Below are 56,601 nucleotides of genomic sequence, written 5' to 3'. Positions count from 1 at the left end.
GTGACCCCGGCGTTATCGACGCGAGGTCTATCGAGATCAGCGGGGTGACGGTGGCGCGTCGGTAGGCTGAAGCGCATGCGGAAGCCGTGGTCGATGGTTGCGGCGGCGCTGGTCGTGATCGCCGCGCTGGTCGCCGGATGTTCGTCGTCGAAGCAGGAGAGCGCCCCTCCGATCACGCTGACCGGGGACTGGCACGGCACGATCGAAGTGCCCGATCAGCCGCTGGCGGTGGGAATCAGCTTCACCGCGGAGGGCACGGCCACCATCGACATTCCGGCGCAGGGCGTGGTGGACGGACCGTTGAGCGACGTCCGGACCGGCGCGGATGCCGTGACCTGGACGATCACCAAGATTCCGGGCACGCCGTCGTTCCAGGGCGTCTACGACCAGGGCTCCGACAGCATCAAGGGACAGTTCACCCAGTCGGGGCAGTCGTTCCCGCTGACCCTGACCCACGGCAAGGTCGAGGGGCCGCCGCGACCGCAGGAACCGAAGCCGCCGTTCCCGTACAAATCCGAGGATGTCAGCTATCGCAGCGGTGACATCACGATCGCGGGAACGCTGACCGAGCCGCAGTCGGGCGGGCCGTTCCCGGCGGTGCTGCTGATCAACGGCAGCGGAGCCAATGACCGCGATGAGGAACTGCTGGGCCACCAGCCGTTCCTGCTGCTCGCCGACACCCTCACCCGCGCGGGGTACGCGGTGTTGCGGACCGACAAGCGCGGTGTCGGGCAGACCGGCGGGCGGCTGAACAGCGCGACCTACAGCGATCTCACCGGCGACATCGCCGCCGGAATGACCTTCCTGCGCGGCCGTTCCGATATCGACGCCCAGCGGATCGGGCTGCTCGGGCACAGCGAGGGCGGGTATCTCGCACCGCTGTACGCGCGGCGACCGGACAGCGGGGTCGCCTTCGTGATCATGATGGCGGGCCCGGCGGTGCCCGGTTCCGAGGTGCTGCTGGAACAGAATCGGCTGATCCTGGCCGCGCAGGGCGCGACGCCGGAGCAGGTCGGCAAGCAGGTCGGGTTCACCTCGACGCTGTCGTCGGTGCTGTGCAAGGGCGATCTGGTGGCCGCCAAGGACTATGTGCGCCAGCACAATGACACGCTCCCCGCGGACGAACGGCTCTCCGAGGAGGCCATGGACGAGATAGTGTCGCCCTACATGGCGGCGCTGGTCTGCTACGACCCGGCCCCGGCGCTGTCGGCGCTGCGGGTTCCGGTGCTGGCGTTCTACGGCAGCAAGGATCTCCAGGTGCCGGCGGCCCAGAACGAGGGCCCGGCGCGGACGCTGCTGGCCGCGGATCCGGACGCGACCGTGATGGTGTTCGACGGTCTCAATCACCTGATGCAGCCCGCCGACAAGGGCACGCCGGACGAGTACGCCCGGATCGAGACCACCATCGACCCGCAGGTGCTGACCACTGTGACCGGCTGGCTGACCCAGCGCTTCCCGCCCGGCCACTGAACCACCCGCCCGAATCGCCCGTATGGACCGAAAGAGTGGCGGACGAGCCAACCGATTGCGAGAGTGGTGTCGTGGGATTCTACGAGGATCGAGTCGTGCCCCGGCTGGTCGACCTGTGCTGCGGCGCGAAGAACATGAACGGCGAACGCAAGCGGGTCTGCGCCGGACTCCAGGGCCGGGTCGTCGAGATCGGCTTCGGATCCGGGCGCAATGTGCCGTTCTATCCGGAGACCGTGAAGTCGGTGAGCGCGGTCGAGCCCGCCGATCTCGGCTGGCGGATGGCCGCCGGACGGGTGGCCGCGTCGACGATTCCGGTCGAACGCGCCGGCCTGGACGGACAGGCACTGCCGTTCGCCGACAACAGTTTCGATTCCGCGCTGTCGACGTGGACGCTGTGCACGATTCCCGATGTCGAGGGCGCGCTCGCCGAGGTGCGCCGGGTGTTGGTGCCGGGCGGCACTTTCCATTTCGTCGAGCACGGTTTGGCGCCGGATCCGGGTGTCCGGAAATGGCAGCACCGGCTGGACCCCCTCGAGCAGAAGGTCGCCGGTGGCTGCCATCTCAACCGCGATATCCCCGGACTGATCGAAGGCGCGGGTTTCGAGATCCGCGATATCGACCGGTATTACCAGCAGGGCCCCAAGCCCTGGGTGGCGTTCTCCCTGGGCACCGCGGTCGCCTCGTAGCGGTTATTCCGCCTGCGGCCAGCCGCCGTACGGGACGGTGATCAATTCCAGGTAGTGGCCGACGGGATCGAGGAAATAGATCCCCCGGCCCCCGTCATTGTGATTGATCTCGTTGACGCCCTGCTGGCGCGGATCGGCCCAATACGTCATGCCGTACCGCTTGATCTTGGCGTATGCCGCATCGAACTCGTCCTCGGAAACCAGGAACGCGTAATGCTGTGGCTGCGGTTCGCCCTCGAAACCCGGTGGCAGATCGGCGAAGTCGAAGTTGACTCCGTTCCCGACGGAAATCGGAATGAACGGCCCGTACGGCTTGCCCACTTCCACCCCGAGGATATCCGCCCAGAATTCGGCGGAAACCCGATTGTCCGTGCACGCGACAATGGTGTGGTTGAACTGGATAGTGATAGGAATTCTCCTGTGTTCGTGGCGATCCCGACCCTGGACCGGTACAAGTCGGCCGACAGGAGCACCGCCACTGACTCGACGTTAACCACGTTCCCGAGAATTCGCCAAGGGCGGTGTGGCGACCGTCACACACGAGGTCCGCGCCCGAACGGTCATGCCCGCCGGGGCGCGGAGTACTCCTGTTCCGGGCGGCCGGTGCTGCCGTAGCGCAGCTGCATCCGCAGGTCACCGGCACCGACCAGGTTCGCCAGATAGCGTTGCGCGGTGGCGCGGGAGATGCCGATGGCGGCCGCCACCTGAGCCGCCGACATGGCCGCGGCGGCGTCGCGGACCGCTTGCAGCACCAGATCTTTCGTCGGCGAGGCGGCCGCCGCCGCGCCGGTCGACACGCCGGCCGGGGATGCCGCGGGGCGCAGCGCCGCCAGCGCGGCATCGACATCCGCGGCGGTCACCTCCGGGCCCGAGAGCAGTCGCCGATAGCGCGCGTAACCGGCCAGCCGGGTGGCGAGCGCCGCGTGATCGAACGGCTTCACCAGATACCCGAGGGCGCCGGCCGACAGCGCGGCCCGCACCGTGGCCGATTCCGTTGCGGCGGTGAGCATCATGGCGTCGCAGGTGAGCTCGCGGACCAGGTCGACGCCGGAGCCGTCGGGCAGGTAGACGTCCACCAGCGCCAGATCGAAGGCGTCCTCGGCCAGTGCGGCGCGGGCGGCGGCGATCGAGTTCACGGTGGCTCCGACCGCGAATCCGGGGAGTGCGGAGACGATTCCGGCGTGCAGGTTCGCGACGCGGAAGTCGTCGTCGACCACCAGGACGGTCAGTTCTCCTCGGCCCACGCCGGCTCCTCCTCGGTCAGTACGCCCGGCATGCGGGCGATGAACTCCGCTCCCCGCAGCCGGGACTCCTCGTCCCCTGAATCGTCGCCCACCCCACCGGGGTCGCCGAGCAGTACCTCACCGCCGCGGGCGCGCGCCACCTGGCGCGCGAGTGCCAGTCCCAGGCCGCGTCCGCCGGTTCCGCCACCGGATTTGGTCGAGACTCCTTCGGCGAAAATCGAATCCGCGAGCTCGGGCGGTACGCCCGCCCCGCTGTCGGCCACCGCGAGGTGCAAGGTGTCGCCGTCGCGCACCAGCTCGACCTCCACCACGGGTTCGCCGCCGGGAGCCGGGGCGCTGCCCGCCGCGTCGATGGCGTTGTCGACGAGATTGCCGAGCACCGTCGTGACGTCCACGGGGGCGGCGAGATTCGCGTCGACCCAGGTGTTGGGGCCGAGGCGGAGGTGGACGCCCTGTTCACGGGCGTGGGCGGCCTTGGCGGCCAGGAAGGCTTGCAGGTAGGGGTCTCTGATGGTGTCGATGCCCGGCAATGTGGTGCCGAGAGGTCCGGATCCCAGTAACTCCTCGAGGTAGCGGGCGGCCTCGTCGGGGCGGCCGGTGTGGAGGAGGCCGTTGAGGAGGTGGAGGCGGTTGGCGAATTCGTGGCGCTGGGCGCGCAGGACGGTGCTCATGGTGGAGACGGCGTCGAGCTGGCGGGTGAGGGATTCGACGTCGGTGCGGTCGCGGACGGACAGGACCGCGCCGAGGGCGCGGGCGTCGCGGGTGACGGTCCGAGCGGTGACGACCACGATGCGGTCACCGACGGCGGCCTGGACCGGGGTGCCGTCGGCGGCGCGGAAGGCTTGCAGGACACGGGGAGTCAGGCCGATGGAGTCGATGCCGCTGCCGGGCGCGGGATCGATGCCGAGCAGGCGGCGGGCCTCGTCGTTGACGACGGTGATCCGGGATTTCGCGTCGGCGGCGACCACGCCCTCACCGATGCCGTGCAGGACGGCGTCCTGCTCGCGGACGAGGTCGGCCAGATCGGCGGGTTCGAGACCAAGGGTCAGGCCGTGCCAGCGACGGGCCAGCAACACCGATCCGGCAATGCCCGCCAGCAGCGCGCCGCCGACCAGCAGACCGGCCCGGCGCAGATCCCGCAGCAGCTGTTCGTGCACGGCCGCGGTCGAGATGCCGACGCTCACCTCGCCCACGACCCGGCCGGGACCCGGCTGCCCGCCCGGCGAGCCCTGCGGATCCGGTTGCAGGACCGGAACTTTCGCCCGGACCGATTCGCCGAGGGTGCCCTGCTCCTGGATCACGACCTCGCCGCCGCCCAGGGCGCCGGAGGGATCGGTGCTGACCATCTCGCCGAGGCGGGCGCGGTCGGGGTGGGCCAGGCGGATGCCCGCGTCATCGGTGATCACGACGAACAACGCACCGGTGCGCAGCCGGGCGCTGTCCGCGATCCGCTCGAGTTCTCCGTCCGCGAGCTCCGTCTTCAGGCCCGGACCGGTCGGAAGCGGACTGTCCGCGTAGTGCGCGACGGCGGCGCGGACCTGCGGGTCGGAGGCGACGGTGCGGGCGATGGCCAAGGCGCGCTGCCCGTATTCGCCCGAGAGGCGGTCGCCGCCGACGTAGGCGAAGACGCCGAAGGCCAGGCCGACGGTCAGACCCACCACCGCGATCTGCAACAGCAGGATCTGCGTCCGGAGCCGGACGGAACGCGGGCCTGGCGACAACACGACGCCAGTGTAGACAACCCTCCGCAAACGCCTGAGCAGAATGCGCAAAACGGTCGAATCGCTGCTTGTGTGACTTGCGCGCACAACCGGATGGAGTGTGACCCGGCACACGTAGCTTCGCTTCGACGCCGCAGCGGCGGCACTGGAACGGAGCGGTAATGAGCACAACGACCACGGAGCGCGGTGGCACGACGCCACCGATCGAGCCGGCACCCCTGATCGAATTGCGCGGCGCGACCAAGCGGTTCCCCGGTAACAACGGCGGCATCCACACCGCGGTGCGCGACCTGAACTTCACCGTCGCCGCGGGTGAGTTCGTCGCCGTCGTCGGCCCCACCGGCTGCGGCAAGTCCACCACCCTGTCGCTGGTGTCGGGCCTGGAACCGGCCTCGGCCGGTCGAACCCTGGTGCGCGGCAAGGATGTCCGCGGCATTCCGGACGGCGTCGGCTACATGTTCCAGCAGGACGCGGTGCTGCCGTGGAAGTCGGTGCTCGAGAACGTGGCGCTGGGCCCGAAGTTCCGGGGCGTCGGCAAGTCCGAGGCGCGGGAGCGGGCGGCGCGCTGGGTGCGCACGGTCGGGCTCGGCGGGTTCGAGAACTACTTCCCGCATCAGCTGTCCGGCGGTATGCGCAAGCGGGTGGCCCTGGCCCAGACCCTGGTCAACGATCCCGAGATCATCCTCATGGACGAGCCGTTCAGCGCCCTGGACGTGCAGACCCGCCAGCTCATGCAGGACGAACTGCTGCGCGTGTGGTCGGGCTCGGACGGCTCCGAGAGCCGGGAGAAGGGCCGCGCGGCGGTCATTTTCGTGACCCACGACCTGGAGGAGGCCATCGCCCTCGCCGATCGGGTCGTCGTCATGACCGCAAGTCCCGCGACGGTGTGCGGCGATTTCGAGGTCACGCTGGACCGGCCGCGCAACGTCGAGGAGGTGCGGCTCACCGAGGAGTTCCGCGACCTCTACAAGGAGATCTGGGAAACGCTGCGCGATCAGTTCGAGGCGGCTCGCACGAAGGGAGCGGCCCGTGTCGCTTGACGCATCGACGCTCGATGTCATGGACAAGACCGCCGCCGCACCGGAATTCGAGGTGGAGACCGAGGAGCAGATCCTCGCGCGGGTCCGCTCGCAGGCCCGCCGGAACAAGATCCGCACCTGGGGTCTGCGCGCCCTGATCGTGGCCGTGTGGCTGGGTTCCTGGCAGCTCACCGCCACCTACTGGATCGACCCGTTCTTCTACTCCAAGCCATCGCTGATCTGGGACCGCCTGGTCGAATGGTTCACCGAGGGAACCCAGTTCGGTTCGATCTGGCTGCAGCTGTACACCACCGTGCAGGAGGCGGTGCTGGGCTTCGCCATCGGCACGATCGCGGGCATCGTGCTGGGCGTGCTGCTGGGCCGCTCCCGCTACTGGGCCGATGTGCTGGCCCCGTTCATCAAGGCGCTCAACGCGGTCCCGCGCATCGTGCTGGCCTCGCTGTTCATCATCTGGTTCGGGCTGGGATTGCAGTCCAAGGTGGCCACGGTGGTGGTGCTGGTGTTCTTCGCGGTGTTCTTCAACGCCTTCACCGGCGCGCGTGAGGTGGACGGCAATGTGATCAACAATGCCCGCATCCTGGGCGCGAGCCGCCGTCAGGTGCTGGGCTCGATCGTGCTGCCCAGCGCCACCACCTGGATCCTGTCGTCGCTGCACACGGCGTTCGGTTTCGCGCTGATCGGCGCGGTGGTCGGCGAGTACGCGGGCGCCAGCAAGGGTTTGGGCCTGCTGATCAGCAATGCGCAGGGCACGTTCGACGCGGCGGGCATCTACGCGGGCATGATCATCATCACCGTGGTGGCGCTGGTCGCCGAATGGCTGATCGGGCTCGCGGAGAACCGGCTGCTGAAATGGCGTCCGTCGCAGGCCGGTTCGGGACACGGGATCTGAGCCATGAAGTACCGCAAGCATATCGCCGTGATCCTGCTCGCCGTCGGCTCGCTGCTGCTGGCGACCGGCTGCCGCGACTCCCGCACCATTCCGACCGCGAACGGGCGGCCGCAGATCACCATCATGGTGGGCGGCCTGGAGAAGGTCATCTACCTGCCCGCCATGCTGACCGAGCGGCTCGGCTTCTTCCGGGCCAACGACCTCGACGTGCACCTGCTGGGCGAGCAGTCCGGCGCGAACGCCGAGACCGCGCTGCTCACCGGCGACGTGCAGGCCGTGGTCGGCTTCTACGACCACACCATCGACCTGCAGGCCAAGGACCAGTGCCTGAAGACCGTGGTGCAGTTCGCGGACGTGCCGGGCGAGGTGGAGCTGGTGTCCAAGGACGACGCTGCCGCCATCAAGTCGCCGGCGGACTTCAAGGGCCGGAATCTGGGTGTCACGTCGCTGGGTTCGTCCACCGACTTCCTCACCCAGGCGCTGGCCGGGCAGGCCGGACTGGGGACCTCCGACTACACACGGGTGAAAGTCGGTGCGGGACAGACCTTCATCGCGGGCATGAACCACGATGGCATCGACGCGGGCATGACCACCGATCCGACCGTCGCCAAGATGGTCTCCTCCGGGGACGCCCGGGTGCTGGTGGACATGCGCAACGAGCAGGGCACCCGGGCGGCGCTCGGCGGACTGTATCCGGCCGCGTCGCTGTACATGCGGTGCGAGACGGTGCAGGCGCATCCGGACATCGTGCAGAAGCTCGCGAACGCGTTCGTGGAGACGCTGCGCTGGATCAAGGCCCACTCCCCCGAGGAGATCGCCGCCGAGATGCCCGCCCAGTACGCGGGCGGCGATCCGAAGCTGTACGTCAAGTCCATCACCGACTCGATCAGCATGTTCAACGGTGACGGCCTGATGAAACGCGAAGGCGCGGAGAACGTCCTGCGCATCCTCGGCCAGTACTCCCGCAATGTGGCTCCCGTCAAGGACCGTATCGACCTGGACGCCACCTACACCAACGAGTTCGTCGGCAAGGCCCAGGGCGCACACCGACCCTGACCCGGCCGCCCGGAACCGCACACCGCATGAGGGGGTGTGCGGTTCCGAGCTAGGCGGAGGTCTTCGCGGCGCGGCGGGAGCGGCGCAGAGCGTCGGCGGTGAAGATGGCCAGCGCCAGCCAGATCAGCGCGAAACCCGCCCAGCGGGAGGCGGGCATCGGTTCGTGGCCGACGGCGACACCCCAGGTCAGCTGGAGCGCGGGCGTCAGGTACTGCAGGATTCCCATGGTGGACAACGGGACTCGCGGGGCGGCCAGCGCGAACAGCACCAGCGGGACCAGGGTCACCGGACCGGTCAGCATGAGCAGTCCGGTGTGCCCGGCCGAGGAGCCGAAGGTCGCGTTGCCGGTGAGCGCGATGGCGATGACCGCGATCAACGCGAACGGCGCGGCCGCCAGCCCCTCCGCCGCCAGCCCGGGCAGCGCGTCCAGCCGGATCACCTTCTTGACCAGACCGTAGGTGGCGAACGAGCAGGCCAGGATCAAGGCGATCCACGGCGGCCGCCCGTAGTCGACGGTCAGCACGATCACCGCGGTCGCGCCCAGCCCGAGCGCCACCCACTGCGGGGTGCGCAGCTTCTCGCGGAAGATGAGGACGCCGAACGCCACCGTCACCAGCGGGTTGATGAAATAGCCGAGCGCGCACTCCACCACGTGATGCGAGATGACCCCGTACACATAGGTGCCCCAGTTCAGCGAGATGGCGGCCGAGGCCACCGCCGCCAGCCGCCAGGTCCGCGCGTCGATCCGCCGCAACTCCCCTAGCCGCCCGGCGACCAGCAGCACCAGCAGCGCGACGACCAGGGTCCACAAGATTCGCTCGGCCAGCACCTCCCCCGCGCTGGCGAAGGACAGCAAACCGAAGAACGCGGGGAACAGACCCCACAGGAAGTACGCGCCGATCCCGAAAGCGATCCCGGCATCCCGCTCGCCGTCGTGCCGCGTGAAGCGGCCACGCCACCCCCGCTCGGCCGTCACCGTCGCGGCGCCCGCGGCCGGGTGCGGGGCGGGGGACTTCGGATGCTGATGTCCTTCGGCCACTCAATTACGTTAGCGTGCGCAACAAGCCCTTTTCCCGATGTCCGATTTGTCGTATTTGCCTTTGACCTGGCACAGCGCGCCTTTTCGACACCTCCGATGTCAGCTACATCTGGGTTAACGGCCCGGAAGGGCTAGCCTGGTCGGCATGTCGATCACCGCGCAGGCAGCGAGTCCGCCGAGCCCACCCGCGCTGGGGCTCACCTCCGCCGAGGTGGAGCAGCGGCGGCGGGACGGGCTGACCAATGACGTGCCGGAACGGGCCAGCAGGTCGGTCAAGGACATCGTCAGGGCGAACGTCTTCACCCGGATCAACGCCATCCTCGGCGTGCTGTTCATCCTGGTGCTGGCCACCGGATCGATCATCGACGGCATGTTCGGCCTGCTGATCGTCGCCAACAGCGCGGTGGGCATCATCCAGGAGATCCGGGCCAAGAACACCCTCGACAAGCTGGCCATCGTCGGACAGGCCAAACCGGTGGTGCGCCGCGACGGGCAGGCCACCGCGGTCACGCCGCAGGAGGTCGTGCTCGACGACATCATCGAACTCGGCCCCGGCGACCAGATCGTCGTCGACGGCGAGGTGATCGAGACCGAACTCCTCGAGGTCGACGAGTCACTGCTCACCGGCGAGGCCGACCCCATCGACAAAACCCGTGGCGCGCAGATCATGTCGGGCAGCTTCGTGGTGTCCGGCAGCGGCGCGTACCGGGCCACCAAGGTCGGCAAGGACGCCTACGCCGCCAAACTCGCCGACGAGGCCAGCAAGTTCACCCTGGTCAAGTCCGAGCTGCGCAGCGGCATCGACACCATCCTGAAAGTCATTACCTACCTGCTGATTCCGGCGGGCCTGCTGTCCATCTACAACCAGCTGTTCTCCTCCAAGGAATCCTGGCGGCCCGCGGTCAACGGCATGGTCGCCGCCCTGGTGCCGATGGTGCCCGAGGGCCTGGTGCTGATGACCTCCATCGCCTTCGCCGTCGGCGTGGTCCGGCTCGGCGCGCGCAAGTGCCTGGTGCAGGAGCTGCCCGCCATCGAGGGCCTGGCCCGGGTGGACGTGGTGTGCGCCGACAAGACCGGCACCCTCACCGAGAACGGCATGCGGCTGGCCGAGATCCGGCCGGTCGACGACAGCGGGCGCGCGGTGGACCCGGCGAACGACGGCCAGGCCCCCGAGGAGTTGCGCCGCGCGCTGGCCGCCCTCGCCGCCGACGACCCGCGCCCCAACGCGTCCGTCCTCGCCATCAAGGAAGCCCTGCCGGACGCCCCCGGCTGGCAGTCCACCGGTCTCGCGCCGTTCTCCTCCGCCAAGAAGTGGAGCGGCATGTCCTACGGTGAGCACGGCAACTGGCTGATGGGCGCGCCCGACGTGCTGCTGGACCCGGACACCGAGATCGCCGCCACCGCACAGGAGATCGGGGCCAAGGGCCTGCGCGTGCTGCTGCTGGCCCGCAGCGACCGCCCGGTCGACGCACCCGACGCGCCCGGCCAGGTCACCCCGGCGGCGCTGGTGGTGCTGGAGCAGAAGGTGCGGCCCGACGCCAAGGGCACCCTCGAATACTTCGCCTCCCAGCATGTTTCGACCAAGGTCATCTCCGGCGACAACGCGGTGTCGGTCGGCGCGGTCGCGTCCTCGCTCGGGCTGAGCGGCGGCGACGATCCGGTCGACGCCCGCACGCTGCCGACCGATCAGAACGAACTCGCGGACGTGCTCGACGAGAAGACCGTCTTCGGCCGGGTCCGCCCGGATCAGAAGCGCGCCATGGTCGGAGCGCTGCAGTCTCGGGGTCACACCGTCGCCATGACCGGCGACGGCGTCAACGACGTGCTCGCCCTCAAGGACGCCGACATCGGCGTCGCCATGGGCTCGGGCAGCCCCGCCACCCGCTCGGTGGCACAGATCGTGCTGCTGGACAACAAGTTCGCGACCCTGCCGTACGTGGTGGCCGAGGGCCGCCGGGTGATCGGCAATATCGAGCGGGTCTCCAACCTGTTCCTCACCAAGACCGTCTACTCGGTGGTGCTGGCGTTCCTGGTCGGCATCGCGGGCATCGGGTCGCAGATCTTCCACTACAAGGCGATCGGCTACCCGTTCCTGCCCCGCCACGTGACGATCGCCGCCTGGTTCACCATCGGCATCCCGGCCTTCATCCTGTCGCTCGCGCCCAACAACGAGCGCGCCCGCACCGGATTCGTCGGCCGCGTCATGCGTTTGGCGATCCCGTCCGGCGTGGTGATCGGCGTGATGACGTTCATCTCCTACCTGATCGCCTACCGGGGACCCGATGCCGGAGAGACCGCGAAGGTGCAGGCCGGCACGACGGCGCTGATCACGCTGCTGATCATCGCGGTGTGGGTGCTGGCCATCGTGGCCCGGCCGTGGAACTGGTGGAAGATCCTGCTGGTCGCGGGTTCCGTTGCGGGATACCTGATCCTGTTCGCGGTGCCGTTCACGCGGCACTTCTTCAAGCTGGATCCGTCCAATGTCGCGCTGACCACCTCGGCGGTGGTGTGCGGCGCGATCGGCGTGGTGCTGGTCGAGGTGGCGTGGTGGCTCAGCGCCAAGTATCTCGGCGACACCCCGCACAACGCACCGGCCCTCCTGGACGAAAACGACTGAATCGCACGATGTTCCGGAGCGGCGGCGCACCCCACGGTGTGCCGCCGCTCCGCTGTTTCCAAACTGGTCGCATGGTTTGGCTCGCCGGGTGGTCGGCCGTCCTGGGCAGCGGTCGAAATCGCAGGTACCTTGTGCCCCATGGAGGTCTTGCTGCATCAGCTCGACGCATTCGCCGACGCGCCGTTCTCCGGCAACCCCGCGGCGGTCATGCCGCTGCTGTCGTGGCTGCCCGACGAGCTGCTGCAGCGGCTGGCCGAGGAGAACAACCTCGCCGAGACCGCCTTCTACACCTCCGCATTACCCGTGGAAGCGGGTGTGCCGCCGGACAACTCGCCCGCCTTCCACCTGCGCTGGTTCACCCCCACCGTGGAGGTCGACCTCTGCGGGCACGCCACCATGGCCACCGCCGCCCAGATCCTCGACGACATGCACCCCGGCGCGGACCGGGTGCACTTCTACACCCGCAGCGGCTGGCTGCGCGTCGACCGCGACCGCGACGACCTGGTGCTGGACCTGCCGTCGGTGGCATCGGTGGAAATCGATGCGCAGGAGGAACTTCCGCACCGGCTCGCCGAGGCGCTCGGCGTGCGGCCGCTGCGCGCCTTCGAGGGCATCGACGTGGTGCTGGTCGTCACCGCCGAACACGAAGTGCGCGAATCCCGCCCGAACTTCGCCGCCTTCCCCGACCTGAAACGCGCCGCCATCCTCACCGCCGAAGGCACCGAGGTGGACTTCGTCTCCCGCGTCTTCGCCCCCGGCCAGGGCATTCCCGAAGACCCCGTCACCGGTTCCGCGCACGCCCAGCTGACCCCGCTGTGGAGCCGCGAACTGGGCCGCACCAGCCTCACCGCCCGACAGCTCTCCCGCCGCGGCGGCTCCCTGCGCTGCACGCTGACGGGCGACCGCGTCCGCCTGACCGGCCGCTGCCGCCGCTACCTCGACGGCGTCGTCCGCATCCCGGACTGAGAGCCGCGTCAGCGCGCGACGATCTGCCGGGTGAGCGTGTCCAGGTCGTCGGCCCGGTAGCCGGGGTAGCCGTGCATGATCTCCCGCCACTCCGCGGGCACGGCCGACGCGCCCCAGCGGGCCCCGAGCAGGCCGCCCGCAATGGCCGCGGTGGTGTCGGTGTCGCCGCCCGCGCGGACCGCCAGTTCCAGTGCGGCCGGGAGGGTTTCGGCGTGGGTGATCGCCCACCACGCGGTCTGCAGGGCGTGCACCACCCAGCCGTTCTTGGCGAAGTCGGCCGGGACGCCGGTTTCGGCCTTGTCCAGCAACGGTTCCCAGAATCCGGTGTCCACCTGCGACAGCGCCTCCCGCAGGCCGTCGTAGGTGCCGAACAGCACGGCGTGGCGGATGGCGAGGGTCCAGAGTTTGCACGCCTGCATGGCCTGCATGTCGTAGTGGGTCAGGGAGCTCACCAGTTTGGCTGCCTTGCCGCACTTCTCGGCATCGTCGAGGTAGGCGAGGGCGACCGGGGCGGTCCGCATGAGCGACCCGTTGCCCGCCTTGAGCCCCGGCAGATCGTGCGCCCGCAGCTGCATGGCCCGGCCGGTCCGATCGCGGTGCTCGAGCACCTGCCGCGTCTGGTTCCCGATATCGACGGGCTTGGAGTCCCACCACGCAACGAATTCGGCGGCCACCGCGTCCAGCCCCTCGGGGCCGCACAGGTCGCCCGCCACCGCCGCCGCGCGGGCCACCGCGACCGCCATGGCGGTGTCGTCGGTCCACTCCCCCGGCGCCCACCGGAACGCGCCGCCGCCCTTCATATGGATCTCCACGTCGGGACCGGGATGGGTGAACTCGTATCCGGCACCCAGCGCATCCCCCGCCGCGGTCCCCACCAGCACGCCCAGGGCCCGATCAGCCTGCTCCGGCGTCAATTCCATCCGCAATCGCCTCTTCCGCTCCGATGCCGTCGGCATCGATCCGCCACGCGTATCCGATCCACTACGACGTTACCCACCCCGGGGCCACGCCGAACCGGGCATCCGCGGTCTTCACGGGTTCTGGACTACCCTCGGAATCACTCCGGTGCAGTGTCGCCGCCGCTGTCGTTCCGTGCACTCCCTCCCGCCACTCGGATGCAAGATCCGGAGGTTCTGCCGATGAAGAACCAGCTCGCCGGCCATTCCGACCGGGCCGCCGCGGACCCGCTGTCCGCGCCCCTGGCCCCCGTCCCGGGCTCCGGCCACATCTTCGACGTCGACCGCCGCCTGAGCACCGTCGACATGGACGAGAACCGGAAGATGCGCATCGACGGCATCGCCCGCCATCTCCAGGACGCCGGGGTCGACCATCTGATGCACATCGGCTCGCTCGAATCCCACCCACACTGGATCGTGCGGCGCACCGTCATCGACGTGCTGCGCCCGATCGCCTGGCCCACCCGGCTCCGTGTCCGTCGCTGGTGCTCCGGCGTCTCCCCGCGCTGGTGCACCATGCGCGTCCGCATCGACTCCGAGGCCGGCGGCCTGGTCGATACCGAGGGCTTCTGGATTCACGTGAACAAGGCGACGATGAGCCCCTCCCGCCTCACCGACGAATTCTTCGAACTCATGGCCACCACCACCGACGACCACCGCCTGCGCTGGCGCCAGTGGCTCGACGCCCCGGCCCCGGCGGCCGACGGCACCCGGTACACCTTCCGGCGCGCCGACACCGATCACTTCCGGCACATCACCAACACCGCGTACTGGCACGCCGTCCACGAATTCGCCGCCGACGCACCCGGACTCACCCGCGGCCCGCACCGCTACATCCTCGAGTACAACAAGCCGATCCGCTTCGGTGAACCCCTCGACATCCACGCCGTCGACGCCCCCGGCGCGCTCACGCTCTGGTTCACCGTCGACCAGGAGACACGCGCCATCGCCCAACTCCGCCCACTGGAGGACGACTGATGCTCCCCACCCCCGTTTCCGCCGAGGATCTCAATATCTACGGCCAGGCCGACCTGCCCTGGGACCGCGTCCTGAAGGCACTCGACATGGCCATCGGCCTCCCCGAGACGGCCGAATTCCTCAGCACCGTAAGCCCTTCCGGCAAGCCCAGCTCCGCCGGAATCGGCTGCGTCGAAGCCGACGGCCGGCTCTACTTCACGAGCGGACCGGCCACCAGGAAGTCCCGGAACCTGGCCTCGAACCCGAATTGCACGCTCTCACTCCGCCTCCCCGGAGTGGACCTGGTCCTCTCCGGGGAGGCTCACCGAGTTTCCGGCACGGTCGAACTCGACCGCGTCACGGCTGTCTACCGCGCGGGCGGATGGCCCGCGGAACGATCGGGAGACGAGGTCACCGCCCCCTACAGCGCCCAGAGTGCGGGTCCCGCACCATGGCACCTGTACCGCTTCACCATCCACTCGGCCGTCGGGGTGGCGCTGACCGATCCACACGGGGCAACCCGCTGGCAGTTCGCGCACCGAGGGATGGCGCTGTCACAGGAGCACTCAGATGCACCAGATGACGCTACCGAGGTTGAAACACCACGCAGCTGATCCGAACGATCCGTCGATCGGCGTGGCGGAGGTCGCCGGAGGCGCCGGAGCGGTGGCGTCGGCGCCGGCCGCGGGTGCGGCCAAGACCAGCACGGGCGCCGCAAATACTGTCGCCGCTACGGTTTTCATGATCTTTCTGGACATTTTGCTTCCTTACCACGAGCTGTTGTGATGTCCGCGTCTACCAGGCTGCGTTGCCGAGCTACCGGACCTGACCACGATCGCGTCGCACGCCGAATCGGCTCTGCGACACCCGATTGGCTCTTTGGTGAAGTAGTAAACCTTGTGAAGCACATGCGACGTCCCGATCGGAACGCGCATTGTGGCCGGCCGAGAGCTACCGCATCGACCTGACCGGAAAGGACGTCATGTGGAACGACGCCAGGTAAGAGCATACTCCCGGCTATCAATCGATTCGGACGGAGCGAGCAGATTTAGTTGATGAAGATTCTGCAAAGTCGAGCGTCCAGGAACCGGTCAGCCGGCGGGGACGGGGCCGTCGTCGGGGCCCGGGACCGCGGCCTCACGCTGCTCGGGCAGGAGCGGCGAGACGGCGAAGACGGCGGCGGAAGCGTCGGCCGGTAGCGCTTCGACCGCGCGGATTCCAGGACGGGTGGCCACGGTTCGCAGCTGGGAGAGGGAGCCGTGGACGACGACGCCCACGACGCACGCGCAGTCGGCGCGCAGCCGGGCGGCGACGAGGTCCTTGACCTGCGCGGAGCGGGTGTCGAAGGTGGTGGTCGATTCCATCTGGGCGGCGGCGGATTTCACCGAGGCGACCGCGACGCTCTCCCCCGATGGCACACCGATCGCGATGATGGGCGTCGCGACCCGGTCCACCCACACGTGGTAGTCGACCTCCGAGACGCGCAGGCCCGCACTGAATTCGGGGATGCGGTCGGCGGTGACGCCCTCGGTGAAGGACAGCAGGGCCCAGTGGCCTCCGGAGTCGCTGCCTTCCAAGGAATTCCGGGCGCGGGTCAGGTAATCGGCCACCGGCTCACCGCTTTCCGGTCCCAGCCGGTCGGTCGCGATGATCCCCGGCCGCGGCGGGTTCGCCCAGCCCAGGACGAGGATCAGGACGACGAGAAGCACCGCCGCCGTGGCGATCCCGGCGCGGCGCGGGGTCGAGCCCGCCACGCCGCGCGGCCGCGGTGCATCCACTCGGAGCTCCGATCAGTGCTGACGCAGGACGTCGAGCGCGTGTTCCAGGTCGGCGGGGTATTCGCTGGTGATCTCGACCCAGCGGCCGTCGGCGGGATGGTTGAAGCCCAGCTGGCGGGCGTGCAGCCACTGCCGTTCCAGACCCAGCCGTTCGGCCAGGCGCGGGTCCGCGCCGTAGGTGAGGTCACCGCAGCAGGGATGGCGCACGGCCGAGAAGTGCACACGGATCTGGTGGGTGCGGCCGGTCTCCAGGTGGATGTCGAGCAGGCTGGCGGCCTGGAAGGCCTCGACCGTGTCGTAGTGGGTGACCGACGGGCGGCCGTCGGCGGTGACCGCGAACTTCCAGTCGTTGCCGCGGGCCCGGCCGATCGGAGCGTCGATGGTGCCGCTCGACGGATCCGGATGGCCTTGCACCAGAGCGTGATACCGCTTCTCGACGGTGCGGTACTTGAAGGCGCGCTTGAGCTGGGTGTAGGCGTGCTCGGACTGCGCGACCACCATCACGCCGGAGGTGCCGACGTCGAGACGGTGCACGATGCCCTGGCGCTCGTGCGCGCCAGAGGTGGAGATGCGGTAGCCCATCGCGGCCAGACCGCCGACCACGGTGGGGCCGGTCCAGCCGACACCGGTGTGCGCGGCCACGCCGACCGGCTTGTCCACGGCCACGATGTCGTCGTCGGCGTAGAGGATCTTCATGCCCTCGACGGGGGTCGCCTCGACGGTGAGTTCGCGCTTGGGCTCGGGGAATTCGACCTCCAGCCACGCACCGGCGGTGAGCCGATCCGACTTTCCGGCCGCGACGCCGTCGAGCTGCACCGAGCCGTCCTCGGTCATGGCCGCCACCGCGGTGCGGGACAGGCCCAGCAGCCGCGAGAGCCCGGCGTCGACACGCATGCCGTCCAGGCCGTCGGGCACGGGCATGCTGCGAGTCTCCCTCATGCCGCCTTCCCCTCCGCGGTCGTCGCGGACGCGCGGTGCATGCGGGTGCCGTCGGGTTCGAAACCGAACACCGTCAACGCCACCAGCAGGATCGCGCCGCACACGATGGCCGAATCGGCCACATTGAACACCGGCCACCAGCCGACCGCCACGAAATCCACCACGTGACCCTGCAGCGGGCCGGGCGCTCGGAACAGGCGATCGATGAGGTTGCCGAGCGCGCCGCCCAGCACCAGGCCCAGGCCGATGGCCCACGGCAGCGAGCGCAGGGTGCGACCGATCCGGATCACGCCGATCACCACGGCGGCGGCGATCAGGGTCAGCAGCCAGGTCATGCCGGTGGCCATGGAGAACGCCGCGCCCGGGTTGCGGACCAGCGACAGCCGCGCCCAGTCGCCGATCAGATAGATCGGCTTGCCGGGGGTCATGGTGGAGACCACGATCGTCTTGGTCAGCAGATCCAGGCCGAGCACCACGGCGGCGAGCACCAGCAGATTGCGCAGGCGCAGCGGCTGCGACGCGGTCTCGGCGGGAGCGCTGTCCGACTCGGCGGGTTCGCCGGCGGGGGAAGCCTCGGCATCGATCGCGGGAACGGTCTCCCTTGGCGACTTGTCTGGTTCCTCAGCGCCCGTTTCGCGCGGCCGGTCGGTACTCACCCTGACATCATTCCTTATCGACGCCCGCGGACTCCGAACGGTCCGGGCCGGGCGGCTCCGAACCGCCGCGCGGGCCGACCCGGGGCCCGTCCCGGCGGACCGAAACGGCGGCCGCACAGGATCCCAGCTGTTTTTCAGGAACCCGTCGTAACCTGTTCGACGTGACGGTGTTGTCTTCCTCCCCCAGCTCGGCGAACGCCACCGCACCCTGTTCCGGAGCCCCGCGACCGCCTCGCCGCGGGAGCGCCCGCGGCCACCGTTCCGGGGTGCTGCTGCTGGTCCTCGCGGTCACCCTGACCGCCTTCGGCGTCGGCTGCAGCGACTCGTCGGAGACCACGGCCGAGGGCGACGGCACCGAGCCGGTGGGCATCAACAAAGAGGTCACCATGCCCATCGAGGCCGTGACCACCACCGTCGTCAACCCGGGCGCCGAACCCCGCTCCCCTCTGCGCCGCACCCTGGAGCCGGGCACCAGCCAGCAGGTGACGTTGAGCACCGAGCACCACATCGAGCAGCAGATCAATCAGCAGGCGCAGCGCGACATCTCCCCGCCCGCGGTCACCATCCCGCTGACCGCGCAGGCCGAGGCCGACGGCGTCGAACTGACCGTCGGCAATGTCACCTCCCCCGACCCGGCCCTCGCCGCGGCGCTGACCCACGCCGACGGCTCCCACGTCGGTTTCGACGTGAGCGAGCTGGGCGCGATCACCGCGCTCAAGCTGGCCCCCAAACCTGCCACCTCCGACGCCGCGCGCGCCGCCCTGGAGCAGTCGTTCTATCAGGCCGTGTACCAGTCCATCGCCTTCCCGACCGAGGCCGTCGGCGTGGGCGCGGTATGGACCGTGCGGCAACAGGTTTCCGGGAGCGTCCCGCTCGAGCAGGTGACCACCTGCACCCTCACCGCCCGCGAGGGCAACGAGCTCACCATCGAACTGAACGTGGTGCAGAGTCCGAAGTCCGCGGTGTGGCATCTGCCCAACGAGGCGGGCCAGCTCGAGATCGTCGACTACCTGATGCACGGCACCGGCACCATCGCCGTGGATCTGGGCCTGCCGCTGCCGGTTTCCGGCCAGGTCGAAGTCGGCGGCAACCAGACCTACCGCGACCCGCGCAGCGCGGTGACCCTGCGCCAGACGCTGCGCACGGAGGTGCAGTGGGGAGCCTGACACGGCTGGCGTTGCTGGCGGGCGCGCTGGCGCTGACCGCCACCGCCTGCGGGAACAGCAAGGACTCCGGGGGCCCGCTGCCCAGCCTGGGCCCGGCCGTGCAGCCCACGCAGTCGCCTGGCGGCGCACCGGTTCTGGACGAGTACACACTGCGCTCGGATCTGCTGGATCTGACGGCCATGCCCGCGGGGTTCACCGCCCTGGACGACCCGCCGCCCGGCGCGTCGGGCGGCGCGGGCGCGAAGACCGATCCCGCGCAGTGCGCGAAGGTGCTGGAAGCCATCGCGGTGCAGGCGCCCGGCGCGGCGGCGCGCGCGGCGGCCCAGTTCGGGGGCATGAACTTCGCCAGTGTCGACATCGACGCGGCGTCCTATGCGAACGGCGGCGCGGCCCAGGCCTTCTCCGCCGCCCAGTCGCTGCTGACCGGGTGCACGAAGTACTCGGGCACCGATGCCGACAACACCAAGGTCGAGTTCCGGCTGGGTGGTTTGAATCAGCCGCAGGCCGGCGACGGATCGACCGCGTTCCAGGTCCGGACCACCAGCGAAGGCCTCACCCTCTACACCGACGTGAGCATCACGCTGGTGGGCTCGACCGTCGTGCAGATCGCCTACTCCGACGCCAAGGAACCCGATCCGCAGCAGCTCAGCGCCATGACGGCGGCCCAGGTGCGGAAACTGCGGGGAGCCGCGGGCCCCTAGCTGCCGCCCTGTCCGCGGCGCGCAGGAGCTACAGGCCCGCGGCCATGCAGGGCTGAGTCCCCCAGAACGACACCGCCCCCGCTTCCGATCGGAAGCGGGGGCGGATCACGGTCACGGTGTGACGGCCGAAGCTACTGCCAGCCGGTCACATTGATCGGCCCGGGATTCCACATACCCGTGTGACTCTCGACGGTCACCGACGGCTTGGCGGTCTGCGCGGAACTGTCGATCCGCTCGAACCGCTGCAGCTCGCCCCAGTCCCGGCGCGGGTCGTTGTCCAAGAAGGTGGCGATGGTGACCGGGCGCAACAGCATCGAGCTCCAGCCCAGCGCGCCGCCGCCGTCGTGGCTCTGCCACAGCGTGGTCATGGCCGCGCCGCCGCGGTCGGGCAGGATGCGGTACTCGGGCACCTCGGCGATGCCGTCGAGGTGATCGAAGGGCCGCTGGCACGGGAACTGCAGGCCCACTTCCCAATCCAGCAGCACGGGCTTGGCGCTGCCGACGTACTCCTGCAGCGTCACCGTGTGTGGGATGCGCGGCGGGGTGAGCGCCACCCACTGCTTGGGGTCGCTGTCGCGATCGGTGGCGACCACGCGAATCGCGGTGGCGGCGGCCGGGATCTCGCTCAGCGGCGTCCGCAGATTGCGCCAGGTCGGGGCGGGACCGATATCGATCGGCGTCACCCGGCCCTGCGCGACGGGCACGCCGTCGGCGCCGGGCACACCGTATTCGACCTCGACCGACTGGCCGGGGGTCACGATGCCGTCCTGGTCGACCGAGCGGATGCGGCCCGCGGCGGCGATCGCGATGATGCCGGAGCGATCCTTGGCCGCGGGCAGCGTGTACCAGCCGGTGGTCAGGGTGGAGATCGCCTCGGAGCTGTTGTAGCTGCCCAGCACCGGGGTGCTCGCGTCCAGGCCGAAAGGCAGTGGCGCGGTGGTGGTTCCGTCGGCGGTGCCGCTGCTGCGCCCGCTGACCGCGCTGGCGACGCTGCCGCCGGTGTCGAGGTCGTCGTCGGGACGCAGATCGGTGGCGACACCCTTGGGCGAGAAGCCGGTGGCCTCGGCGCCGAAGGCGCTGTGCGCGTCGCCGGTCAGTGGCACCAGCATGCCCGCGTTGGGCTGCTCCTCCACCCGCACGTCGCGGGCCAGGCCGCACGGCTTGCCCAGCACCGCATCGATATTCGAGCGAGCCAGCGAGTACGCCGGGTACTGCACGACCGCGCCCTTGGCGAGCATGGCCACCTCGAACACGACCATGAACGCGGCCGCCACCGTCAGCGGCGGGATCGCGATGAAACGCCAGCCCAGCTTCGAGATCCGGTGCGGGCCCGGCTTTTCGGGCGCGCGCACATGGAACCAGCCGGCGAGCGCGAGCAGCGCCAGTGCGATGCCCAGGAAGATCTTCGAGACCAGGAACCCGGCCAGCACCACCGGCTTGTCATTCCAGGAGATCGACCAGTTCGACACGTACCACCAGCCGTTGATGCTGGCGAACGCCGCGGCCAGCGCGAACGCCACCACCGCGGCGAACAGCGCCCGGTTGCGCGGCGACCGCATCACCCGGGGGCCGACCGCGACCGCGGTGAGCACCGCGACCACACCGGCCAGTCCGGCGTAGATGCCGTTGTGGTGGGTCCACTTGGTGGGGGTCAGCATCATCAGCAGGATGACGCCGACGCCGGTGCCCAGCACGCGCCGGGCCGGGCCCGAGGCGGTGAACGGGATCCGGCCGCCCTTGCGCAGCAGCACCGCCGCGCACACCGCCAGGCCGATCCAGAACACGAACATGCCGAAGCGCCGCGCCAGCGAACCGTCGATGGTGGGCATGAAAAGGTACTGGTAGCGAATGTATTCGCCGTCCCAGTGCACATCCGGGCCGACCGCGGTGTGCACCCGGCTCATCTCGAACATCGAGGCCAGCGGCTGATCGCAGAACATGACCGCCAGCACCACGGCGCCGGCCGCGGCCACCGGAGCGGCCAGCGTGAGGTACGCGCCGAAGCGGGCCTTCAGAATGGTGAGCGCGCTCGCGTCGGGCGGGGTCGGCTTGCCCAATTCCGTTGCGCGCCGGTTGAGGATCCGCCAGATCGGCCGGATGCCCGCCAGCAGCGGAGCGAAACAGATGATGCCGGACGGGCCGACGGTGCAGGTGAACGCGCCGATGCTGACGGCGATGCCGTAGGGCAGCAGCCGCCCGGTCGCGATGGCCCGCTCCACCGACACCCAGGTGAGCAGCACACCGAGAGCCACCAGCGGTTCCGGCCGCAGGCCGTTGTTGTAGGCCAGCCACACGGCCAGGAAGCCCAGCGCCCCGGTCCACACCGCGATCCGGTCGCGGCGCACCCGCGCGCCCAGGCGCGGGATCACCTCGCGGCTGAGCACCAGCCAGATCAGCACGCCCGCCGCCAGCGCGGGCAGGCGCATCCACACGCTCGCCGGGCTGACCTGCGCCATATGGCCGATCAGGTCGTAATACGGTGTGCCGACCGGAGTTTCGGGGACACCGAAGTAGCCGAAGTAGTTGGCCATGTATCCGGCGTGCAGGGACGCGCGGCCCATACCGAACTGGTAGCCGTCGTCGGAGGTGGTGGCGCCGATGAAGTGCCACAGCACCAGCGTGCCCAGCACCACGGCGTCGACCGGCTGGAAGGTCCACCAGTGCTTGGGCAGGAAGCGGCGGCTGCGGCGGCCGTCGAGGCGGTCCAGCCCGAACAGGGCGCCCAGCGCGACGAGGGTGCCGGCGATGGCCGTCCAGATGGCGATCCGCTTGAGCGGGCCCGGGGTGGAGGTGAAGCGGCTGTCCACCGCCGCGGTGACCTTCGCGCCGTCGGAGACGGTCAGATCGCTGAAGATCCCGACCAGCTGCGGCCGGTAGTCACCGTTGAGGGTGACCGGCTCGACCGAGGAACCGGTCAGCGTCGCGGTGGAGGATGTGAAGTCCGAGTGCACGGTGAGCGCGCAGCCCGCGCCCAGCTGGTCCACGGGCACGCTGAGCAGCGTCTTGTGGTGCAGGATCGCTTCCAGCTTGCCGGGCGTGGTGACGCCGTCGGCGGTGGTCGCCGCGGTGACGCGGGCCACGAATCCGTACTTCTCGAGGTCCGGCGCGCCATTGGGTCCGGTGGCGGCCAGGGTGCCGCCCTTCGCGCCCAGCTGGGCCACGGCGGCGCAGGGAATGGTGGCGTCGAAGCTCTGCGGCGCGTAGCTGATCAGCGGGGCTTCGACGCTCTGCGTCGAATTGCCCTGCGGCCAGGTCAGAGTGGTGTGGTCCACACGCACCGGCAGGAACGGCACCGCCAGCGCCGCGAGCACCGCGATCAAACCGGCGATCAGGGCGACAGGGCGCGCCCAGCCCCCTCGAGTCCGTCTCTCGGGTTCGGCACCAGCACTCCCGGCGGCATCCGGCCCCGCCTTCTCCAACACGTCCGTCACGACCGCAGATCCTAAGCGGTCCTCATCATCGACCGCCAAGAAGAGGACGAACCCGGCATTCCGCTAGGGGATGCCGGGTCCGCTCGAGACGACTAGCCGCAGGCCGGGGAGGTCTGGTTGACCAGCGAGAGGGCGTTGCAGACCCAGTCCTTCTGGACCTTCCACTTGCCGTCCTCGGCCACGAACGGCACGACGGCCTGCTGCGGCGCGCCACCGTTGACCGCGAACTGGGCGTCGGCGGTGATGGTGCCGTTGCCGAGGTCGGTCACATTGGTGACGGTGATGGTGGCGTTGTTCTGCCGGTAGGCCTCGGCCAGGCGGCCGGGCAGGGCCGGGTCGGCGTTGGCGCCCTGCATCATGTCCAGCTTCTGCGCGTCCGGGATGCTCGGATCCAGCGCCTTCTGCAGCTGGGCATTCAGGTCCGCCACGGACGGAGCCGCCGGGTAGTTGTTCTGCGCGCCGGTGACCTTGGAGGTGGTGGCCTTGGTGGGCTTGGTCTCCTTCTTGTCACCGCTGCCACACGCCGACAGCCCGAGTACGGTCACGACAGCCAGGGTGGCGACCGCGATACGTCCAGTCTTCTGAAGCTTCAACTGCTCGTCCTTTGCGTTCGAGTAGGTCCGTTCGACAAGTGACAGCTACACCGCGGCGGCGCTGCCCGACTGGCGACACTACCAACGCCCGGTCGCGGAAACCGCGTCCGAGGGCGGTGGCGCGGCATATTCAGGCCGAATCCTCATAATTCGCGCATTCGGGTCTTAACGCCTTCAGCGCAGGCTGCCAAGCGGATCCGCCCTGGTGAGAGCCGGATCCGCGGCGGCGAAGGTGCGTGTGGGACCCGGTCCGGTGGAACGGGTCTCGAAGCGGACCGTCACCACCCCGTGCCCCGCGCCCTGCACCCAGCCGTGGCCGAAATCGGGGTGCTCGACATCCAGTCCCGGATACCAGGTTCCGATCGCGAAGGAGCGAGTCGCGGGCGGTACCAGCGGATCCGGACCGCCGGGCGCGGCCAGCGTGGGCTCCTCGGCGACCGCGTCGGCGCCCACCGTCTGATCCAGTTCCGGGAACAGCGATTCCTGCCGGATCTCCGACAGCCCGGCGAAACCCACGCCCACCAAGCGAATCGGGCCGATCTCGACCGGGTCCAGGGCCGAGCGCTGCGCGGCGGCGGTCAGGGTGACCAGGTCCTCGGTGGCGTAGGGCAGCGTGGAGGATCGGGTCACGATGCTCATATCGGTCTTCTTCAGCTTGAGCACCACCGTGCGCGCCGCGCGCCCGTCCGCGCTCAGCCGCCGGTGCGCCGAGGACGCCATGGCGTCGATGGCCGGGCGCAGCTGGGCGAGGGTGAGAATGTCGGTCTCGTAGGTGGTTTCGGCGCTGATCTGCTTGGCCTCGGCGCGTTCGGCCACCGGTCGGTCGTCGATACCGCGGGCCAGCCGGTGCAGCGCCACCCCGATGCTGCCGCCCAGGATCGAGGCCGCCTCCGATTCCGGCAGCGCCGCCAGCGCCCCCACCGTCTCGATTCCCAAGGAGCGCAAACGACTCTCGGCCACCGGCCCGATCCCCCACAGCTTGCGCACCGGCAGCGCGGACAGGAAACCGTCCTGCTCGACCGCCGGAATCACCCGCACCCCATCGGGTTTGGCCAGGCCGGAGGCGATCTTGGCGAGCTGCTTGCCGCTGCCCGCCCCGACCGAGGCCACCAGCCCGGTGCGCTCGCGCACAGCCGTCCGCAGCTCCTCGCAGAATTCGAGCACCCGCTCCGGCGTCGCCCCCGCCAGTTCCGCGGGTTCCCCGAACGCCTCGTCGAACGACAGCGTCTCCAGCACCGGGATCCGCGACCGCAAGGCCTCGAACACCTGCCCGCTCAGTTCCCCGTACACCGCGCCGCGCGGTGGTATCACCACCGCCGACGCGCCGACCAGCCGACGCGCCTGATGCATGGGCATGGCCGACCGCGCGCCGAACACCCGCGCCTCGTAACTGGCCCCGGCCACCACGCCGCGCCCGCCCATGCCGCCGACCAGCACCGGCCGCCCGCGCAGGGTCGGCCGGGTGAGCTGTTCGACCGAGGCGAAGAAGGCGTCCATATCGATGTGCAGCACCCAGCGCCGCTGGCCCCGGCCTCCGGCGGGGCTGAGGGGTTGCCGTGAATCCGCCACGGCCCCCACCGGCCCGCCGCCTGGCGCCGCCGCCCCAGCACAACCGGCCTCACCAGGCACGATGCCCGGGTTCGCGGGGCCGGCGGAGGTGGTCACAGAGGGAAATCTACAAGCCGCTACCGACAGGTACGGGCAGGAACCTGTGTGAGAATTCGTCCATGACGATTCGCAAGGCCGTGATTCCCGCCGCTGGCATCGGCTCGCGCCTGCTGCCGTTGACCAAGGCGATCCCGAAGGAAATGCTCCCGGTGGGCGACAAGCCGGTCATCGAGCACACCGTCCGCGAACTCGTGGCCTCCGGTATCACCGACATCACCATCGTGGTCAGCGGTGGAAAGTCGTTGATCCAGGACCACTTCCGCCCCAATCCGGCGCTGGTCGCACAGCTGCGCGCGGACGGCAAGACCGCTTACGCCGACGCGGTCGAGGAGGTCGGTGAGCTGGCCCGGGCGGGCCACATCACCTACCTGGACCAGCACGGCCCCTACGGCAACGGCACGCCGGTGCTGAACGCCGCCCGCCACCTGGGCGACGAGCCCATGCTGGTGCTGTGGCCCGACGACGTCTTCGTCGCCGAGGTGCCGCGCGCCCAGCAGCTCGTCGACGCCTACGCCAAGACCGGCGCGCCGGTGCTGGCGCTGATGCCGATGGACCCGGCCGAATCCTCGCGCTACGGCGTGCCGGTGGTCGAGGAGACCGAGGGCAACGGCCTGATGCGGATCAGCGGCCTCAAGGAGAAGCCCAAGCCGGCCGACGCGCCGTCGGAATTCGCCGCGATCGGCGGCTACGTGGTCACGCCCGGCATCATCGCCGAGCTGCGCCGCCAGGTCGACCACTGGTACACCCATCGCACCGGCGAGGTGTACCTGACCGACGCCATCAATATCTTCGCCGCCGAGAACCCGGTGTACGGCCAGGTGATCCGGGGTCGCTGGTACGACACCGGCAACCCGGCCGACTACCTGACCGCGCAATTCGCCTCCGCGCTGGCGCACCCGGAGTACGGTCCGCTGCTGCGCGGCCTGGTCGCCGAGTAGGAGCACCGCGACACGCGCTGAACCACAGCCGATCCGCATAGCCCGGCGCACAAGTGCCGTGTGCCACAAGCACGCCGACCCCGATATTGTCGAAACCTGAAACATTGGGGCACGAGTCGGCGATCATGCGCATGGGTCGGGACACCCTGTGGATCGAAGGTCGGTTTTGCTAGGCGGATTGGGCACTCGGGCAGCACTGCTCGCGGCGGCAAGTTGTTCTCTTGTCACTACGTTCACCACGGTCGTGCCCGCGGGCCCGGCCTTCGCCGCCCCTCCCGACCCGATAACCGGCAGCGCCGCACTCGCGGCGACAACGGTCTCCGAGGACGGATCGTCGATCGAGAGCTTCGAGATCCACGACGCGCGCAACCTCACCCTGCTGGTGCACTCGGCCGCCATGGACGCCGACATCACCGTGGAGGTGCAGCGGCCCGCCGATCCCTCGCGACCGCGGCCGGTGCTGTACATGCTCAACGGCGCGGGCGGCGGCCAGGACACCGCGACCTGGAAGCGCAATACCGACGCCACCCAGTTCTTCATGGACAAGAACGTGAACGTGGTGATGCCCATCGGCGGCGCGTTCACCTACTACACGGACTGGCGCAACGCCGATCCCAAACTGGGCCAGCCCATGTGGAAGACCTTCCTCACCGAGGAACTGCCGCCGCTGGTGGACGCGGCGCTCGACACCGACGGCACCCACGCCATCGCGGGCATGTCCATGTCGGGCACCTCGGTGCTGCAGCTGGCCATCGCCGCGCCGGGCCTGTACCGGGCGGTCGCCGCCTACAGCGGGTGCGCGCAGATCTCCGATCCGGTCGGGCAGAAGTTTGCGAACCTGGTGATCACCATCGGCGGCGGCAATCCGGTGAACATGTACGGGCCGATGGACGATCCGGAGTGGGCCGCCAACGACCCCTACGTGCACGCGGAAGCCCTGCGCGGCATGGAGATCTACGTCTCCAACGGCAGCGGCCTGCCCGGCAAGCACGACAATGTGGCCGATGTGCGCAGCCTGGGCCCGGCCGACGGCGGTCTGCCGCAGCAGATCCTGGTGGGCGGCATCCTGGAGGCGGCCAGCGACTGGTGCGCGCGGAATCTGCGGACGCGGCTGCGGGACATGAGCATTCCCGCGACCTTCGACATCACCCAGGCGGGGACGCACTCCTGGGGGTACTGGCAGGACGCGCTGCGCGCCTCGTGGCCGGTGCTCGCCAAGGGCATGGGCCTGCCCGACGAGGAATGGGCGCCCGAGACCGCGCGCTCGGACGGAACCAACTGAGGCGCTCCGACGGAACCGACTGAGCCAGGCCGGGTTCGGGCCTAGCCCGCGTCGGCGGCGTTGTAGCGCACCAGGTATCCCGCCAGCCGCTCCACATCGGCGTCGTCCCAGTCCTGGAAGCGTTCGGTGAAAGCGGTGGCGCGGCTGCGGGCCGCCGCGCGCGCCACCCGGCGGCCCTCGGCGGTGGCGTGCAGCACCAGGTTGCGGCGGTTCGTCGGGTCCACTTCGCGTTCCAGGTAGCCGTCGCGTTCGAGGGCGGCGACCTGGCGGCTGACCGTGGACTTGTCGAGGTGGAAGTGCCCGGCGAGATCGGCGGCCAGGCAGCCGTTCCGCTCGATCACCAGGTCCAGGATGCTGGAGGCCACCAGCGACAGTTCCGGGTGGAGTTCACTGGCCCGGCCGCGAGCGCGGCGGGCGAAGGCGGTGAGCTCGCGCTGTATGACCTCGATCGCATCGGCGCGGCCGGGGAATGCGGATTCACTCTTCATGGTTGTAGACTACAACCTCGCTTGGTTGTATTTACCAACTATTGGAGAAGACTTCATGGCCACCCAACAGATCCGGCACGTCGCCGTGCACCTGCTCACCCCGCTGCTCATGTGCCTCGGCATGGGCCTGGCCTACCTGGGCGCATTCCACCAGCCCGAGCCCAACCACCTGGCGGTGGCCGTGGTCGGCGACAACGCGCAGGTCAAGGTGCTGGCCCAGTCCCTGAAGGACAAGGGCGGCAACGCCCTCGACGTGATCACCGTGCCCACCCGCGGCGACGCCGTCGACAAGCTGCGCCACCGCGATCTGGCCGGGGCGTACGTGCCCGACCCGCGGCAGCCGGAACTGCTGGTCGCCAAGGCCGGATCCGACACCACCGCCATGGCCGCCGAGGCCGTGTTCGGGCAGGTCGCCGGATTGCAGAACACGCCGCTCACCATCACCGACGTCACCACCCCCAGCTCCGGCGACCCCACCGCGCAGGGCATCTTCTTCCTGCTGGTCGCGCTGACCATCGGCTCCTACGGCAGCGTGGCCGCCATCAGCGCCGCGGGCGCGGGCCTGCCGCTGTGGCAGCGCGGCATCATCGGACTGGTCACCTCGCTGCTGGTGAGCCTGATCGGCCTGGCGCTCGCGGGCCCGGTCTTCCACATCGTCGACCACGATCTGGGCGCGATCTGGGGCATGTCGTGGCTGTACGCGGCGGGCATCCTGAGCATCGGCATCGGCCTGCACACCTTCCTGAAGCGCTGGACCACCCTGGCCATGATGGTGCTGTTCGTGATGCTGAACTTCACCAGCTCCGGCGGCGTCTACAGCCCGTGGCTGCAGAACGACTTCTTCGGCACGCTGCACCGGTTCTGGAACGGCGCGGGATTCGTGGAGGGCGCGCGCAGCCTGCTCTACTTCGACGGCATCGGACTGGGCAGCCGGATGGCGAGCCTGGTGCTGTGGCTGGCCGCGGGCGTGGTGCTCATGGCCGCCGCGGGCCTCGCCGAGAAGCGGCAGGCCGCGCCGAAGCACGCCGCGCCCGAGCCCGTCGCGGGCGACGCCGCCGAGGCGGAGATGGAGGAGGCGGTCGGGGTCTAGCGAATACCCCACTGCGACAAGGCGGTCCGGATGCCCACCCGGACCGTCTCCGCGTCGCCCACTCCCCCGCTGATGGTCACGCCGTCGCGGGTCAGCAACAGCGCGCGGGCGGCGTCCTCGACCTGCGGGTGACCGGCCGCGCGCAGCCGCTCGGCCATCAGGTCGCGGAACCAGGCGCGATAATCGTCGACGACCTTGCGCACGGCGTGGTCGGAGTTCGGGAACTCCACGGCGGCATTGAGAAACGGGCAGCCCCGGAATCCCGGGCCACGACTGAGCTCGCCGAGCCGCTCGAAGATGCCGACGATGGACTCGGAACCCGAACCGGGGATGGCCTCCAAGGTCTCGCGCTGACGGCCGTATTCGCGGACCAGGTAGGCGACGACCAGATCTTCCTTGGTCTTGAAGTGCCGGTAGAAGGTGGCCTTCGCGATCCCGGCCTCGGCGATGATCCGGTCGATGCCGACCGTGTGGATCCCCTCGGCGTAGAACAGCCGGGTCGCGGTGTCCAGCAGGCGCTCGCGGGCTTCGCTCATGGCTTGACCTGCTCTCCTTCTCCCTGATCGGGGCTATGTATTGACGATAGCAGACAGATCTGTCTACGCTGGGACTCGGACGTGAACAGACAAGTCTGTCTAGGAGATATCAATGCCCGCACTCTTCACCTCATCCGCCACCTCCGTCGGCCGCGAGGGCCGCTCGGTCAGCTCCGACGGCTACCTCGACCTCAAGCTCGCCCAGCCCAAGGAGGCGGGCGGCAGCGGTGACGGCACCAACCCCGAGCAGCTCTTCGCCATGGGCTACTCGGCCTGCTTCGCCGGCGCGCTGCAGGCGGTGGCCCGCAGCCAGGGCGTGAAGCTCGGCGACACCTCGGTGACCGCCGACGTCACCCTGAACAAGGACGACGAGACCGGCTTCGGCATCTCCGTGGTGCTGCACGTGGAACTGCCCGCGGAGCTGCAGAACGAGCAGGGCCACGCGCTGGTCGAGGCCGCCCACCAGGTGTGCCCGTACTCCAAGGCCACCCGGGGCAATATCCCCGTGGAACTGATTGCCGAGTAAGGCGATTCAGAAGAATCGGCGAATGGTGTAGATGTCGAACTCGCTCAAGGGCGTCAGTCCGACGGGCACACCCCAGTTGTACGCGTTCAAGACGTTGCCGCCGCCCGCGTAGATCCCTTCGTGGGAGGCGTCATCGTTGAGGATCAGCACATCCCCGGGCTGCAGCGCCCCGAACGGCACCTCGAGACCGACCTCGGCCTGCTGCCAGGTGGTGCGCGGCAGATTGATGCCGACGCTGCGGAAGGCCCACTGCACCAATCCCGAGCAGTCCCAGGCATCCGGACCGGTACCGCCCCACTGGTAGGGCTTACCGGTCTGGGTGCCTGCCAGCGCCAGCGCGACCATGGCCCGCGGGCTCGCGATCGGCAATTGTGCCGAGCCGCTGGCACTTCCGGAGAACGACCCGGTCCCGCCGCCGGAGGAGGATCCGGACGCGGAGCCCGAACCCCCCGACCCGGTGTCGGCATGCGCCGCGCCCGCCCACATCGCCCCTGTCATCGCCATCGCGGCCACCGTCGTGGCCAAGGTTCTGAGCCTGCCGAGCCGCTTGCGAGCCATGGGGCGCCCCTTCATCGGTGGTACCGCGGGAACAGCTGTGAACAAGATCGGTTAGCTAGCTGATAGCCGTTCTATCGCACCTGCCACAGCAGCCACAAGAGAACCAGGGCTGGCGTGTCTCGAGCCGCTGCCGCCTCCCCCGAAGAAACTCCTGGTCAATCGATCCAGACCCCACATAACAAAAAGAGCGCCTCCCCGATCGGGGAGGCGCTCCGTGTTTGCTGGAGTCTCGCGTCGTGGCCGGCTCAGCGCCGCGCCCACACCGTCAGCCGCTGGTTGGCCTTCATCAACAGCGGAACCAACAGGTACGCCGACACCGGAACCACGATCACGGTCAGGATCAGCGTCTTCACGAAGACCGGCAGCCCGCCCATCTCGGGGCCGAGCAGGGCCAGCGCGAGGGTGATGGTCGGGTACACGGCCAGCCAGGTGATCAGCGCGCGCCGGTGCACCGACGGCATGGCGGCGGGGGTGGCGACGACAGCGGCGGGGGTGGTGATGGTGGTCATTGTTCGCTCCTAGCGACCGTGTTCCCATTCTCTGGCGAGACGGTCCGTCTCGTCTCATGAAGTAAGTTAGCCCGCCACCGAAACTCTGTCAAGACGAGACGTACCGTCTCGTTTGCGGAGTATGCTGGACCCATGCCCCAGCCGCCCAACCCCGAACTGCGCAGCGCCAAGTCCCATCAGGCGATCCTCGACGCCACCTTCGAGCTCGCCGTGCGCAACGGCTACGGCAAGCTCACCATCGAGGCCATCGCCTCGCACGCGGGCGTCGGCAAGCAGACCATCTACCGCTGGTGGCCCTCCAAGGGCGCGATCGCCCTCGAGGCCATCAACGATCAGGTCGGCTCCGCCACCGACTTCCCCGACACCGGCGACATCGCCGCCGACCTGACCACCCAGATCACCGCCCTGTCACACATGCTCGCCGGCGACGCCGGCTGCGTCTACCGCGGTGTCATCGCCGAGGCCCAGAACAACCCGAAGCTCCTCCAGATGGTCCGCGAAACGTTCATCGAGCCCCGCGCCCGCATGGCCGGCCGCCGCCTCGAAACCGCCATGCGCGCCGGCCAGATCCGCGCCGACCTCCCCCTCCTGACCATGACCAACATGCTCTACGGCCCGGTCTACCTCCGCTTCCTCCTCGGCGCGGGCGAACTACTCGACGTCCCGACCCTGGTCGAGCCCGTCCTCGAAGGCCTGCGGCCCCGAAACTAGGCGCAGGGCATCAACCCTGTCGGCGTGCTCGTGCAGTCGTTCGTAATCGGCGACCGAGATGACGACCGCTATCTCGCTGCCGCCGTCGGTGATGATCGCTTCCTCGCCGGTAGCTGCCACACCGCGCACGATCGCCTCGAGCCGCGTCCGCGGATCGTTCAGGCCGTATATGTTCGCGCCCTCCATGTTCGGTCATTCGGGGGCCGCCGCGACGCGGATCGGAGCGACACGACAGCGCGCCGATACGACAGCGGCGCGGACCCGGAGGTCCGCGCCGCCGGCAGGTGAATTCGGTCAGGCCTTGGTGATCGAGGCCTTGACGCCGCCGACGATCTCGGCGGCGTCCGCGGGGGCCGCACCGAAAGTCAGTGTGGTGGCGAGGATCTCGCCCGCGATCAGGTCGCGGTGGGTTTCGGCCCAGGCGAGGCGGTCGCCGGGGACGTCGAGGACCACGGTGATGCGGTCGGAGACGTCCAGGCCGAGGGACTTGCGGGTTTCCTGGAGGTCGCGGATGAGGTCGCGGGCCCAGCCCTCGGCCTCGAGTTCCTCGGTGACCACCGAATTCAGCACCACCAGACCGGCATTGCCGGGCAGGGCGGCGGTGGATTCGGGCTCGGCGGCGACCAGGCGCTGGGTGTACTCCTCGGGGAGCAGGGCGATGCCGGCGGCGGTCACGGTGCCGTCGGCGGCCTCGGTCCACTCCCCCGCCTTGACGGCCTTGATCACCGTCTGGACGTCCTTACCGATGCGCGGACCGGCGGCGCGGGCATTGACGACCAGTTCGAAGCGGCCGTGGGCGGCCACGTCGGCGGTGAGGTCGACCTTCTTGACGTTGACCTCGTCGGCGATCAGATCCACGAAGGGGCGCAGGCGTTCCGCGTCGGCGGCGGCCACGGTGACCTCCGAGAGCGGCAGGCGCACCCGCAGGTTCTGGGCCTTGCGCAGGCTCAGCACCGTGGAGCAGGCGGTGCGGACCTCGTCCATGGCCGACACCAGTTCGGCGTCGTGCGGCAGGACGTCGGCGGCGGGCCAGTCGGCCAGGTGCACCGAACGCTCACCGGTGAGACCGCGGTAGATCACCTCGGAGATGAGCGGCAGCAGCGGGGCCGCGAGCCGGGTCGTCACCTCGAGCACGGTGTGCAGGGTGTCGATGGCGTCGCGGTCCTCCTCCCAGAAACGCGAACGCGACCGGCGCACATACCAATTGGTGAGCGCGTCGGCGAAGGTGCGCAGCTCGTCGCAGGCGGTGGCGATGTCGTAGACCTCGAGCGCGTCGGTCATGACGTCGCGGGTGGCCGCCAGCTTGGCCAGGATGTACCGGTCGAGCACGTTCTCCGAGTCGGTGCGCCAGGCGCCGGGCTGCGAGGCGTACAGCTGCAGGAAGGTCCAGGCGTTCCACAGCGGGCGCAGCGCCTGGCTGACACCCTCGCGGATACCGCGCTCGGTGACGATCAGGTTGCCACCGCGCAGCACCGGGGACGCCATGAGGAACCAGCGCATGGCGTCGGAGCCGTCACGGTCGAAGACCTCGTTGACGTCGGGGTAGTTGCCCTTGGACTTCGACATCTTGAGGCCGTCGTCGCCGAGCACGATGCCGTGCGCCACAACGGACTTGAACGCCGGGCGGTCGAACAGCGCGGTCGAGAGCACGTGCAGGTTGTAGAACCAGCCGCGGGTCTGGCCGTTGTACTCGACGATGAAATCGCCGGGGCTGTGCGGAGCCGCGACGGCGGCGCCGTCAATCGACTCCGTCGAGGTGCCCTCGAACCACTCCTTGTTCTCGAACGGGTAGTGCACCTGCGCGTAGGGCATGGAACCCGACTCGAACCAGCAGTCGAGGACCTCGGGGGTGCGCCGCATCATCGACTTCCCGGTCGGGTCATCGGGATTCGGCCGCACCAGGTCGTCGATCATGGGCCGGTGCAGGTCGTCCGGGCGCACGCCGAAGTCCCGCTCGAGGGCGTCGAGCGAGCCGTACACGTCCACGCGCGGGTAGGCCGGGTCGTCGGAGATCCAGACCGGGATCGGCGCGCCCCAGTAGCGGTTACGGCTGATGTTCCAGTCGCGCGCGTTCTCGAGCCACTTGCCGAACTGGCCGTCGCGGATGTGCTCGGGGACCCAGGTGATCTCCTTGTTGAGCTCCACCATGCGGTCGCGGAACTTGGTGACCGCCACGAACCAGGACGGCACCGCCATGTAGATCAGCGGCTGGCCCGAGCGCCAGCTGTGCGGGTAGGAGTGCTCGATGGTTTCGTGCCGCAACAGCTTTCCGGCGGCCTTGAGGTCCTTGATGATGACCGGGTTGGCGTCGAAGACCATCAGGCCCTCGTACGGCGGCACCATGGAGGTGAACTTGCCGCCCGCGTCGAGCGGCTGCACGATGTCGATCCCGTTGGCGGAGGCGACATCCATGTCCTCCTCACCGAAGGCGGGGGCCAGGTGCACGATGCCGGTGCCGGAGTCGGTGGTGACGTAGTCGGCGTTGAGCACGCGGTGCGCGCGCGGGTGGCCGAGGAAGAAGTCGAAGGGCGGCAGGTAGTTCAGGCCCTCGAGCGCGGCGCCCGAGTGCTCGGACAGCACCTGCGGCTCCTCGCCGAACTCACGGGTGTAGTGCGACACCCGCTCGGCGGCAACCACATACCGCTTGCCGTCCTTGCCCTGCACGTGCGCGTAGGTGACGTCGGGGTGCACGGCGATGGCGAGGTTGGACGGCAGCGTCCACGGCGTGGTGGTCCAGATCAGCGCGTTGGCGCCGTCGAGGTTGTGCAGCGGGTGGTCGGCCGGAACCCGCAGCACCATGTCGACGGTGACCGCCGGGTCCTGGCGCATCCGGTAGGAGTCGTCGAGACGCGCCTCCTGGTTGGACAGCGGGGTCTGCTCGTACCAGCTGTAGGGCAGCACCCGGAAGCCCTGATAGATCAGGCCCTTGTCGTACAGCGACTTGAACGCCCACATGACCGACTCCATGAAGTCGAGGTCGAGGGTTTTGTAGTCGTTGTCGAAGTCGACCCAGCGCGCCTGACGGGTGACGTAGTTACGCCATTCGTTCGTGTAGCGCAAGACCGAAGATTTACACGCGGCATTGAATTCCGCGAGACCCATGGCATCGATCTGTGATTTGTCCGTGATACCGAGCTGCTTCTCCGCTTCGATTTCCGCGGGCAGCCCGTGAGTATCCCAGCCGAAACGCCGTTCGACCTTCTTACCGCGCATGGTTTGGAAACGCGGGATCAAATCCTTCACGTATCCGGTCAGCAGATGACCGTAGTGCGGCAACCCATTGGCGAAGGGCGGGCCGTCGTAGAAGACGAATTCCTCTGCCTCGGAACGGTTCTCGATGCTGGCACGGAAGGTGTCGTCGGCGGCCCAGTAGTCCAGGACCCGCTGCTCCAGCTCGGGGAAGGAGACCTGCCCGGTGGTCCGGCTCAGGTCCGCGCGGGGGTATGCGCTTCGGGTGCTGCTGTCGTCCGCCATGGCGGCCTCTCGTCTCCTCGTGCCTGCGTCGTGGGCACGGGGACGATCCCGGCGCTCGGCGCGCCGTAACCGCGGTACCACCCCGCTTGCCCGGACCGCAGGAGCTGTGAAAACCCTTGCGAGACCGAGCCTCTCGTTGCGAGCTGTGACGGGCTCACCCGTTCGGTTCTAGTGGGCGATACCCGCGCGGAGCAGGTCACGCCGTTCTTCCGAAGGCTCCCCGGTGATGGCCGGATCGACGCCGTGGTGCTGTCTACATACTAGCGGGGCGGGTCCAGGGGTTATTCCCCGGACCCGCCCCGAAGCGAATCGTGTGAGCCGCTAATGCCTGGCGTGCCGTCCGCCCGGTGGTGGCGAGGACGCGTCCTCGTCATCGGTCCGCAGCGACAACGCACTGACGAGCAGCAGCACCGCGCCGATCACGCACACGATGATGCAGCCCCATGCCCAGATCACCGAACCGGTGGTCAGTGCGGTCACCAGCAGTCCGAAACCGACCGCGGCGAGGCCGAGCGTCACTGCGAGCAAGTGCACCATCCCCTCGTGTGTCTTCGGCGGCGAAGGCCACCGGAGGTCGCTTCGAAAGGTTGGCGACGATGCCGTGCCGCCCGGGATCGGGTCCCGTGCGACATGGCATCGCAGGCCGTGGTTACGACTTTACTTGCTGCCCTTGAGGAGTGCGCCGTTGCCGGAGGCATCCTGGCCGAATTCGCCGCCGTCGACCGGGACCGCGGAGCCGCGGTTCTCCAGCTCCTCCAGCTGCGATTCCAGGTAGGACTTCAGGCGCACGCGGTACTCGCGCTCGAAGGTCTTGAGCTGCTCGATGCGGCTCTCCAGCACGCTGCGCTGCTGGGTGATGGTGGCCATGATCTCGGTGTGCTTGCGCTCGGCGTCCGCCTGCAGGGCGTCGGCCTTCTCCTTGGCCTGGCGCAGCTGGGAATCCGAGCGGGTCTGCGCGTCGGACAGCATGGCCTCGGCCTTCTGGCGCGCGTCGGCGATCATCGCCTCCGAGCGGGTGCGAGCGTCGCTGACCAGGCGCTCGGAGTTGCCTCTGGCGTTGGCCAGCAGCGACTCGGCCTCGGTCTTGGCGTCCGAGGTGAGGCGGTCGGCCATCTCCTGGGCCAGCGAAAGCACCTTGGCGGCCTGCAGATTGGCGTCCGCGGAGGGGGCCTCGGCCTTGACGGGGGCGACCGGGACCGGGGCCGGCATCGGGGCCGGGGGCACCGGCGGCGCGGCCTTGATGGGCTCCGGCGCGACCGGGGCCTTCACCGGCTGGACCGCGGGGCCGCGGTTCTTCTTGGCGTCGGACAGTTCCGCGTCCAGCTCGGCAACGCGCTGGCGAAGATCCGCGTTCTCCTCGATGAGGCGTGAGAGCTCCTGCTCGACCAGGTCGAGGAAGGCGTCGACTTCATCCTCGTTGTAGCCGCGCTTCCCGATCGGCGGTTTGCTGAACGCGACGTTATGAACATCGGCGGGGGTCAGCGGCATGGAACGATCCCTTCACGCTTCGTATGGAGATCTAGCGGTAGATCTGGGCAAGCATTCTTTCGGCTCATTCTGTCACACCTGAGCTACCGACTGCCCTATCTGGCCCGTGATCGACATGAGGATGAACACGATAAACAGCAAGACCATAATCGACAGATCGAGCCGAATTCCCCCAAGATTCACTGGGGGTATCAAACGCCTCAGAAGTTTCACCGGGGGGTCGGTGATCGTGAAGATCACCTCGAGGATGACCACGACGAAGCCGGTCGGCCGCCAGTCGCGCGCGAAGCTGCGGATGAACTCGACGATGACTCGGCTGATCAGCAGCAGCCAGAAGAGGAACAGCAGGAGGTTCAACACCTGGAACAAGGCCACCGCACCACTCTGCCTGACAAACCATGATCGGCAAAACAGAAACACGGATCGTGCCGGTCACATCCGGTGTTGACGCGGCATGGCCGCAAGACTCCCCCATGATCCCCCGCGACCCTCGGTCGCAACCCCCTGGACGCGGCGCATTGCGCTGCCGCCGTGCGTGTTCGGCGCTGATGTGCGCCGGCACCGGCTGACGCCGCCGTTCCCCACGGCAGCGGCAGCTGGCTACTTCTGGTTGTAGAAGCCGTTCTCGGCGATGCGGCGGCGCTCCTCTGCGGAGACGTCGACGTCGGCGGGCGAGAGCAGGAACACCTTGGTGGCCACCTTGTCGAACGAGCCACGCAGGGCGAAGGCCAGACCGGCGGCGAAGTCCACCAGGCGGCGGGCGTCGGAGTTGCTCATCTCGACCAGGTCCATGATCACCGGGGTGCCGTCACGGAAACGCTCACCGATGATGGCGGCCTCGGCGTAGGTGCGCGGGCGCAGCGTCGTGATCTTGGACAAGGTGCCTCCGTCCTCGAAGATCTGGGGACGGCGGGCCGCCTCGATGCGGCGCTCCTGCTCCCGCAGCTCCTCGATGCGCCGCTCGGCGTCGGTGTCCATCGCCAGCGCGCCGCGGGTGCTCGCACCGCCGCCCATGGACCGGGTGCGGCTGGAGGGGGCGGTGTCGATGCGGGTGGGGCGACGCGGGGCGTCGTAGCGGGCGTCGGCGTCGTAGCGGTCACGCTCACGGTGATCGCGCTCGCGCTCACGGTGATCGTCGGCGTAGTCGTCACGGCGGGAGGCGCTGTAGGCCGGCTTGTAGGGGGCCTTGTACGACGGCTCGTAGGCCGGCTCGTCGTCGTAACGGTCCTCGCCGTATCGGTCGTAGTCACGCTCGCGTTCGGCGTAGGGCCGGGGACGACGCTGGCCACGCTCATCGGCGCTCCGGGCGGCTCCGCGGTCGTCGACGTAATCGTCTTCGTAATCCTCGAGCGGAACCATCCCGAAGTACGCCTTGAACTTGTGCAGCGTGCTCATCTGGTCGACCTTCCTTCGGCCCCGGTTGGCCTGGGGTGTTGTCCTGCTCAGTCCTCGTCTGTCACCAAGCATATGTTTCAAATGTGACTGGTGAGGTTTCTTTGCTACGCCGAGGTTATCGGTCGCGCGCCCATAAGCGCAGTACCGACACGCACGCACGTACTGCCGTGGCGGATGGCCGACTCCAAGTCGCCGGACATGCCCGCCGACAGTTCTTTCGCCTCGGGGTGAACAATCGTTAATACAGAGTGGATGCGGGCCAGTTGCTCGAAGGCCGCATCGGGCTCCACATCCAGCGGCGGGATCGCCATCAGGCCCGCGAGCTGCAGCGATTCCGAGGCCGCGACCTGATCGGCGAGCGCGCGCAGCGCGTCGTCGCGGACGCCGCCGCGGGCCGGGTCGGCGTCCAGCGACACCTGCAGCAGTACGCGCAAGGGGGCCGAACGCGCGCCCTCGTCCAGCGCGGCCCGCGCACCGGCCTCGAGCGCGCTCGCGAGCCGCTCGCTGTCCACCGAGTAGACCGTATCCGCCCAGCGTGCAACGGCTTTCGCCTTGTTGCGCTGAAGCCGTCCGATGAACTCCCAACGGACCTGGGACAGGTGTCCCAGCTGCGCCACCTTGCCCGCGGCCTCCTGTTCACGGGATTCCCCGAACTCCCGGCGGCCCAGGTCATAGAGGATCTCGATATCCGAGGCGGGGAAGTACTTGGTCACCGGCAGCAGCCGCACCGACCCGGGTTCGCGGCCCGCGGCCGCGCACGCTGCGTCGATTCGCTCGATGAGTGCCGACAGCGCGGTTTCGAGCTCGGCGACACGACCTCCGCCGGACGTGACGTGCGCCGCATCGGATCCCGCTGCGGCGGTGAAACTTTCGGTCATTCTGAAACCCCCTCGGGTGACATCCAAATCACACCGGCGAGTCGGCCTGTCGGCGCGCCGCGGCGGTGGGAGAACAAGGTCTTGTCCTCGATGGTGCACCGCGGGTCCATCGCGACGGCGCCGACACCGGCGGCCTCCAGCTGCCGCCGGATGCCCGCGCGCAGATCCAGGCCGGGCGTGCCCTTGACGGTGGTGGTCGCGCTGCCCGGCAGATGCGCCTCGACATCGGCGCGCATGGCCGCGGGCACCTCGTACTGGCGGCCGCTGGCGGCCGGGCCGAGGAAGGCCCCGATCCGCTCCGGCTTCGCGCCGACCGACACCATGGCCTCGAGCACCCGGGGCACGATCCCGATGCGCGCCCCGATCCGGCCCGCGTGCACGGCCGCGATCACCCCGGCCTCGTCGTCGGACAACAGGATCGGCACGCAGTCGGCGGTGAGCACCACCAGCGCCAGGTTTCGCTGGGTGGTGACCAGCGCGTCGGTGGCGGGCACCGGCTCGGAGCGCGGTCCGTCGACGATCTCGACGTTGCGGCCGTGGATCTGTTCCATCCACACCAGCCGGTCCGGCGTCAGCCCGATGCTCTCCGCGAGCCGAACCCGATTGCGCCGCACCGCCTCCGGATCATCGCCGACGTGGTCGCCCAGATTGAACGAGTCGTAGGGCGCTTGCGAGAATCCGCCCGCCCGCGTCGTCACGACCCGTCTGGTCCGGAAAACAGGTGCCGCTGAAGTCATGCCACCGAGGGTAGTAGCCACCGCGGGGCAACCCGGAATCAGACAGCTACTGCGGCCGGAATCACGAACGCGCCCACCCCCTCGGGCAGGCGCGTTCGAATCGCGTTCCGTGACAGCGCGGTGTCAGCCGCGGCGCATGAAGTCCGGCACGTCGACCTCGTATTCGTCGGTGTCCGGCGGCTGGATGTGGCCGCGGTTGTTGCTCGCAACCGTCGGGTCCACCACGGGCCGGGGCGCGCTGTAGGACGGGGCCGGACCGCGTTCGGCGATCGGCTGTGCGACGGGCGCGGGCTCCGGGCGCGCGGCCGGGGCGGGCTCGACCGCGCGGGCCGGGGTGTATTCGGTAGTGCGGCTGACGCTTCCGGCGCTCGCGGTCGCGGTGCTCGACTGGGTGCCGGGGAACCGGCTGACCGCGGGTTCGATGCGGCGGGCGGGCCCGCTGCCGTCGAAGCCGGCGGCGATCACCGTGACCCGGACCTCGTCGCCGAGCGAGTCGTCGATCACCGTTCCGAAGATGATGTTGGCCTCGATGTGCGCGGCCTCCTGCACCAGCGAGGCGGCCTCGTTGATCTCGAACAGGCCCAGATCCGAACCGCCCGCGATGGAGAGCAGCACGCCGTGCGCGCCGTCCATGCTGGCTTCCAGCAGCGGCGAGTTGATCGCCGCCTCGGCCGCCTTCACCGAGCGGCCCTCGCCACGCGCGGAGCCGATGCCCATGAGGGCCGAGCCCGCGCCGGACATGACCGACTTGACGTCGGCGAAGTCGACATTGATCAGACCCGGGGTGGTGATCAGGTCGGTGATGCCCTGAACACCGTTGAGCAGCACCTCGTCCGCGGAGCGGAAGGCGTCCATCAGGCTCACCGCGGCGTCGCCGAGCTGCAGCAGGCGGTCGTTGGGGATGACGATGAGGGTGTCGCAGGACTCGCGCAGGGCCTGGATGCCCGCCTCGGCCTGGTTGCTGCGGCGCTTGCCCTCGAACGAGAACGGCCGGGTGACGACACCGATGGTGAGCGCGCCGAGCTTGCGGGCGATGGAGGCCACCACGGGCGCGCCGCCGGTGCCCGTGCCGCCGCCCTCGCCGGCGGTCACGAAGACCATGTCGGCGCCCTTGAGGACTTCCTCGATCTCGTCCTTGTGGTCCTCGGCGGCCTTGCGGCCGACCTCCGGATCGGCGCCGGCGCCGAGACCGCGGGTGAGTTCACGGCCGACATCGAGTTTCACATCGGCGTCCGACATCAACAACGCCTGCGCGTCGGTGTTGACCGCGATGAACTCGACTCCCTTGAGTCCCTGCTCGATCATCCGGTTGACGGCGTTCACGCCGCCGCCGCCGATACCGACGACCTTGATCACAGCAAGGTAGTTGTGCGGGGGCGTCATGGGCTCTCGCCTTCCTTCGATCTGAAACAGCTTGTCGTCTTCGGTTACTCGACATGAAACGACACAATGGTCTCGGTCCGATAAACCCTCAACCATAGCTTCAGCGTTATGTCAAGTATCCGACTGGTGCCGAACGGTATTCGCAGCCACCGCGTTACGGGCGCAGGCGCGCCGAAACGAGTGTCAGAATCTTGTGTGATTCGCCTCGTCCGACCCACCCGAGCATCGTATCGTGGACGGTTGCCCTTCGGTCCTGGATCGGAACCGACGGTGCCCTTCCGGCAAACCACCGAAAATTTCGGCGGCCCAATGGGTATCGCTCACTTTACCGTGACCAGATTCGGACTCGAAACATCGAATACCTTGCCCGGCTGGGAAAGCAGGGGGCCGACCACCGCGGCCTTGCGCGAGGAATCCACGGTTCCGCCCCACAGCACCGTGCGACCGTCACGCAACTCCAGGGCAATGTCCGAAACCGAGCGGGCCACAACCGCTCCCACGCCGACCTGATCGCGCAGCGGAATCGGAATGGCGGCCATCACCGCCACCGCCGCCTTGGTCACCGGGTCCGTTCCGCCCGGATGCTCGGTCACGAGTTTGGGCACCCCGAGGCCCGGCGGCTCGATGGCGAATTCCACGCTGTCGCAATCGAGCAGATGGGCGCCGTCGGGACTGTCGAAATACAGCACCGGGGTTCGCTCGGTGACCGTCACCCGCACCGTGGACGGGAACACCCGCTGCACCCGCACCGAGCGGACCTTCGGCAACCGGGAGACCTGTTCGGCCAGGGCGTCGGTGTCCAGCCGCAGGATGGACAGGCCGTCGGGCACCTGCAGGGCTTGCCGCACCTGCTCTTCCGGCACCGCGGCCAGTCCGTCGACCTCGACCGTGCGCACCGACAGCATGGGAGTGAACCAGGCGACCAGTCCGAGCGCGATCAGGGCCACCACACCCGCGAGCACCCCGATCCGCACCCCGCGCGACCGCCAGGCGATCGCGATCCGCGACTCCCGCGGCTCCCGGCCCCGTCTGAGCCGGGCCCGGCGGGCCGCCGCCCGTTCGCCGGCCCCGGTGTCCTCGGTGGCCGGCTCGGCGGAATCGGTACCGCGCGTGCCGCTATCGGCAGCGGCCGTGTCGTAGGCGTCGTCCGCGGCCGGAACCGACCGCTCCAGCTCTCCCCCACCCGAGCCCATCGGCGCTCACCGCCCGTGCGAGGGTCGTGCGCGCAGCCCGTCCAGAATCTGGCTGCCCAGCATGGTCACATCGCCCGCGCCCATGGTGATCACCACGTCGCCGGGCCGCGCCAGCGCGCCCACCTGCTTGCCGACCCGCGACATATCCGGCTGGTAGTGCACGGGTTTGGTGACCGCGCTCGCGACCAGCGCTCCGTTCACGCCCGGCAGCGGCTCCTCCCGCGCGCCGTACACGTCGAGCACCACGACCTCGTCGGCCAGCGACAGCGCCGTCCCGAACTCGGTCGCGAAAGTGGCGGTGCGGCTGTACAAGTGGGGCTGGAACACCACGATCACCCTCCCCGGCCGCGACCGGGCGCCGTCGCGCGCCTCCTGCGCGACCAGTTCGGCCGCCGCGGAGAGCACCGCGCGCACCTCGGTCGGGTGGTGGGCGTAGTCGTCGAAGACGCGCACGCCGTTCTCGCGCCCGGTGAGCTGGAAGCGGCGGTGCACACCGCCGAAACCCTCCAGGCCCTGGATGATTTCGCCCAGATCGGCCCCGGTGGCGCGGGCGGCCAGCAGCGCGCCGAGCGCGTTGAGCGCCATGTGCCGGCCCGGCACCGACAGCCGCAGGGTGCGCGGCGCGGACTCGTCGGAGAGCTGGAACACCGCGACACCGCCGACATCACGCGGCTCCCACGACAGCAGTCGCGCGCCGACCGTCAGACCGGACTCCGCGAAATCGCCGGAGCCGTAACCGATCACCTGGATCCCGCGCGAATCCTCGGCCAGCCGGGCCGCCGAACGCCGCGCCAGACCCAGCGAGCCCGGGTCGTCCAGGCACACCACCAGGCGGCCGCCCTGTTCCAGCCGGTCCACGAAGTCGTCGAAGACCTGCACGTAGGCCTCGTCGGTGCCGAAGTAGTCCAGATGGTCGGATTCGATATTGGTGACCACCGCGACGTCGGGCGCGTACTGCAGCAGCGAGCCGTCGCTCTCGTCGGCCTCGGCCACGAAGATGCCGCCGGTGCCGTGGTGAGCGTTGGTGCCCGCCTCGTTGAGCTCGCCGCCGACCGCGAAGGACGGGTCGAGTCCGCAGTGCTGCAAGGCCACCACCAGCATGGAGGTGGTGGAGGTCTTGCCGTGGGTGCCCGACACCAGCAGCGTCTTGTGCCCCTGCATGAGCGAGGCCAGCACCGCCGGGCGCAGCAGCACCGGCACCCCGCGCCGATGGGCTTCCACCAGTTCGGGATTGGTCTTGGGGATGGCGGCGTAGGTGGTCACCACCGCGGTGGGTCCGCCGGGCAGCAGGTCCAGCGCCGAGGCGTCGTGGCCGATGCGCACCTGCGCGCCGCGCGCCCGCAGAGCCAGCACGCCGCGGCTCTCCTTGGCGTCGGAACCGGACACCATGCCGCCGCGCGACAGGAGAATTCGGGCAATACCGGACATACCGGCACCGCCGATGCCGATCATGTGCACGCGCCGCAGATGCTCGGGTAGATCGGTGTGAGCTTCCGCGGTACCCACATCACTGTCCGGCCGCTCCACTGTCACCTCGAATTACCCCGTTCCCTGGCGTGTTTCATCGGATAGTTGGGCTCCCAGGCCCGGGTGCTGCGCCACGATTCCGTGGAGCGGCTGGTGCGCCGGGCCGAATCCGAATCTACCGACCGCCGCGAGGATGTTTCCGCCGAGCCGCCCCGGCCCCGCCCCGAGGGTAGCGCGCGCTTCTGCGGCGCGGACTTCACCTTCGCGTTCACCTTGGGCTTGGGCTTGGGCTTGCCGGTCGCCTTGGACTTGGCGCGGGCGCGCGCGGCCCGGGCGGGCGAGTAGATGTCGGGTGTGGGCAGCCGCAGCAGACGGCTGAAGCGGCCGTCCTGTCCGGCGTGCAGGGCCGCCACCGCCTCCGGCTCGTGCCGGGCGGCATTGGCGATGATGCCGAACATGAACAGGGTGATGGCCAGCGAGGAGCCGCCCGCGGAGACCAGCGGCAGCTGCAGACCGGTCACCGGCAGCAAACCCACCACGTAGCCGACATTGATCAGCGCCTGCCCGGTGATCCAAGTGGTGGCCGAGGCGGTCAGCAGCCGGATGAACGGATCCACCGACCGCGAGGCGATCCGCAGGCCGGTGTACACGAACAGCGCGAACAGCCCGAGCACCAGCGCGCAGCCGAGGAAGCCGAGCTCCTCGCCGATGATGGCGAAGATGAAGTCGTTGTGCGCGTTGGGCAGATAGCTCCACTTGGCGCGTGACTGGCCCAGGCCGCGACCCCAGATACCGCCGTCGGCAAGGGAATACATGGCCTGGCGGGCCTGGTAGCCGATGCCCTGCGGGTCGTCGCCCGGATTGAAGAAGGCGCGCATGCGGTCCGAGCGATACCCGGCCGAGAGCGCGAGGATGGAGGCCGCAACCGCACCCGACACCGCGATGGTGACGAACATGCGCAGCGGCAGCCCGCCGAACCACAGCAGCGAGGTCAGCACGATGCCGAGCGCGATGGTGGTCGACAGGTTGGGTTCGAGCACCACCAGCAGGCAGACCAGCAGTCCGGCCGGCACCAGCGGCATGAGAATGTCCTTGTACCCGGCCTTCTCGGACTGCCGCGACGCCAGCAGGTGCGAACCCCACACCACCAGCGTCACTTTCGCGATCTCCGAGGGCTGCACCGACACCACGCCGAGGTCGAACCAGCGCTGCGAGCCCTGCACCTTGGTGCCGACGCCGGGGATCAGCACCAGCACCAGCATCACCACCGACAGCGCGAACACCGGGAACGACAGCTGCCGCATCACCCGCATGGGAATGCGCAGCGCGATGTAGAACAGCACCGCGCCGACCGCGGCCAGCACCGCCTGGGTGAAGAACAGCGAATAGGCCGAGCCGCCACCGGCGTAGGACTCCACGCTGGAGGCCGAGAGCACCATGACCAGGCCGAGCACGGTGAGCAGTACCGCGATCGCCACCACCAGGTGGAACGACGCCAGCGGGCGGGCCAGCCACGCAACGAACCATCCGGTTCGCAGACGCTGTGGGCCCTTGTTCCCGGCCCGCCGCGGCGTCGCCGTCGTCATTCGGTTCTCCCGATGTCCTTCTCGTCCAGGGCCTGCACGGCGGCCGCGAAACTGCGACCGCGGTGCGTGTAGTCGGCGAACATGTCCAGGGATGCCGCGGCCGGAGCCAGCAGCACGGTATCGCCGCGATGGGCGAAACCGGCCGCCACGCGGACCGCGCGCGCCATCACCGCTTCGGGCTCGATCTCGGTGAAGGGGTCACCCATTCGAGCATCGTCCCCCGAATTCAGCTCCACCACCGGCACATCGGGGGCGTGTCGCGCGAGTGCGGCCGCGATCACGGCCGCGTCCTGCCCGAACAGCACGGCCGCGACCAGGTGTTCGCGGCACTCCTCGATGAGGTCCTCCACGCCCGCACCCTTGAGCTGACCGCCGGCCACCCAGATCACGTTGGGGTGGGCCAGGATCGACGAACGCGCGGCGTGCGGGTTGGTGGCCTTGGAGTCGTCGACGAACTCCACGCCCGACAACTCGCGCACGAAGGCCGCCCGGTGCGGGCCGACCCGATGCTCCTGCAGTCCCTCCTTGACGAACTGCGGGGCCACGTCGATGGATCGGGTGAGCGCGGCCGCGGCCAGCGCGTCGGCCACGCCCGCCGGACCCTGCGGGCTGATGTCGCCGGTCTCGGCCAGGATGGCGGCCTTGGTGAAGGCGCGGTCGAGCAGCTTGCCGTCCACCACGCCCAGCTCGCCGTCGGCGGGCACGCCGATGCGGAAGCCGACCGTCCGACGCGCCTTGGACTTCCGGGCCAGCGCCGCGGCCACCTGGTCGTCGAGGCCGACCACGCCGACCCGGCCGGTCAGCGCGCGCGCCTTGGCGGCGGCGTAGGCGTCCAGGCCGCCGTGCCAATCCAGGTGATCCTCGGCCACATTCAGCACCACCCCGGCCTCGGGGCGGACCGACGGAGCCCAGTGCAGCTGGAACGAGGACAGTTCCACGGCCAGGATCTGCGGGCCGGGATTGCGGCGCAGCGCGTCCAGGATGGGCAGCCCGATATTGCCGCAGGCCACCGACGGGATGCCGGCGGCGCGCAGGATCGAGTGCGTCATCTGGGTGGTGGTGGTCTTGCCGTTGGTGCCGGTGATCACCAGCCACTTGCGGACCGGACCGTAGATGCGGGCCTGATCGACCCACCACGCGAACTCGACGTCACCCCACACCGGGATGCCCTCGGTCACCGCGGACGCCAGCACCGGCGAATCCGGCCGCCAGCCCGGGCTGGTGATGACCAGCGCGAAGCGCCGCAGCGCGTCCGGTTCCAGCAGGTCCGCACTGGTGGCGGTGCCCAGACCCAGTTCGGCGGCCTCGGCCAGTGCCTTGGCGCCGCTGTCGGTGACCACCGGCCGCGCACCGATATCGCGCAGCGGTTCGATCAGCGAACGCCCGGAGACACCCCACCCGGCGACCAGCACGTCACGGCCACGCAGGAATTCGAGCATGGGCCCCGGCGACCGCAGGACCCTCGGAGAATGTTCGGCCATTGCTGTCTCACCCTGCCGCAGAGAGGTATTCGCTGTAGAACAGGCCCAGTCCGATCGCCGACGCCATACCGGCCAGCAACCAGAACCGGATGATCACCGAGGTCTCGGCCCACCCGCTCAGCTCGAAGTGATGATGGAACGGTGCCATCTTGAACAGACGATTGCGGGTCGCGCGGAACACCGCCACCTGCAGCACCACCGAGGTGGTCTCGGCCACGAACAGCGCGCCGATGACGACCATCAGCAGCTCGGTGCGGGTGGTGATGGACAGGCCCGCGAGCAGACCGCCCAGCATCAGCGAACCGGTGTCGCCCATGAAGATCTTGGCGGGCGCGGCATTCCACCACAGGAAGCCGATACAGGCCGCACCGCCCGCCGCGCACACCAGCGCCAGGTCCAGCGGATCACGCACCTGGTAGCAGCCCGCCACCGCGTGCGCGGAGCAGGAGTTACGCCACTGCCAGAAGGTGATGATCATGTACGCGCCCAGCACCAGGCTCATCGAGCCCGCGGCCAGACCGTCCAGGCCGTCGGTCAGGTTCACCGCGTTGGACCAGGCCACCACGATGAGGCAGACGAACGCCAGGAAGACGATCACGCTCATCGACAAGGTATTGATGTCGCGGGTGTAGGACAGTCGCTTGTCGCCCGGCGTCAGGCCGTGAATGTTCTTGAACTGCAAGGCCAGGACGCCGAACACGATCGCCGAGGTGAGCTGGCCGATGTACTTCCCGGCCGCGGTCAGACCCAGGTTGCGCTGCTTGCGCAGCTTGATCAGGTCGTCGGTGAAGCCGACGAAACCCAGCGCGGTGGCCAGGCCCATGACCAGCAGGCCCGAGGCCGAGGGGCCCGGCTCGCCGTAGGTCATGGAGATCAGGTGCGAGCCCAGGTAACCGGCCCACATGCCGATGATGATGGCGACGCCACCCATGGTCGGGGTGCCGCGCTTGGCCTTGTGGCTCTCCGGGCCGTCGACCCGGATCTCCTGGCCGAAGCCCTGCTTGGCGAAGTAGCGGATCACCACGGGGGTGAGCAGAATCGAAACGGTCAGCGCGATCGCGGCCGACAAGAGAATCTGGGTCATCGAGCGGCCTCCTGGTCCGCACCGATCAGGTGTTCGGCGACGGTCCACAGACCGACGGACTTGGATGCCTTCACCAGCACCACCGCGCCCGGCTCGAGTTCTTCGTCGAGCAGCGCGATGGCCGAGTCGATATCGGGCACGTGGATGGCTTCCTCACCCCACGAGCCCTCCTGCACGGCGCCCTGGAACATGGCGCGCACCGGACGACCCTGACCGACGACGATCAGCCGGTCCACGTCCAGCCGCACCACCAGGCGGCCGATCTTGTCGTGTTCGAGAACGGATTCCTCGCCCAGTTCGCCCATTTCGCCGAGCACCGCCCAGCTGGGCCGCGGCTCGGCCCCGGCGCGGGACATGGTGACCAGCGCCTTGAGCGCGGCACGGACCGAATCCGGGTTGGCGTTGTAGGAGTCGTTGACGACGGTGACGCCGTCGGCGCGGGTGCGCACGTCCATGCGGCGGGCCGAGGCGGCGGTCGCGCCGGCCAGCGCCGCCGCGACGGTCGCGAGATCGGCGCCCTGGTCGAGGGCGACGGCGGCGGCGGACAGGGCGTTGCCGACCTGGTGCTCGCCGGACACGGCCAGCTGGACGTCGACCGATTCGCCATTGGCGTGCAGCGTGAATCGGGCGCGCGCCTGCTCGTCGAGCACGACGTCGGCGGCGCGCACATCGGCCGAGGACGCCAGGCCCACGGTCGCCACCCGGGCGGCGGTGCGCCCGGCCATCCGCGCGACCAGGTGGTCGTCGGCGTTCAGCACCGCCAGCCCGGAGGCCGGAAGCGCCTCGACCAGTTCACCCTTGGTCTGCGCGATCACCTCTCGGCTGCCGAACTCGCCCAGGTGCGCGGTGCCGACGTTCAGCACGACGCCGACGCTGGGCGGAGCGATCTCGGTGAGCGCCTTGATGTGTCCCGGGCCGCGAGCCGACAGCTCCAGCACCAGGAAGCGGGTCTGCGCGTCGGCGCGCAGGGCCGTCCACGGGTGGCCGAGCTCGTTGTTGAACGAACCGGGCGGGGCCACAACGGATCCCAGCGGCGCGAGCACCGCCGCGATCAGGTCCTTGGTCGAGGTCTTACCGGACGAGCCGGTCACCCCCACCACGGTCAGGCTCCCGGCCTGCACGAGCCGGTCCACGCTGGCGCGGGCCAGTGCGGCCAGCGCGTCCAGCACCGCCGCGCCGGAGCCGTCGGTGTCGTGGGCCAGTGCGATGGCGCGGGTGTTCCCGGGGTGGGGCTCCACCACGATGGCGGGCACCCCGACCGGCCGCGCGGCGAGCACCGCGACCGCGCCCTGCGCGACGGCCCGCGCCGCGAAGTCGTGGCCGTCGGCGCGCTCACCCGGCAGCGCCAGGAACAGGTCACCGGAACCGATTCGGCGCGAGTCGAATTCGGCCGAGCCGGTGACCTTCGCCTCGGGATCGGCGACGTCGTGCAGCGTGCCGCCCACGACCTCCGCGATCTCCCGCAAAGTCATCTCGATCATGAATGCGTCAGGTCCCTCGTCTTTTCCGACAGGGCGGCCGCGAGTACCTCGCGGTCGTCGAACGGCTGCTTCACGCCTGCAATCTCCTGCCCTGTCTCATGTCCCTTGCCCGCGACCAGCACCGCGTCCCCGGGCCGCGCCCAGTTCACGGCGGCGTGGATCGCGGCCGCCCGGTCCCCGACCTCCCGGACCTCACCGCGTTCCGCGTCCGGCACCTGTTCGGCCCCGGCGAGCACCGCGGCGCGGATGGCGGCCGGGTCCTCGCTGCGCGGATTGTCGTCGGTAATGATGGCCAGGTCGCTGCCGCGCGCCGCCGCCGCACCCATGAGGGGCCGCTTGCCGGCATCGCGATCACCGCCCGCGCCCACCACGACCGCCAGACGTCCCGTCCCAGCCCCGGGGAGGCGGGGGCGGTCGGCCAACCACGTGCGCAAGGTGGCCACGACCGATTCGATCGCGGCGGGCTTGTGCGCGTAGTCCACCACGGCCAGAAACTCCTGACCCCTATCCACCCGCTGCATGCGGCCCGGCACGTCCACCTCGCCGAGCGCCGCCGCGGAAGTCTCGATATCGGCGCCCGCCGCCGCGCAGACCGCGACCGACAGGAGCCCGTTGGCGATGTTGTACGCGCCCGGAAGCCGCAGCCGCACATCCACATTGACGCCCGGCCCCGCCGCGGTGAACTCCTGGGTGCCGCCGGTCCCGGCGGTCGCCGCGCCCGCGGTCCAGTCGGCGGGCACGCCCGCGCGGGTGGCCACTGTGCGCAGGCGGCCGGTGGTATCACCGGATTCGGCTGCCAGGCAGTCGGATACGTCGCCGGCCAGGCGCTGTCCCCACTCGTCGTCCACGCAGATCACCGCGGTGCGCGCGGCCACCGAGGGGCGCGACGCGGCGGCGGTGTCCGGGCCGTCGGGAATGAACAGGCGGCGCTTGGCCGCGAAGTAGTCCTCGAAGTCGGCGTGGAAGTCGAGGTGGTCCTGGGACAGGTTGGTGAACGCGCCGACCGCGAAGCTCACCCCGTCCACCCGGCCCAGCGCCAGCGCGTGACTCGACACCTCCATCACCACGGCGTCCACGCCCTGCTCGACCATGACCGCGAACATGGCGTGCAGCTGCGGGGCCTCGGGGGTGGTGAGCGCCGAGGGCACCCGGACCCCGCCGATGCGGGTCTCGATGGTGCCGATCAGCGCGGTGCGCAGCCCGGACGCGGCGAGCCCGGCTTCCACCAGATACGAGGTGGTGGTCTTGCCGGAGGTGCCGGTGATACCGATGATGCGCAGTTTGCGAGACGGATCACCGTAAAGGGCCGAGGACAACTCGCCGAGAATCGTGCGCGGCGCGTCGTGCACCAGCACGGGGACGGCGATCTCGCCGATCAGCTCCGCGCCCGCCGGATCGGTGAGGACCGCGACCGCGCCGCGCGCCACCGCGTCCGCGGCGTAGCGCGCGCCGTGCGAATGCCCACCGGCCAGACCGGCGAACAGATCTCCCGGCAGCACCGCGTTCGACCGCTGCTCGATACCCGTGACCTGGATGTCCTGCAAACCTGCCGCGGGCCCGGCGGGCGTCGCGCCCGTCAGCTCCGAGACCGTGCGCAAGCTGGTCGCCGCCGGTGCGGCGGGCCGGAACACCTGCGGGCTGGACTGCGCGGGCACGAAGCTCCTCTCACGGGTGGGTTTCATATGTAGAAAAGATCCGGACGACCGGATCGACGTGTCAGGTTACCTGTGTTCGATTGCCGTGCGATCGGCACGGCGCAGTTCGGTCACCCGCCGGTAGTGGTATCGGCGGCGGCGTGCGTCACGACCATCCGTTCCCTGCGCTAACTCGCCTGCAGAATCAGCTGTTTGGCGGGCGGTGACGGCGGGATCCGGTCCCGCTGCAGCAGCCACGACGCGATGCTGTGGAACAGGGGTGCGGCCGACCCGCCACCGCTGCCGTCCGAGCTGCGCACGGGCCCGTCGAGCATCATGCCGATCACGTAGCGCGGATTGTCGGCGGGTGCCATGCCCGCGAAGGTGATCCAGTAGCGATCGCTGGAGTAGCAGCGGCACTTGGGATCGATCTGCTGGGCGGTGCCGGTCTTGCCGGCGATCTGATAGCCCTCGATCGAGGCCGGGCTGCCGGTGCCGGACTGGATGCCGCGCGGATCCTTCTGCACCACGGCCTGGAACATCTGCTGCAGGGTCTTGGCGGTCTGCGGGCTCACCACCTTCACCCCCTCCGGCGGCTCCTCCTCGGTGCGCGCGCCGTCCGGGGCGATCTTGGCCTTCACGATGCGCGGCGGAATCCGCACGCCATTGTTGGCGATGGCCTGGTACATCCCCGTCATCTGCAGGGTCGTCATCGAAAGACCCTGGCCGATGGGCAGGTTGGCGAAGGTGGAGCCCGACCACTGGTCACGGGAGGGCACCACGCCGCTGCTCTCGCCGGGCAGGCCGACGCCGGTGCGCTGACCCAGGCCGAACTTCTTGAGCATGTCGAAGTAGCGGTCCTCGCCGACCCGCTGCGCCAGCATCAGGGTGCCCACGTTCGAGGACTTCCCGAAGACGCCGGTGGTCGTATAGGGGGCGACGCCGTGGTCCCAGGCGTCGTGCACGGTGACCCCGCCCATGAAGATGCTGCCCGGAACCTGGAGCACCTCATCGGGGTTGGTGAGGCCGTACTCGATGGCCGAGGCCGCGGTGACGATCTTGTTCACCGAGCCGGGCTCGTACACCTCCTGCACCGACGGATTGCCCAGATCGGTGGTGGACCAGAAGCGCGGCCCCATCGCGGGATTGAAGGTGTTGTCATTGGCCATGGCCAGCACCTGGCCGGTGTGCACGTCCAGCACCACCGCCGAGGCCGCGCTCGCGCCCGACAGATCCTTGGCCTGCTGCACCTGCTGCTGCACGTAGTACTGCAGATCCGAGTCCAGGGTCAGCTCCACGCCGAACCCGTTCACCGCGGGCTGGCGGTCACGCCACGAACCCGGGATCACCGCGCCGTCCGAGCCGCGGTCGTAGGTCATCGAGCCGTCCGAACCGGCCAGCAGCGCGTCCATCGAGGACTCCAGGCCGATCTGCCCGTGCCCGTCCCAGCCGGTCGCGCCGATCACATTGGCGGCCAGCGCGCCACCCGGGTACTCGCGCATGTCCTGGCGTTCGAGCCCGACCTCCGGGAACTTCAGCGTGATGTCGGCGGCGACCCGCGGATCCACATTGCGCACCAGATAGACGAACGGCTCGTCACTCTTCAGCTTGGCCAGGATGTCCTTCTGGGGAGCGTCCTTACCCAGCTTCTCGTGCAGGTATTTGGCGATGGCGGCGAGCCGGTCGTCCGGATCCGGAGCGGTCTTCGGCTGCTTCTCGCGCTCGTCGGCCAGATCCTTGCGGACCCGCACCGGCTGGAAGGTCAACGCCTTGGCGGCGATGGTGAACGCCAGCGACTTCCCGTAGCGGTCGGTGATCGGCCCCCGGGTGGCGGGATCGGCCAGCTTCACGGTCCGCTGACTGGCCGCCTCCGAGGAGAGCTTCGGCGCGGAAATGCTCTGCACCCACAGCAATTGGATGGCGGCCACGACGATCGCCACCAGCATCACCAGCCGGCCCACCCCGAACCGGAACCGCGTACTCGAATCCAGTCCCGGAGCCGGCCGTGGTCTGAACTGCCTGCCCGGACCCGAACCCGCGCGCCCCGACCCGGACTTCGCCCGTGCGACGGCGGCGCGCCCCCGGCCGGAATCGGAACGGCCCCGGCCGGAATCACGCCCGCGCCCCGCGCGGGTAGGGCTCATCGACCAACCCCATTCGCCTGCGTCGTGGTCGTCGTCGAATGTTCGATCATCGCGGCACGCCGTTCGCCTGGACCGCCGGGTTCTGCGGCGTCGGAAGCGGGGACGCCGGAACGGGATTCACGGCCGAGGTGGTCGGCGGTGCCGGGGCCGTCGTGGGCGGCCCCGCCGGGGTGGTGGTCACCGGAACGACGCGCTCACCCTGCGTCTGCGTCTGCGACTGCTTGGGCGGGGCCGCGGCCGGGGTGGTGTTCAGCGGGGGAGCCGGAGCGCCCTGCGCGGGCTGCGGATTACCGACCACGGTCACCTGACCGTCGGGGGCGATGATCAGGCGGGCCGGGTCCTTGGCCGGGATCATGCCGAGTTCGGCGGCGCGCTGGGCCAATTCGGGCGCCGAGTCGGCCGCGGCCACCTCGCGCTGCAGCGCGTCGCGCTCGTCGGACAGCTTCTGATTGGCGCGGCGCTGATCGCCGAGCTGGTAGCTGTCCTCGGTGGCGCGGGTGGTGAGCAGCAGAGTCAACGCCAGACCGCAGCCCAGCAGCGCGATGATGGTGGCCACGAAGGACATCCGGCCGCGCGGGATGGATTCACTGCGCCGGCCGCGGCGCATCCCGGGCAGCTCCACGCCGCCCTCGCGATTGCGGCGCCGGGCGTAGGCCCGTTGCGCCGCACCCGATTTGACCCGCTCGGCGGCCTGCACCCGGCGGGCCCCCCGGCTCACCTGCGTCTTGATCGTCATAGCGCGGCTCCGATCTCTCGGGTCACGGCCCGGAACCGCCCGCCGCCCCGGCGCTGTCGCGCCCCGTCACGTCGTCTCTGGTTCATGCTGTGCCGTTCTGAGGCATGAGCGGAGCGCTCCATGGTTACGCTCCGCAAGCGCTGGATGATGGAGCGACGCCTCCGCGCCTGACCACTCATGCCTGGTCCTCCCCTGCGATACGTTCCGCCGCCCGCATGCGCACCGGAGCGGCTCGCGGGTTCTCCTCGATCTCCTGCTCGGTCGCCTTCTCCGCACCGCGGGTCAGGATCTTGAATTCCGGTCCCATGCCGGGCAATTCGACCGGCAGATCCAAGGGGGTGCGCGAAGCCGACCGCTTGGCCAGCGCCACCTTCACCACCCGGTCCTCGAGGGACTGATAGCTCATCACCACGATGCGGCCGCCCGGGGCCAGCGCGTCCAGCGCGGCGGGCAGCGCCGCCTCGAGCGACTCCAGCTCACGGTTCACCTCCACCCGCAGGGCCTGGAAAGTGCGCTTGGCGGGATGCCCGCCGGTGCGCCGGGCCGCGGCCGGGATGGTGTCGTAGAGCAGCTCCACCAGCTGGGCGCTCGTGGTGAACGGGGTGCGCTGGCGGCGCCGCAGGATCTCCGAGGCGATCTTGCCCGCGAACCGTTCCTCGCCATAGGTTTTCAGCACCCGGGCCAGTTCGCCGTGACTGTAGGTATTGAGCACGTCGGCCGCGGTGGGACCGGTGCTGGAATCCATCCGCATGTCCAGCGGCGCGTCCACCGAGTAGGCGAACCCGCGATCGGCCTCGTCCAGCTGCATGGAGGACACGCCCAGATCCATGAGAATGGCGCTGACCGAACCCTTTTCGGGCAGACCGGCCTGTTCGAGCGCGGCGGGGATCCCGTCATATCTGGTGTGCACCAGGGTGATCCGGTCCCGGAACGGCGCCAGTCGCTCCCCCGCCAGCTTCAGCGCGGCGGTGTCGCGATCCAGGCCGACGAGTCTGATGTTGGGGTAGGTGCGCAGGAAGTGCTCGGCGTGACCGCCGAGACCGAGCGTGCAGTCCAGGTACACGGCGCCCTCGGAATGCAGTGCGGGACCGAGGATTTCGTCGGCGCGATGCAGGAGAACCGGAACATGGCGGGGGCCGTCATTGCTCTGGTTCACCTAGGACCTCCCGGAATTCACTGCCTCACGTTCATTCGCACGGCCACATCGGATAGCGCGCGACGGTGGCCTTTTTCACAAACGACCTTCGAATTAGGGCGAATGCCCCGTGGTCTCTGACCGAAGCACCGCACCTGGCGTTGGGGAAGTACGTCAGGGTCGGCTTCGGGCAGAGGCCGCAGGGCACTCGCCTCGCACGGGCTAGAAGATCTCGCCCAGCGACTCGTCTCTGGCCTGCGAGTAGTCCTCCTCGTGCTCGGCGAGGTAGGAATCCCACGCCGTCTTGTCCCATATCTCGAGGAAATCGACCGAGCCGATCACCACGCAATCCTTGGAGAGATTCGCGTAGCGGCGATGCTCTGCCGACAGCATGATCCGGCCCTGTGCATCCGGACGTTGCTCATCGCTGGAAGCCGCCAAGGCCCGGACGAATGCTCGGGCCTGCGGGTTCGATCGGGACGCGGCCGCGGCTCTCCGCGCGAGCGCGGTGAACTCGTCCTTGGGATAAACGGCAAGGCTGTGGTCCTGTCCCTTCGTGACCATCAACCCTCCCGCCAGCTCGTCCCGGAACTTCGCAGGCAACGTCAGTCGCCCTTTGTCGTCCAATCGAGGGGTATAGGTCCCGAGAAACACGTCTCGACACCTCCTGCCGGATCACCCTCTCGACTGTTCGGCCTCCTGTAGTGCGGGCTCCACATTACCCCACTTTCCCCCACTTTCAATCGAAAGCGCCGGTGATCTCGGTCCCCGCTTGGCGAACTTCGCAGGTCACACCAGCTATCACGATGGTGGGGAAGATTTCGCGCAGTTCCCCCGACACGCGCGACGCGCGCCGGCGGGTACCCGACAACCGCCAGCAAACCCGCAGATAGCGTGCATTTCCGGCACATGTGGGGCGCGGTGGGGCACCCCCGTGGGGAGGTGTGGGGAATCGTGGCCGACACCCGACACGCCGATCCCCGACCAACCAGAAACGCCGGGGGGGCCCACCCCAAAAAAGTGGTGGGGGGGCGGGGGGTGTTTAATTTTTTTTTTTTTGTTTTTGTGTGTTGTAAACATGCCGGGGCGAAACA

General features: G+C 69.3%; 52 protein-coding genes. 17 read left to right on the top strand and 35 right to left on the bottom strand.

The window, feature by feature from the left end; translation table 11 throughout:
* Positions 1 to 75 precede the first annotated feature (75 nt).
* Complete coding sequence (locus ACWEOI_RS27320; protein WP_452361454.1) at positions 76 to 1,470, top strand: alpha/beta hydrolase family protein; 1,395 nt, start codon at positions 76 to 78, stop codon at positions 1,468 to 1,470.
* Positions 1,471 to 1,541: 71 nt separating this feature from the next.
* Positions 1,542 to 2,156 (top strand): class I SAM-dependent methyltransferase, encoded by a 615-nt coding sequence (locus ACWEOI_RS27315; protein WP_452361453.1) that lies wholly within the window; start codon positions 1,542 to 1,544, stop codon positions 2,154 to 2,156.
* Between the two features lie 3 nt (positions 2,157 to 2,159).
* Here ACWEOI_RS27315 and ACWEOI_RS27310 read toward each other — a convergent pair whose 3' ends face one another.
* The 3 genes from ACWEOI_RS27310 to ACWEOI_RS27300 form a co-directional block, all read right to left on the bottom strand.
* Positions 2,160 to 2,564: a VOC family protein gene (locus tag ACWEOI_RS27310; RefSeq protein WP_452361548.1), complete on the bottom strand. Its 405-nt coding sequence runs from the start codon at positions 2,562 to 2,564 to the stop codon at positions 2,160 to 2,162.
* 152 nt (positions 2,565 to 2,716) lie between these two features.
* Positions 2,717 to 3,400, bottom strand: coding sequence for a response regulator (locus ACWEOI_RS27305; protein WP_452361452.1), 684 nt, complete (start codon positions 3,398 to 3,400; stop codon positions 2,717 to 2,719).
* Positions 3,382 to 5,124, bottom strand: coding sequence for an ATP-binding protein (locus ACWEOI_RS27300; protein ID WP_452361451.1), 1,743 nt, complete (start codon positions 5,122 to 5,124; stop codon positions 3,382 to 3,384). Before ACWEOI_RS27300 ends, ACWEOI_RS27305 begins: the two co-directional genes overlap by 19 nt.
* Before the next feature lie 158 nt (positions 5,125 to 5,282).
* On the opposite strand from ACWEOI_RS27300, the gene ACWEOI_RS27295 reads away from it, so the two are divergent.
* The 3 genes from ACWEOI_RS27295 to ACWEOI_RS27285 are packed head-to-tail and all read left to right on the top strand — an operon-like array spanning position 5,283 to position 8,106.
* Positions 5,283 to 6,161 carry an ABC transporter ATP-binding protein gene (locus tag ACWEOI_RS27295; protein ID WP_452361450.1) on the top strand — a complete coding sequence of 293 codons (879 nt, stop codon included), beginning with the start codon at positions 5,283 to 5,285 and terminating at the stop codon, positions 6,159 to 6,161.
* A complete protein-coding gene (locus ACWEOI_RS27290; RefSeq protein WP_433666771.1) occupies positions 6,151 to 7,050 on the top strand; it encodes an ABC transporter permease subunit in 900 nt (299 codons plus the stop codon). The genes ACWEOI_RS27295 and ACWEOI_RS27290 overlap by 11 nt, the downstream gene beginning before the upstream one ends.
* A 3-nt stretch (positions 7,051 to 7,053) precedes the next feature.
* Positions 7,054 to 8,106: an ABC transporter substrate-binding protein gene (locus ACWEOI_RS27285; protein WP_452361449.1), complete on the top strand. Its 1,053-nt coding sequence runs from the start codon at positions 7,054 to 7,056 to the stop codon at positions 8,104 to 8,106.
* A gap of 49 nt (positions 8,107 to 8,155) precedes the next feature.
* Here ACWEOI_RS27285 and rarD read toward each other — a convergent pair whose 3' ends face one another.
* Entirely contained in the window at positions 8,156 to 9,082 is a 927-nt protein-coding gene (gene rarD, locus ACWEOI_RS27280) for an EamA family transporter RarD (protein WP_452361547.1), read from the bottom strand.
* Between the two features lie 208 nt (positions 9,083 to 9,290).
* On the opposite strand from rarD, the gene ACWEOI_RS27275 reads away from it, so the two are divergent.
* Both ACWEOI_RS27275 and ACWEOI_RS27270 read left to right on the top strand, forming a co-directional pair.
* Positions 9,291 to 11,762 (top strand): HAD-IC family P-type ATPase, encoded by a 2,472-nt coding sequence (locus tag ACWEOI_RS27275; RefSeq protein WP_433666773.1) that lies wholly within the window; start codon positions 9,291 to 9,293, stop codon positions 11,760 to 11,762.
* Between the two features lie 138 nt (positions 11,763 to 11,900).
* Positions 11,901 to 12,728, top strand: coding sequence for a PhzF family phenazine biosynthesis protein (locus ACWEOI_RS27270; protein WP_452361448.1), 828 nt, complete (start codon positions 11,901 to 11,903; stop codon positions 12,726 to 12,728).
* 8 nt (positions 12,729 to 12,736) lie between these two features.
* Here ACWEOI_RS27270 and ACWEOI_RS27265 read toward each other — a convergent pair whose 3' ends face one another.
* The gene (locus ACWEOI_RS27265) at positions 12,737 to 13,648 is read right to left on the bottom strand and encodes an ADP-ribosylglycohydrolase family protein (protein ID WP_452361447.1); all 912 of its coding nucleotides are present in this window, start codon (positions 13,646 to 13,648) and stop codon (positions 12,737 to 12,739) included.
* Between the two features lie 219 nt (positions 13,649 to 13,867).
* Between ACWEOI_RS27265 and ACWEOI_RS27260 the strand changes: the two genes are divergently transcribed.
* From ACWEOI_RS27260 to ACWEOI_RS27250, 3 genes are read left to right on the top strand one after another with little or no spacing between them, the layout of a single operon-like run.
* Entirely contained in the window at positions 13,868 to 14,662 is a 795-nt protein-coding gene (locus tag ACWEOI_RS27260; protein ID WP_452361446.1) for an acyl-[acyl-carrier-protein] thioesterase, read from the top strand.
* Complete coding sequence (locus ACWEOI_RS27255; RefSeq protein WP_433666776.1) at positions 14,662 to 15,255, top strand: pyridoxamine 5'-phosphate oxidase family protein; 594 nt, start codon at positions 14,662 to 14,664, stop codon at positions 15,253 to 15,255. Before ACWEOI_RS27260 ends, ACWEOI_RS27255 begins: the two co-directional genes overlap by 1 nt.
* Positions 15,212 to 15,427 (top strand): hypothetical protein, encoded by a 216-nt coding sequence (locus ACWEOI_RS27250; RefSeq protein ID WP_452361445.1) that lies wholly within the window; start codon positions 15,212 to 15,214, stop codon positions 15,425 to 15,427. The genes ACWEOI_RS27255 and ACWEOI_RS27250 overlap by 44 nt, the downstream gene beginning before the upstream one ends.
* A 305-nt stretch (positions 15,428 to 15,732) precedes the next feature.
* Here ACWEOI_RS27250 and ACWEOI_RS27245 read toward each other — a convergent pair whose 3' ends face one another.
* Genes ACWEOI_RS27245 through lspA form a run of 3 tightly spaced genes read right to left on the bottom strand, consistent with a single transcriptional unit; the run spans position 15,733 to position 18,014 of the window.
* A complete protein-coding gene (locus ACWEOI_RS27245; RefSeq protein WP_452361444.1) occupies positions 15,733 to 16,419 on the bottom strand; it encodes a hypothetical protein in 687 nt (228 codons plus the stop codon).
* A gap of 12 nt (positions 16,420 to 16,431) precedes the next feature.
* Entirely contained in the window at positions 16,432 to 17,358 is a 927-nt protein-coding gene (locus ACWEOI_RS27240; protein WP_357095098.1) for an RluA family pseudouridine synthase, read from the bottom strand.
* The gene (gene lspA / locus ACWEOI_RS27235; RefSeq protein WP_452361443.1) at positions 17,355 to 18,014 is read right to left on the bottom strand and encodes a signal peptidase II; all 660 of its coding nucleotides are present in this window, start codon (positions 18,012 to 18,014) and stop codon (positions 17,355 to 17,357) included. Before lspA ends, ACWEOI_RS27240 begins: the two co-directional genes overlap by 4 nt.
* A 266-nt stretch (positions 18,015 to 18,280) precedes the next feature.
* Between lspA and ACWEOI_RS27230 the strand changes: the two genes are divergently transcribed.
* Together ACWEOI_RS27230 and ACWEOI_RS27225 are read left to right on the top strand one after the other, a co-directional pair.
* The gene (locus tag ACWEOI_RS27230) at positions 18,281 to 19,180 is read left to right on the top strand and encodes a hypothetical protein (RefSeq protein ID WP_433666780.1); all 900 of its coding nucleotides are present in this window, start codon (positions 18,281 to 18,283) and stop codon (positions 19,178 to 19,180) included.
* Positions 19,168 to 19,881, top strand: coding sequence for a hypothetical protein (locus ACWEOI_RS27225; RefSeq protein ID WP_433666781.1), 714 nt, complete (start codon positions 19,168 to 19,170; stop codon positions 19,879 to 19,881). The genes ACWEOI_RS27230 and ACWEOI_RS27225 overlap by 13 nt, the downstream gene beginning before the upstream one ends.
* Positions 19,882 to 20,012: 131 nt before the next feature.
* Here ACWEOI_RS27225 and ACWEOI_RS27220 read toward each other — a convergent pair whose 3' ends face one another.
* The 3 genes from ACWEOI_RS27220 to ACWEOI_RS27210 all read right to left on the bottom strand — a co-directional run bounded on the left by ACWEOI_RS27220 (position 20,013) and on the right by ACWEOI_RS27210 (position 25,402).
* Entirely contained in the window at positions 20,013 to 23,312 is a 3,300-nt protein-coding gene (locus tag ACWEOI_RS27220) for an arabinosyltransferase domain-containing protein (protein ID WP_452361442.1), read from the bottom strand.
* A gap of 92 nt (positions 23,313 to 23,404) precedes the next feature.
* Positions 23,405 to 23,857 carry a hypothetical protein gene (locus tag ACWEOI_RS27215; RefSeq protein ID WP_452361441.1) on the bottom strand — a complete coding sequence of 151 codons (453 nt, stop codon included), beginning with the start codon at positions 23,855 to 23,857 and terminating at the stop codon, positions 23,405 to 23,407.
* Positions 23,858 to 24,079: 222 nt separating this feature from the next.
* Entirely contained in the window at positions 24,080 to 25,402 is a 1,323-nt protein-coding gene (locus ACWEOI_RS27210) for a DNA polymerase IV (protein ID WP_452361546.1), read from the bottom strand.
* Between the two features lie 230 nt (positions 25,403 to 25,632).
* Between ACWEOI_RS27210 and ACWEOI_RS27205 the strand changes: the two genes are divergently transcribed.
* Both ACWEOI_RS27205 and ACWEOI_RS27200 read left to right on the top strand, forming a co-directional pair.
* Positions 25,633 to 26,511 (top strand): UTP--glucose-1-phosphate uridylyltransferase, encoded by an 879-nt coding sequence (locus ACWEOI_RS27205; RefSeq protein WP_357095085.1) that lies wholly within the window; start codon positions 25,633 to 25,635, stop codon positions 26,509 to 26,511.
* 196 nt (positions 26,512 to 26,707) lie between these two features.
* Positions 26,708 to 27,793, top strand: a complete 1,086-nt coding sequence (locus ACWEOI_RS27200) for an alpha/beta hydrolase-fold protein (RefSeq protein WP_433673421.1) — start codon at positions 26,708 to 26,710, stop codon at positions 27,791 to 27,793.
* Between the two features lie 41 nt (positions 27,794 to 27,834).
* On the opposite strand, the gene ACWEOI_RS27195 is transcribed toward ACWEOI_RS27200, so the two are convergent.
* A complete protein-coding gene (locus tag ACWEOI_RS27195; protein ID WP_433666784.1) occupies positions 27,835 to 28,281 on the bottom strand; it encodes a MarR family transcriptional regulator in 447 nt (148 codons plus the stop codon).
* Between the two features lie 55 nt (positions 28,282 to 28,336).
* Between ACWEOI_RS27195 and ACWEOI_RS27190 the strand changes: the two genes are divergently transcribed.
* Positions 28,337 to 29,371, top strand: coding sequence for a hypothetical protein (locus ACWEOI_RS27190; RefSeq protein ID WP_452361440.1), 1,035 nt, complete (start codon positions 28,337 to 28,339; stop codon positions 29,369 to 29,371).
* Here ACWEOI_RS27190 and ACWEOI_RS27185 read toward each other — a convergent pair.
* Positions 29,368 to 29,907, bottom strand: coding sequence for a TetR/AcrR family transcriptional regulator (locus ACWEOI_RS27185; protein WP_452361439.1), 540 nt, complete (start codon positions 29,905 to 29,907; stop codon positions 29,368 to 29,370). The two genes, ACWEOI_RS27190 and ACWEOI_RS27185, sit on opposite strands and share 4 nt — an antisense overlap.
* Before the next feature lie 112 nt (positions 29,908 to 30,019).
* Between ACWEOI_RS27185 and ACWEOI_RS27180 the strand changes: the two genes are divergently transcribed.
* Positions 30,020 to 30,433, top strand: coding sequence for an organic hydroperoxide resistance protein (locus ACWEOI_RS27180; RefSeq protein WP_452361438.1), 414 nt, complete (start codon positions 30,020 to 30,022; stop codon positions 30,431 to 30,433).
* 6 nt (positions 30,434 to 30,439) lie between these two features.
* Here ACWEOI_RS27180 and ACWEOI_RS27175 read toward each other — a convergent pair whose 3' ends face one another.
* A complete protein-coding gene (locus ACWEOI_RS27175; protein ID WP_452361437.1) occupies positions 30,440 to 30,991 on the bottom strand; it encodes an NlpC/P60 family protein in 552 nt (183 codons plus the stop codon).
* 245 nt (positions 30,992 to 31,236) lie between these two features.
* The gene (locus ACWEOI_RS27170) at positions 31,237 to 31,500 is read right to left on the bottom strand and encodes a hypothetical protein (RefSeq protein ID WP_433666788.1); all 264 of its coding nucleotides are present in this window, start codon (positions 31,498 to 31,500) and stop codon (positions 31,237 to 31,239) included.
* Between the two features lie 132 nt (positions 31,501 to 31,632).
* Here ACWEOI_RS27170 and ACWEOI_RS27165 point away from each other — a divergent pair, with 132 nt between their 5' ends.
* Positions 31,633 to 32,211: a TetR/AcrR family transcriptional regulator gene (locus tag ACWEOI_RS27165; protein ID WP_452361436.1), complete on the top strand. Its 579-nt coding sequence runs from the start codon at positions 31,633 to 31,635 to the stop codon at positions 32,209 to 32,211.
* Here ACWEOI_RS27165 and ACWEOI_RS27160 read toward each other — a convergent pair.
* The 20 genes from ACWEOI_RS27160 to mraZ form a co-directional block, all read right to left on the bottom strand.
* Positions 32,152 to 32,397 carry a type II toxin-antitoxin system prevent-host-death family antitoxin gene (locus tag ACWEOI_RS27160; RefSeq protein WP_433666790.1) on the bottom strand — a complete coding sequence of 82 codons (246 nt, stop codon included), beginning with the start codon at positions 32,395 to 32,397 and terminating at the stop codon, positions 32,152 to 32,154. The two genes, ACWEOI_RS27165 and ACWEOI_RS27160, sit on opposite strands and share 60 nt — an antisense overlap.
* Positions 32,398 to 32,505: 108 nt before the next feature.
* Positions 32,506 to 35,685, bottom strand: coding sequence for an isoleucine--tRNA ligase (gene ileS / locus ACWEOI_RS27155; protein WP_452361435.1), 3,180 nt, complete (start codon positions 35,683 to 35,685; stop codon positions 32,506 to 32,508).
* Positions 35,686 to 36,006: 321 nt separating this feature from the next.
* The gene (locus tag ACWEOI_RS27150; RefSeq protein ID WP_379280280.1) at positions 36,007 to 36,213 is read right to left on the bottom strand and encodes a hypothetical protein; all 207 of its coding nucleotides are present in this window, start codon (positions 36,211 to 36,213) and stop codon (positions 36,007 to 36,009) included.
* Positions 36,214 to 36,342: 129 nt separating this feature from the next.
* Positions 36,343 to 37,173, bottom strand: coding sequence for a DivIVA-like cell division protein Wag31 (gene wag31 / locus ACWEOI_RS27145; RefSeq protein WP_379280279.1), 831 nt, complete (start codon positions 37,171 to 37,173; stop codon positions 36,343 to 36,345).
* Positions 37,174 to 37,245: 72 nt separating this feature from the next.
* On the bottom strand, positions 37,246 to 37,548 hold the full coding sequence (locus ACWEOI_RS27140) for a YggT family protein (protein ID WP_213560475.1): 303 nt from the start codon (positions 37,546 to 37,548) through the stop codon (positions 37,246 to 37,248).
* 225 nt (positions 37,549 to 37,773) lie between these two features.
* Complete coding sequence (locus tag ACWEOI_RS27135; RefSeq protein WP_452361434.1) at positions 37,774 to 38,568, bottom strand: cell division protein SepF; 795 nt, start codon at positions 38,566 to 38,568, stop codon at positions 37,774 to 37,776.
* A gap of 104 nt (positions 38,569 to 38,672) precedes the next feature.
* On the bottom strand, positions 38,673 to 39,446 hold the full coding sequence (locus tag ACWEOI_RS27130; RefSeq protein WP_452361433.1) for a YggS family pyridoxal phosphate-dependent enzyme: 774 nt from the start codon (positions 39,444 to 39,446) through the stop codon (positions 38,673 to 38,675).
* The gene (pgeF, locus tag ACWEOI_RS27125; protein ID WP_433666794.1) at positions 39,443 to 40,183 is read right to left on the bottom strand and encodes a peptidoglycan editing factor PgeF; all 741 of its coding nucleotides are present in this window, start codon (positions 40,181 to 40,183) and stop codon (positions 39,443 to 39,445) included. Before pgeF ends, ACWEOI_RS27130 begins: the two co-directional genes overlap by 4 nt.
* 123 nt (positions 40,184 to 40,306) lie before the next feature.
* Positions 40,307 to 41,566 carry a cell division protein FtsZ gene (gene ftsZ / locus ACWEOI_RS27120; protein ID WP_433666795.1) on the bottom strand — a complete coding sequence of 420 codons (1,260 nt, stop codon included), beginning with the start codon at positions 41,564 to 41,566 and terminating at the stop codon, positions 40,307 to 40,309.
* Between the two features lie 320 nt (positions 41,567 to 41,886).
* Positions 41,887 to 42,759, bottom strand: coding sequence for an FtsQ-type POTRA domain-containing protein (locus tag ACWEOI_RS27115; protein WP_433666796.1), 873 nt, complete (start codon positions 42,757 to 42,759; stop codon positions 41,887 to 41,889).
* A 6-nt stretch (positions 42,760 to 42,765) separates the two neighbouring features.
* Positions 42,766 to 44,211: a UDP-N-acetylmuramate--L-alanine ligase gene (murC, locus tag ACWEOI_RS27110; protein WP_452361545.1), complete on the bottom strand. Its 1,446-nt coding sequence runs from the start codon at positions 44,209 to 44,211 to the stop codon at positions 42,766 to 42,768.
* A gap of 77 nt (positions 44,212 to 44,288) precedes the next feature.
* Positions 44,289 to 45,812, bottom strand: coding sequence for a putative lipid II flippase FtsW (gene ftsW / locus ACWEOI_RS27105; protein WP_452361432.1), 1,524 nt, complete (start codon positions 45,810 to 45,812; stop codon positions 44,289 to 44,291).
* Positions 45,809 to 47,251 carry a UDP-N-acetylmuramoyl-L-alanine--D-glutamate ligase gene (murD, locus tag ACWEOI_RS27100; RefSeq protein ID WP_379106660.1) on the bottom strand — a complete coding sequence of 481 codons (1,443 nt, stop codon included), beginning with the start codon at positions 47,249 to 47,251 and terminating at the stop codon, positions 45,809 to 45,811. Before murD ends, ftsW begins: the two co-directional genes overlap by 4 nt.
* Before the next feature lie 49 nt (positions 47,252 to 47,300).
* Positions 47,301 to 48,377: a phospho-N-acetylmuramoyl-pentapeptide-transferase gene (mraY, locus tag ACWEOI_RS27095; protein ID WP_213560470.1), complete on the bottom strand. Its 1,077-nt coding sequence runs from the start codon at positions 48,375 to 48,377 to the stop codon at positions 47,301 to 47,303.
* Positions 48,374 to 49,858, bottom strand: coding sequence for a UDP-N-acetylmuramoyl-tripeptide--D-alanyl-D-alanine ligase (locus tag ACWEOI_RS27090; RefSeq protein WP_452361431.1), 1,485 nt, complete (start codon positions 49,856 to 49,858; stop codon positions 48,374 to 48,376). Before ACWEOI_RS27090 ends, mraY begins: the two co-directional genes overlap by 4 nt.
* The gene (locus ACWEOI_RS27085) at positions 49,855 to 51,540 is read right to left on the bottom strand and encodes a UDP-N-acetylmuramoyl-L-alanyl-D-glutamate--2,6-diaminopimelate ligase (RefSeq protein WP_452361430.1); all 1,686 of its coding nucleotides are present in this window, start codon (positions 51,538 to 51,540) and stop codon (positions 49,855 to 49,857) included. The genes ACWEOI_RS27090 and ACWEOI_RS27085 overlap by 4 nt, the downstream gene beginning before the upstream one ends.
* Before the next feature lie 140 nt (positions 51,541 to 51,680).
* Positions 51,681 to 53,636 carry a penicillin-binding transpeptidase domain-containing protein gene (locus tag ACWEOI_RS27080; RefSeq protein WP_433666800.1) on the bottom strand — a complete coding sequence of 652 codons (1,956 nt, stop codon included), beginning with the start codon at positions 53,634 to 53,636 and terminating at the stop codon, positions 51,681 to 51,683.
* A 46-nt stretch (positions 53,637 to 53,682) separates the two neighbouring features.
* A complete protein-coding gene (locus ACWEOI_RS27075) occupies positions 53,683 to 54,372 on the bottom strand; it encodes a hypothetical protein (protein ID WP_452361429.1) in 690 nt (229 codons plus the stop codon).
* A 175-nt stretch (positions 54,373 to 54,547) separates the two neighbouring features.
* Positions 54,548 to 55,528: a 16S rRNA (cytosine(1402)-N(4))-methyltransferase RsmH gene (gene rsmH, locus ACWEOI_RS27070; RefSeq protein WP_452361428.1), complete on the bottom strand. Its 981-nt coding sequence runs from the start codon at positions 55,526 to 55,528 to the stop codon at positions 54,548 to 54,550.
* Positions 55,529 to 55,729: 201 nt separating this feature from the next.
* A complete protein-coding gene (mraZ, locus tag ACWEOI_RS27065) occupies positions 55,730 to 56,161 on the bottom strand; it encodes a division/cell wall cluster transcriptional repressor MraZ (protein WP_213560465.1) in 432 nt (143 codons plus the stop codon).
* Positions 56,162 to 56,601: the final 440 nt, after the last annotated feature.

Source organism: Nocardia sp. NPDC004340, from assembly GCF_053602575.1.
The sequence above is the reverse complement of the archived record's forward strand: the minus strand, read 5'-3'. Positions and strand labels throughout refer to the sequence as shown.

Excerpts from the sequence above, each read along its gene's own strand:
- ACWEOI_RS27320 (WP_452361454.1), top strand. The coding sequence starts at position 76 with ATGCGGAAGCCGTGGTCGATGGTTGCGGCGGCGCTGGTCGTGATCGCC.
- ACWEOI_RS27295 (WP_452361450.1), top strand. The coding sequence starts at position 5,283 with ATGAGCACAACGACCACGGAGCGCGGTGGCACGACGCCACCGATCGAG.
- ACWEOI_RS27285 (WP_452361449.1), top strand. The coding sequence starts at position 7,054 with ATGAAGTACCGCAAGCATATCGCCGTGATCCTGCTCGCCGTCGGCTCG.
- ACWEOI_RS27275 (WP_433666773.1), top strand. The coding sequence starts at position 9,291 with ATGTCGATCACCGCGCAGGCAGCGAGTCCGCCGAGCCCACCCGCGCTG.
- ACWEOI_RS27270 (WP_452361448.1), top strand. The coding sequence starts at position 11,901 with ATGGAGGTCTTGCTGCATCAGCTCGACGCATTCGCCGACGCGCCGTTC.
- ACWEOI_RS27265 (WP_452361447.1), bottom strand. The coding sequence starts at position 13,648 with ATGGAATTGACGCCGGAGCAGGCTGATCGGGCCCTGGGCGTGCTGGTG.
- ACWEOI_RS27260 (WP_452361446.1), top strand. The coding sequence starts at position 13,868 with ATGAAGAACCAGCTCGCCGGCCATTCCGACCGGGCCGCCGCGGACCCG.
- ACWEOI_RS27255 (WP_433666776.1), top strand. The coding sequence starts at position 14,662 with ATGCTCCCCACCCCCGTTTCCGCCGAGGATCTCAATATCTACGGCCAG.
- ACWEOI_RS27250 (WP_452361445.1), top strand. The coding sequence starts at position 15,212 with ATGCACCAGATGACGCTACCGAGGTTGAAACACCACGCAGCTGATCCG.
- ACWEOI_RS27240 (WP_357095098.1), bottom strand. The coding sequence starts at position 17,358 with ATGAGGGAGACTCGCAGCATGCCCGTGCCCGACGGCCTGGACGGCATG.
- ACWEOI_RS27210 (WP_452361546.1), bottom strand. The coding sequence starts at position 25,402 with ATGGACGCCTTCTTCGCCTCGGTCGAACAGCTCACCCGGCCGACCCTG.
- ACWEOI_RS27205 (WP_357095085.1), top strand. The coding sequence starts at position 25,633 with ATGACGATTCGCAAGGCCGTGATTCCCGCCGCTGGCATCGGCTCGCGC.
- ACWEOI_RS27195 (WP_433666784.1), bottom strand. The coding sequence starts at position 28,281 with ATGAAGAGTGAATCCGCATTCCCCGGCCGCGCCGATGCGATCGAGGTC.
- ACWEOI_RS27190 (WP_452361440.1), top strand. The coding sequence starts at position 28,337 with ATGGCCACCCAACAGATCCGGCACGTCGCCGTGCACCTGCTCACCCCG.
- ACWEOI_RS27185 (WP_452361439.1), bottom strand. The coding sequence starts at position 29,907 with ATGAGCGAAGCCCGCGAGCGCCTGCTGGACACCGCGACCCGGCTGTTC.
- ACWEOI_RS27180 (WP_452361438.1), top strand. The coding sequence starts at position 30,020 with ATGCCCGCACTCTTCACCTCATCCGCCACCTCCGTCGGCCGCGAGGGC.
- ACWEOI_RS27175 (WP_452361437.1), bottom strand. The coding sequence starts at position 30,991 with ATGGCTCGCAAGCGGCTCGGCAGGCTCAGAACCTTGGCCACGACGGTG.
- ACWEOI_RS27170 (WP_433666788.1), bottom strand. The coding sequence starts at position 31,500 with ATGACCACCATCACCACCCCCGCCGCTGTCGTCGCCACCCCCGCCGCC.
- ACWEOI_RS27165 (WP_452361436.1), top strand. The coding sequence starts at position 31,633 with ATGCCCCAGCCGCCCAACCCCGAACTGCGCAGCGCCAAGTCCCATCAG.
- ACWEOI_RS27160 (WP_433666790.1), bottom strand. The coding sequence starts at position 32,397 with ATGGAGGGCGCGAACATATACGGCCTGAACGATCCGCGGACGCGGCTC.
- ileS (WP_452361435.1), bottom strand. The coding sequence starts at position 35,685 with ATGGCGGACGACAGCAGCACCCGAAGCGCATACCCCCGCGCGGACCTG.
- wag31 (WP_379280279.1), bottom strand. The coding sequence starts at position 37,173 with ATGCCGCTGACCCCCGCCGATGTTCATAACGTCGCGTTCAGCAAACCG.
- ACWEOI_RS27135 (WP_452361434.1), bottom strand. The coding sequence starts at position 38,568 with ATGAGCACGCTGCACAAGTTCAAGGCGTACTTCGGGATGGTTCCGCTC.
- ACWEOI_RS27130 (WP_452361433.1), bottom strand. The coding sequence starts at position 39,446 with ATGACCGAAAGTTTCACCGCCGCAGCGGGATCCGATGCGGCGCACGTC.
- pgeF (WP_433666794.1), bottom strand. The coding sequence starts at position 40,183 with ATGACTTCAGCGGCACCTGTTTTCCGGACCAGACGGGTCGTGACGACG.
- ftsZ (WP_433666795.1), bottom strand. The coding sequence starts at position 41,566 with ATGACGCCCCCGCACAACTACCTTGCTGTGATCAAGGTCGTCGGTATC.
- ACWEOI_RS27115 (WP_433666796.1), bottom strand. The coding sequence starts at position 42,759 with ATGGGCTCGGGTGGGGGAGAGCTGGAGCGGTCGGTTCCGGCCGCGGAC.
- murC (WP_452361545.1), bottom strand. The coding sequence starts at position 44,211 with ATGATCGGCATCGGCGGTGCCGGTATGTCCGGTATTGCCCGAATTCTC.
- ftsW (WP_452361432.1), bottom strand. The coding sequence starts at position 45,812 with ATGACGACGGCGACGCCGCGGCGGGCCGGGAACAAGGGCCCACAGCGT.
- murD (WP_379106660.1), bottom strand. The coding sequence starts at position 47,251 with ATGCTCGAATTCCTGCGTGGCCGTGACGTGCTGGTCGCCGGGTGGGGT.
- mraY (WP_213560470.1), bottom strand. The coding sequence starts at position 48,377 with ATGACCCAGATTCTCTTGTCGGCCGCGATCGCGCTGACCGTTTCGATT.
- ACWEOI_RS27090 (WP_452361431.1), bottom strand. The coding sequence starts at position 49,858 with ATGATCGAGATGACTTTGCGGGAGATCGCGGAGGTCGTGGGCGGCACG.
- ACWEOI_RS27085 (WP_452361430.1), bottom strand. The coding sequence starts at position 51,540 with ATGAAACCCACCCGTGAGAGGAGCTTCGTGCCCGCGCAGTCCAGCCCG.
- ACWEOI_RS27080 (WP_433666800.1), bottom strand. The coding sequence starts at position 53,636 with ATGAGCCCTACCCGCGCGGGGCGCGGGCGTGATTCCGGCCGGGGCCGT.
- ACWEOI_RS27075 (WP_452361429.1), bottom strand. The coding sequence starts at position 54,372 with ATGACGATCAAGACGCAGGTGAGCCGGGGGGCCCGCCGGGTGCAGGCC.